This is a genomic window from Mesorhizobium mediterraneum, assembly GCF_002284565.1.
Taxonomy (GTDB): domain Bacteria; phylum Pseudomonadota; class Alphaproteobacteria; order Rhizobiales; family Rhizobiaceae; genus Mesorhizobium; species Mesorhizobium mediterraneum.
This window is the reverse complement of the sequence record NZ_NPKI01000051.1, coordinates 222,454-263,961: the sequence shown is the minus strand read 5'-3', so window position 1 is coordinate 263,961 and position 41,508 is coordinate 222,454. Positions and strand designations below refer to the sequence as shown.

The 41,508-nt window shown below is 56.4% G+C and carries 47 protein-coding genes, 2 tRNA genes and 1 pseudogene (1 of these 50 only partly in view); 40 read left to right on the top strand and 10 right to left on the bottom strand.

What is annotated here, in order from left to right; genetic code table 11:
- Positions 1 to 181: 181 nt before the first annotated feature.
- The 3 genes from CIT25_RS35360 to CIT25_RS35350 form a co-directional block, all read right to left on the bottom strand.
- A complete protein-coding gene (locus tag CIT25_RS35360) occupies positions 182 to 1,099 on the bottom strand; it encodes a carbohydrate ABC transporter permease (protein ID WP_029353494.1) in 918 nt (305 codons plus the stop codon).
- A 13-nt stretch (positions 1,100 to 1,112) separates the two neighbouring features.
- Entirely contained in the window at positions 1,113 to 2,234 is a 1,122-nt protein-coding gene (locus CIT25_RS35355; protein ID WP_095489664.1) for a carbohydrate ABC transporter permease, read from the bottom strand.
- A gap of 101 nt (positions 2,235 to 2,335) precedes the next feature.
- Positions 2,336 to 4,000 (bottom strand): ABC transporter substrate-binding protein, encoded by a 1,665-nt coding sequence (locus tag CIT25_RS35350; protein ID WP_095489663.1) that lies wholly within the window; start codon positions 3,998 to 4,000, stop codon positions 2,336 to 2,338.
- Between the two features lie 293 nt (positions 4,001 to 4,293).
- On the opposite strand from CIT25_RS35350, the gene CIT25_RS35345 reads away from it, so the two are divergent.
- From CIT25_RS35345 to rbsK, 3 genes are read left to right on the top strand one after another with little or no spacing between them, the layout of a single operon-like run.
- Positions 4,294 to 5,352 (top strand): ABC transporter ATP-binding protein, encoded by a 1,059-nt coding sequence (locus CIT25_RS35345; RefSeq protein ID WP_095489662.1) that lies wholly within the window; start codon positions 4,294 to 4,296, stop codon positions 5,350 to 5,352.
- 36 nt (positions 5,353 to 5,388) lie between these two features.
- Positions 5,389 to 5,841: an RbsD/FucU family protein gene (locus CIT25_RS35340; protein WP_095489661.1), complete on the top strand. Its 453-nt coding sequence runs from the start codon at positions 5,389 to 5,391 to the stop codon at positions 5,839 to 5,841.
- A 4-nt stretch (positions 5,842 to 5,845) separates the two neighbouring features.
- Positions 5,846 to 6,772, top strand: a complete 927-nt coding sequence (rbsK, locus tag CIT25_RS35335; protein WP_095489660.1) for a ribokinase — start codon at positions 5,846 to 5,848, stop codon at positions 6,770 to 6,772.
- Between the two features lie 294 nt (positions 6,773 to 7,066).
- Here rbsK and CIT25_RS35330 read toward each other — a convergent pair whose 3' ends face one another.
- Positions 7,067 to 7,852, bottom strand: a complete 786-nt coding sequence (locus CIT25_RS35330; protein WP_095489659.1) for an ion transporter — start codon at positions 7,850 to 7,852, stop codon at positions 7,067 to 7,069.
- Positions 7,853 to 8,043: 191 nt separating this feature from the next.
- A tRNA-Asp gene (locus CIT25_RS35325) sits at positions 8,044 to 8,120 on the bottom strand.
- A gap of 216 nt (positions 8,121 to 8,336) precedes the next feature.
- On the opposite strand from CIT25_RS35325, the gene CIT25_RS35320 reads away from it, so the two are divergent.
- The 18 genes from CIT25_RS35320 to CIT25_RS35235 all read left to right on the top strand — a co-directional run bounded on the left by CIT25_RS35320 (position 8,337) and on the right by CIT25_RS35235 (position 21,558).
- A tRNA-Val gene (locus tag CIT25_RS35320) sits at positions 8,337 to 8,412 on the top strand.
- Positions 8,413 to 8,589: 177 nt separating this feature from the next.
- On the top strand, positions 8,590 to 9,801 hold the full coding sequence (locus tag CIT25_RS35315) for a phage portal protein (protein WP_095489658.1): 1,212 nt from the start codon (positions 8,590 to 8,592) through the stop codon (positions 9,799 to 9,801).
- A complete protein-coding gene (locus CIT25_RS35310; RefSeq protein ID WP_095489657.1) occupies positions 9,776 to 10,147 on the top strand; it encodes a hypothetical protein in 372 nt (123 codons plus the stop codon). The genes CIT25_RS35315 and CIT25_RS35310 overlap by 26 nt, the downstream gene beginning before the upstream one ends.
- Complete coding sequence (locus CIT25_RS35305; protein WP_095489656.1) at positions 10,140 to 10,667, top strand: HK97 family phage prohead protease; 528 nt, start codon at positions 10,140 to 10,142, stop codon at positions 10,665 to 10,667. Before CIT25_RS35310 ends, CIT25_RS35305 begins: the two co-directional genes overlap by 8 nt.
- On the top strand, positions 10,664 to 11,803 hold the full coding sequence (locus tag CIT25_RS35300; RefSeq protein WP_095489655.1) for a phage major capsid protein: 1,140 nt from the start codon (positions 10,664 to 10,666) through the stop codon (positions 11,801 to 11,803). The genes CIT25_RS35305 and CIT25_RS35300 overlap by 4 nt, the downstream gene beginning before the upstream one ends.
- A 30-nt stretch (positions 11,804 to 11,833) precedes the next feature.
- The gene (locus tag CIT25_RS35295) at positions 11,834 to 12,268 is read left to right on the top strand and encodes a hypothetical protein (RefSeq protein WP_095489654.1); all 435 of its coding nucleotides are present in this window, start codon (positions 11,834 to 11,836) and stop codon (positions 12,266 to 12,268) included.
- 172 nt (positions 12,269 to 12,440) lie between these two features.
- Positions 12,441 to 12,713, top strand: coding sequence for a spike base protein, RCAP_Rcc01079 family (locus CIT25_RS38680; RefSeq protein WP_095489653.1), 273 nt, complete (start codon positions 12,441 to 12,443; stop codon positions 12,711 to 12,713).
- Positions 12,713 to 13,174, top strand: a complete 462-nt coding sequence (locus CIT25_RS35285; protein WP_206073047.1) for an HNH endonuclease signature motif containing protein — start codon at positions 12,713 to 12,715, stop codon at positions 13,172 to 13,174. The genes CIT25_RS38680 and CIT25_RS35285 overlap by 1 nt, the downstream gene beginning before the upstream one ends.
- On the top strand, positions 13,165 to 13,779 hold the full coding sequence (locus CIT25_RS35280; RefSeq protein WP_095489652.1) for a head-tail connector protein: 615 nt from the start codon (positions 13,165 to 13,167) through the stop codon (positions 13,777 to 13,779). Before CIT25_RS35285 ends, CIT25_RS35280 begins: the two co-directional genes overlap by 10 nt.
- Positions 13,779 to 14,165 (top strand): HK97 gp10 family phage protein, encoded by a 387-nt coding sequence (locus CIT25_RS35275; RefSeq protein WP_095489651.1) that lies wholly within the window; start codon positions 13,779 to 13,781, stop codon positions 14,163 to 14,165. Before CIT25_RS35280 ends, CIT25_RS35275 begins: the two co-directional genes overlap by 1 nt.
- A complete protein-coding gene (locus CIT25_RS35270; protein ID WP_095489650.1) occupies positions 14,162 to 14,485 on the top strand; it encodes a phage head closure protein in 324 nt (107 codons plus the stop codon). The genes CIT25_RS35275 and CIT25_RS35270 overlap by 4 nt, the downstream gene beginning before the upstream one ends.
- Positions 14,482 to 14,892 carry a phage terminase small subunit P27 family gene (locus CIT25_RS35265; protein ID WP_095489649.1) on the top strand — a complete coding sequence of 137 codons (411 nt, stop codon included), beginning with the start codon at positions 14,482 to 14,484 and terminating at the stop codon, positions 14,890 to 14,892. The genes CIT25_RS35270 and CIT25_RS35265 overlap by 4 nt, the downstream gene beginning before the upstream one ends.
- Entirely contained in the window at positions 14,889 to 16,475 is a 1,587-nt protein-coding gene (locus CIT25_RS35260) for a terminase large subunit (RefSeq protein ID WP_095489648.1), read from the top strand. Before CIT25_RS35265 ends, CIT25_RS35260 begins: the two co-directional genes overlap by 4 nt.
- Positions 16,476 to 16,478: 3 nt before the next feature.
- On the top strand, positions 16,479 to 18,377 hold the full coding sequence (locus tag CIT25_RS35255) for a hypothetical protein (RefSeq protein WP_095489647.1): 1,899 nt from the start codon (positions 16,479 to 16,481) through the stop codon (positions 18,375 to 18,377).
- A gap of 2 nt (positions 18,378 to 18,379) precedes the next feature.
- Positions 18,380 to 18,766, top strand: a complete 387-nt coding sequence (gene gp17 / locus CIT25_RS35250; RefSeq protein ID WP_095489646.1) for a tail completion protein gp17 — start codon at positions 18,380 to 18,382, stop codon at positions 18,764 to 18,766.
- Positions 18,767 to 18,770: 4 nt separating this feature from the next.
- Complete coding sequence (locus CIT25_RS35245) at positions 18,771 to 20,444, top strand: hypothetical protein (RefSeq protein ID WP_095489645.1); 1,674 nt, start codon at positions 18,771 to 18,773, stop codon at positions 20,442 to 20,444.
- 71 nt (positions 20,445 to 20,515) lie between these two features.
- Positions 20,516 to 20,866, top strand: a complete 351-nt coding sequence (locus CIT25_RS35240; RefSeq protein ID WP_158302744.1) for a hypothetical protein — start codon at positions 20,516 to 20,518, stop codon at positions 20,864 to 20,866.
- Between the two features lie 17 nt (positions 20,867 to 20,883).
- Entirely contained in the window at positions 20,884 to 21,558 is a 675-nt protein-coding gene (locus tag CIT25_RS35235) for a hypothetical protein (protein WP_158302743.1), read from the top strand.
- A gap of 144 nt (positions 21,559 to 21,702) precedes the next feature.
- On the opposite strand, the gene CIT25_RS35230 is transcribed toward CIT25_RS35235, so the two are convergent.
- Together CIT25_RS35230 and CIT25_RS35225 are read right to left on the bottom strand one after the other, a co-directional pair.
- Complete coding sequence (locus CIT25_RS35230; protein ID WP_158302742.1) at positions 21,703 to 22,008, bottom strand: hypothetical protein; 306 nt, start codon at positions 22,006 to 22,008, stop codon at positions 21,703 to 21,705.
- Positions 21,983 to 22,282, bottom strand: a complete 300-nt coding sequence (locus CIT25_RS35225; RefSeq protein ID WP_158302741.1) for a hypothetical protein — start codon at positions 22,280 to 22,282, stop codon at positions 21,983 to 21,985. Before CIT25_RS35225 ends, CIT25_RS35230 begins: the two co-directional genes overlap by 26 nt.
- Positions 22,283 to 22,550: 268 nt before the next feature.
- Here CIT25_RS35225 and CIT25_RS35220 point away from each other — a divergent pair, with 268 nt between their 5' ends.
- The 8 genes and pseudogenes from CIT25_RS35220 (at position 22,551) to CIT25_RS35195 (ending at position 25,834) form a co-directional block, all read left to right on the top strand.
- Positions 22,551 to 22,739 (top strand): hypothetical protein, encoded by a 189-nt coding sequence (locus CIT25_RS35220; RefSeq protein ID WP_095489640.1) that lies wholly within the window; start codon positions 22,551 to 22,553, stop codon positions 22,737 to 22,739.
- Between the two features lie 243 nt (positions 22,740 to 22,982).
- Positions 22,983 to 23,174, top strand: a complete 192-nt coding sequence (locus tag CIT25_RS35215) for a helix-turn-helix transcriptional regulator (RefSeq protein WP_095489639.1) — start codon at positions 22,983 to 22,985, stop codon at positions 23,172 to 23,174.
- Positions 23,174 to 23,380, top strand: a complete 207-nt coding sequence (locus CIT25_RS35210; protein ID WP_095489638.1) for a hypothetical protein — start codon at positions 23,174 to 23,176, stop codon at positions 23,378 to 23,380. The genes CIT25_RS35215 and CIT25_RS35210 overlap by 1 nt, the downstream gene beginning before the upstream one ends.
- 205 nt (positions 23,381 to 23,585) lie before the next feature.
- Entirely contained in the window at positions 23,586 to 24,164 is a 579-nt protein-coding gene (locus tag CIT25_RS35205; protein ID WP_158302740.1) for a DUF1376 domain-containing protein, read from the top strand.
- Positions 24,161 to 24,466 (top strand): DUF6074 family protein, encoded by a 306-nt coding sequence (locus tag CIT25_RS38675; protein ID WP_425351781.1) that lies wholly within the window; start codon positions 24,161 to 24,163, stop codon positions 24,464 to 24,466. The genes CIT25_RS35205 and CIT25_RS38675 overlap by 4 nt, the downstream gene beginning before the upstream one ends.
- Positions 24,463 to 24,645: a helix-turn-helix transcriptional regulator gene (locus CIT25_RS36720; RefSeq protein ID WP_158302739.1), complete on the top strand. Its 183-nt coding sequence runs from the start codon at positions 24,463 to 24,465 to the stop codon at positions 24,643 to 24,645. The genes CIT25_RS38675 and CIT25_RS36720 overlap by 4 nt, the downstream gene beginning before the upstream one ends.
- A pseudogene (locus tag CIT25_RS38670) lies at positions 24,642 to 24,785 on the top strand (helix-turn-helix domain-containing protein); the annotation flags it as partial. The gene CIT25_RS36720 and the pseudogene CIT25_RS38670, both read left to right, overlap by 4 nt.
- A 14-nt stretch (positions 24,786 to 24,799) precedes the next feature.
- Positions 24,800 to 25,834 carry a tyrosine-type recombinase/integrase gene (locus tag CIT25_RS35195; RefSeq protein ID WP_095489635.1) on the top strand — a complete coding sequence of 345 codons (1,035 nt, stop codon included), beginning with the start codon at positions 24,800 to 24,802 and terminating at the stop codon, positions 25,832 to 25,834.
- A 302-nt stretch (positions 25,835 to 26,136) separates the two neighbouring features.
- Here CIT25_RS35195 and CIT25_RS35190 read toward each other — a convergent pair whose 3' ends face one another.
- A complete protein-coding gene (locus CIT25_RS35190) occupies positions 26,137 to 26,388 on the bottom strand; it encodes a helix-turn-helix domain-containing protein (RefSeq protein WP_095489698.1) in 252 nt (83 codons plus the stop codon).
- Between the two features lie 339 nt (positions 26,389 to 26,727).
- Between CIT25_RS35190 and CIT25_RS35185 the strand changes: the two genes are divergently transcribed.
- The 9 genes from CIT25_RS35185 (at position 26,728) to CIT25_RS35145 (ending at position 36,794) form a co-directional block, all read left to right on the top strand.
- Complete coding sequence (locus CIT25_RS35185; protein WP_158302737.1) at positions 26,728 to 27,507, top strand: hypothetical protein; 780 nt, start codon at positions 26,728 to 26,730, stop codon at positions 27,505 to 27,507.
- Positions 27,508 to 28,425: 918 nt separating this feature from the next.
- On the top strand, positions 28,426 to 28,848 hold the full coding sequence (locus CIT25_RS35175; protein ID WP_095489632.1) for a hypothetical protein: 423 nt from the start codon (positions 28,426 to 28,428) through the stop codon (positions 28,846 to 28,848).
- A complete protein-coding gene (locus CIT25_RS36715; RefSeq protein WP_158302736.1) occupies positions 28,845 to 30,548 on the top strand; it encodes a hypothetical protein in 1,704 nt (567 codons plus the stop codon). Before CIT25_RS35175 ends, CIT25_RS36715 begins: the two co-directional genes overlap by 4 nt.
- Positions 30,549 to 30,972: 424 nt before the next feature.
- A complete protein-coding gene (locus tag CIT25_RS35165; protein WP_095489630.1) occupies positions 30,973 to 31,560 on the top strand; it encodes a recombinase family protein in 588 nt (195 codons plus the stop codon).
- Positions 31,557 to 32,021, top strand: a complete 465-nt coding sequence (gene dut / locus CIT25_RS35160; RefSeq protein WP_095489629.1) for a dUTP diphosphatase — start codon at positions 31,557 to 31,559, stop codon at positions 32,019 to 32,021. The genes CIT25_RS35165 and dut overlap by 4 nt, the downstream gene beginning before the upstream one ends.
- Positions 32,022 to 32,065: 44 nt before the next feature.
- Positions 32,066 to 32,950: a phosphoribosyltransferase-like protein gene (locus tag CIT25_RS35155; RefSeq protein ID WP_095489628.1), complete on the top strand. Its 885-nt coding sequence runs from the start codon at positions 32,066 to 32,068 to the stop codon at positions 32,948 to 32,950.
- Positions 32,947 to 34,833, top strand: a complete 1,887-nt coding sequence (locus tag CIT25_RS35150) for an ORC-CDC6 family AAA ATPase (RefSeq protein ID WP_158302735.1) — start codon at positions 32,947 to 32,949, stop codon at positions 34,831 to 34,833. Before CIT25_RS35155 ends, CIT25_RS35150 begins: the two co-directional genes overlap by 4 nt.
- Positions 34,820 to 35,743 (top strand): hypothetical protein, encoded by a 924-nt coding sequence (locus CIT25_RS36710; RefSeq protein ID WP_158302734.1) that lies wholly within the window; start codon positions 34,820 to 34,822, stop codon positions 35,741 to 35,743. Before CIT25_RS35150 ends, CIT25_RS36710 begins: the two co-directional genes overlap by 14 nt.
- Entirely contained in the window at positions 35,706 to 36,794 is a 1,089-nt protein-coding gene (locus tag CIT25_RS35145; RefSeq protein WP_095489626.1) for a methyltransferase, read from the top strand. Before CIT25_RS36710 ends, CIT25_RS35145 begins: the two co-directional genes overlap by 38 nt.
- A 15-nt stretch (positions 36,795 to 36,809) precedes the next feature.
- Here the strand turns inward: CIT25_RS35145 and CIT25_RS35140 are convergent, their stop codons facing one another.
- Together CIT25_RS35140 and CIT25_RS35135 are read right to left on the bottom strand one after the other, a co-directional pair.
- Positions 36,810 to 37,700 (bottom strand): tyrosine-type recombinase/integrase, encoded by an 891-nt coding sequence (locus tag CIT25_RS35140; protein WP_245330148.1) that lies wholly within the window; start codon positions 37,698 to 37,700, stop codon positions 36,810 to 36,812.
- A 459-nt stretch (positions 37,701 to 38,159) separates the two neighbouring features.
- Positions 38,160 to 38,723 carry a pentapeptide repeat-containing protein gene (locus tag CIT25_RS35135; RefSeq protein ID WP_095489624.1) on the bottom strand — a complete coding sequence of 188 codons (564 nt, stop codon included), beginning with the start codon at positions 38,721 to 38,723 and terminating at the stop codon, positions 38,160 to 38,162.
- Between the two features lie 575 nt (positions 38,724 to 39,298).
- Here CIT25_RS35135 and asnB point away from each other — a divergent pair.
- Both asnB and CIT25_RS35120 read left to right on the top strand, forming a co-directional pair.
- Entirely contained in the window at positions 39,299 to 41,236 is a 1,938-nt protein-coding gene (gene asnB / locus CIT25_RS35125) for an asparagine synthase (glutamine-hydrolyzing) (protein WP_095489622.1), read from the top strand.
- A 16-nt stretch (positions 41,237 to 41,252) separates the two neighbouring features.
- Positions 41,253 to 41,508, top strand: the 5' portion of a protein-coding gene (locus CIT25_RS35120; RefSeq protein WP_095489621.1) for an acyl carrier protein. 5 nt of this gene lie beyond the right edge of the window; only the first 256 of its 261 coding nucleotides appear in the window; it begins with the start codon at positions 41,253 to 41,255; the stop codon falls past the right edge of the window.

The window sequence follows — 41,508 nt, the reverse complement described above, 5'->3', positions numbered from 1 at the left end:
AGAAGGTGGCCGAGCGAAGCTCGGTCGGATGAGGGGTGCTGGAAGGATCGCTACCTCGAAGACGTAAGCACTTTAAATTCCTCGACATTTGCGCGCCGCATTTCTTCCAACACCCCTCATCCGTCTTGGCGCTACGCGCCAATCCACCTTCTCCCACAAGGGGAGAAGGGAAGACAGGTGTCTATTTCACCGCGCCCGCGGTCATACCCATGATCAGATAGCGCTCCAGCGCGATGCCGATGACGGCAAGCGGCGTGATCGCGGCGGTGGCCAGCGCCGCCATCGACCACCAGTTGATGCCTTGCGAGCCGGTCTGGCTCGCCACCATCACGGGAATGGTCTTGGCGTCAGTCGAGGTCAGGAGTGCGGCGAAGAAATACTCGTTCCAGCACAGCACCATTGCCAGGATGAAGGCGGCGACCATGCCCGGCAGGGCGATCGGCATGACGATGCGGAAGAAGGCGCCCCAGATCGACAGGCCGTCGACGAGCGCTGCCTCCTCCAGCTCGACAGGGATCGAGTTGAATTGGTCGCGCATGATCCAGATGACGATCGGCAGCACCATCAGCGTGTAGAGCAGGATCAGCCCGATGCGCGTGTCGAGCATGCCGACTTCCCGATACAGCACGAGAAAGGGCAAAGCGAGCACCACCGGCGGCAGGATCAGCTGCGACAGGAAGAAGAAGGAGATGTCCTCATTCTTGAACCAGGCGAAGTGATAGCGGTAGCGGGTGAGGCCGTAAGCGGCGAGGCTGCCGATGACAATGGCGAGGCTCGACGCGCCGACCGAGGTGATGACCGAATTCATGAAGCGCTTGATGAACTCGTCGCGTACCGTCGACGTCCGGAAGATCGAATCCGGTGACAGGCCGAGCGAGCGCCAGCCCTTCCAGTCCGGCCGGAAGTCGACGAAGGGGATGAGATGGCCCTGGGTGACGTCGACGGCCGTCTTGAAGGAGGTGGTTATCGTCCAGTAGATCGGAAACAGGCAGATGAAGGCCCAGAACACCAGCGCGCCATAGATGAAGACGCGGTTGGCGAAAAAGCTTGCCGGCGAGCGGATTTCGGAAGCGGCATACTCGGTGGTCTGAACGCTCATGTTGCCGCCCCAATCAATTGACGTTGCGCACGAAGCGGTTGGCGAATTTCAACAGCCACGTCACGAACACGATGATGATGATCAAATAAGCCATCGCCAGCATGGTGCCGTAGCCGACATTCGAGCGGTCGCGATACTCGCGATAGATGAAGCTTGAGACGGAATCGGTTGCACCACCCGGGCCGCCCGAGGTGACGGTGATGATGATGTCGGCAAGCTTCAGCTTGAAGATGATGCGCAGGATGATTGCTGTCACTGACACCGGCAGCATCAGCGGGAAGGTGACCTGCCAGAAGGTCTGCCAGGCATTGGCGCCATCTACCCTGGCCGCCTCAAGCACCTCGCGTGACATCGCCTGAAGGCCGGCGAGCAGCATGATCATCATGAACGGGATGAACGTCCAGGCATCCAGCACCATGATCGAGATGCGGGCGGTGATCGGGTTGGAGAAGAAGGCGGGATTTTCCCAGCCGAGCTGGCGCGCCAGCGTTGCGGCTGGCCCGAACCGGTACTCCATCAGCGATTTGCCGATCATCCACGACACTGCGACCGGCGACAGCATCAACGGCATGAGGAAGACGACGCGGAAGAATTTGCGCGCCCGGATCTGTGCGTTGAGAAGCAGTGCGAGACCAAAAGCGATGACATATTCGACCAGCACCGCGAGCACATAGAGCACCATGTTGAACAGCGCGTTGCGGTAGTAAGGGTCGGCCAGCATCTGCCAGAAATTGTCGAGCCCGTTGAACTTCCGGCCGGAGAAGGAACTGAGGTTCCAGTCGGTTAGCGCGATGTAGAAACCGAACAGTGTCGGGAAGATCACCATGGCGATGGTGAACAGCAGCGCCGGCAGCAGGAACAGCGCGCGCTGGCCGTCTTCGCCGCGCGTCAGCACCTGGCCGATGCCGAGCGCAACACCCCACAGCACATAGGCATAGACGACCGGCCGCCAGGTCTCGAACCCGATGGTGTCGACCTCTGTCTTGTAGAGGATCTGAACTGCGATCACCGCCAGAAGGCCGAGCGTCGCAGCGGCCATCAAAGCCCGGCCGAGCCGCTTGCGGCCCGGCGATATCAGATCGGATGGAGCGGCGTTTGCCGGCCACGCATTCGTGGGCAAGGTCTGGTCAGCCACGCGTCTCGTCCGTTCACTAAATGCTTTAATGACCGGCTCGCCGGTCTAGGTGCAGTCCGGCGGCTTCGCGTCGCCGGACCACGGTTCACCACAGTCTCAGCCTACATGCCGAGCGAGGCTTTGTAGAGCTTGACCTGATTTTCGCGGCCGATCTGGTCGGTCAGCTTCTCCCAGGCGGCTGCGATGGCGTCGGCGCCTTCCTGCGCCTTCATCTTTCCGGCGAACGTGTTGGCCAGAATGTCCTCGGCGGCGCTGTAGTATTGGAAGATGCCGGGGATGCGCGGCTCGATCGCGGCGTTCGGATGGTTGTAGCTGTCGGCTTCCGACTTGAGATACGAGGTGATGAACGCCTCGTCGTAACCGGCCGCCACCCATTCCGGAATGTCGAAATGCGAGTTGCGGTAGGGCTGGAAGCCGGACGGATATGCCGCGCACCAGAGCGACAGGTCCTTGCCGCCGAGATGCGCCGCGGCAGACCAGGCCGCCTTCTTCTTCTTTTCGTCGCTGTCGACGCGGGCCATGACATAGACACCCCAGCCGAGATAGGCGCAGTTCGGCGCATAGTTCGGGCCGCTGGCCAGCTTGTCCCACTGGCCGGTCTTGGAATTGTAGACGTCGTCCGAGCCCGGCAGGATCGAGAAGCCGGTGACATCGCCGACGACCGACGAGTCGTTGGTCTTGACGTTGGAGCCGACGTCGCCCCACCAGGTGACCATCGAACCGGTTCCGGCCAGGAACTGCTGGAAGGCGGTGGTGTTCGGGTCGGCGTTGATCTGGTCGGCGGGTTCCGACGGAAGCGCGTCGATCACATCCTGGATCGCCCGCACCCAGGCCGGATTGTTGATGCGCGGCTTCATCGTGTCGGCGTCGAACAGCCAGGCCTTGTCGTCGGGATGCTTGGCATAAGCGCTGGCGCGGCTGCCGAGGAAGTAGAAGCCGAAACCGCCCCACGCCTTGGGCGCGTCGAGATAGCCAAAGACGTCCTGGCCCTGGAACTGCTTGCCCTTGAGGAATTTGGTCACGGCCTGCACCTGCTGCCAGGTCTTCGGCACGCCCCATTCGCCTTCGCCGCCGCCATCTTTCCACGCCTTGGCGAGGTCGGCATCGGCGAACACGTCGGTGCGGTAGTTGAAGTTATGCGCGTCGCCGTCGACGGTCACGCGATACTGCTTGCCGTCCCAGGTGCCGACCGGAGGCTGCAAATAGGCCACGACGTCCTTCATGTCGATCTGGTCCTTGACCCAGTCCGGCATTTCGGAGGTCAGGCCCTTGCCGCAGACGTCGCCTTCGAACGGCGCGCCCATTTCGATGATGTCGAAATCGACGGTGCCGGTGGCGATCGACTGCTGCAGGCGGGCGTTGTAGTCCGCCTGCGCCAGGTCGATCCAGTTGATCTTGGCGCCGGTATAGGTCTCCCACGGCTTCAGGAAGCCGCGAAACAGCACATTGTGCAGGTTCTGGTTGTTGAGCCCCATGAAGGTGAGCTCGACGCCGGCGAACTCGCCTTCCTTGACGTTGGACTTGGTCGCCTCCAGGCAAAGCTCGCCGACCTGCTGGAAGTCGGCATCTGTCGGCTGGCCCTTGCCGACACCGGGGATTTGCAGGATCTGCGCGCGCAGCTCGCTTGCTGCGGAGGCCGGTCGCGTCAGCGCGCCAAGCCCGGCGCCGGATGCCGCTGCGATCGCGGCCATGCTGGCCGCACCCTTGAGGACATCGCGGCGAGTGGCTCCCGCGCGCATAAATTGGTTGTAAAGGCTGACTTTCATTTTATTCCTCCCAGAATTTCAATGGTGATCGTTCAGATGTTTGGAGCGCTGGACGTGTTCCCCAACAACAGCGACTCATAGAAATAGCGGCCCAAGTTTCCTTCCGCGACGCTCCGATTTCCGTGGTCCGGACTAACGTGCCGGCGCGCCCGGAACAGGGTCATAACCCGAGCCCTTTCACTATTCTCACAACCAAGTGCCGTGTCAACGAGAATGGAGTTTTTTATCTATAAAAGACTGACTTGCCCTCGCGGTTTGCCTTGTTTAGCTTCACCGCAACGAAAGGGGGGCCAATGGCTCAAGTCGCGATCAGCAATGTGGCCAAGGCGTTCGGAACCGTCAAGGTCCTGCACGGTGTCAGCGTCGACATCGCCGACGGGCAGTTCGTGGTGCTGGTCGGTCCTTCGGGGTGCGGCAAGTCCACGCTGCTCAGGATGGTGGCGGGGCTGGAAACCGTTTCAGGTGGCACCATCGCCATCGGCGACCGCGTCGTCAACCATCTGCCGCCGGCCAAGCGCGACATCGCCATGGTGTTCCAGAATTACGCGCTCTATCCGCACAAAACGGTCGAGCAGAACATGGCCTTTGCGCTGAAGCTGCGGAAGACCGACCCGGCGGTGGTCGCCGAGCGGGTCAAGCGCGCAGCCGATATCCTCGACCTCAATCCGTACCTCAAGCGCTATCCGCGCCAGCTCTCGGGCGGCCAGCGCCAGCGTGTCGCCATGGGCCGCGCCATCGTGCGCAACCCGCAGGTATTCCTGTTCGACGAGCCGCTGTCTAACCTCGACGCAAAGCTGCGCGTGCAGATGCGCACCGAGATCAAGGAACTGCACCAGCGGCTGAAGACCACCACCATCTATGTCACGCACGACCAGATCGAGGCCATGACCATGGCCGACAAGATCGTCGTGATGCGCGACGGCCGCATCGAGCAGGTCGGCGCGCCGCTGGAACTGTTCGACCGGCCGGCCAATCTGTTCGTCGCCGGCTTCATCGGCTCGCCGTCGATGAACCTGCTCAAGGGCGTGGTGCGCAAAGGCGACAAGCCCGTCGTCGAGATTGCCGGGACGCCGTTCCCGATTGCCGCGAACAGTAAGGTGGAGGATGGTCGCAATGTCGTCTACGGCGTCAGGCCCGAGCATCTCGAAATCCACCCCGACGGCGTGCCGGCAAAGATTTCCGTGGTCGAGCCCACCGGTTCTGAAACGCTGGTCTTCCTGCGTTTCGGTGAAGGCGAGATGGTGGCGCTGTTCCGTGAGCGCCACGACTTCAAGCCGGGCGACACGCTGCACCTGAAACCACGGCTCGACCAGGTCCATCTCTTCGACTCAGAGACCGGCCGTCGTCTCTAACTTCACATCAAAAAAAGCCCGTTCGGGAGGAATGCCATGCTCAAAGGGATCAATCCGCTGCTCAATGCCGACGTGCTCCAGGCGCTGCGGGCGATGGGCCATGGCGACGATTTGATCATCGCCGACACCAACTTCCCCTCCGATTCGGTGGCGCGCCAGACCGTGCTTGGCCGATTGCTGCGCATCGACGCGCCGGCGGCGGACGTGGTCAAGGCGGTGCTGTCGCTCTATCCGTTGGACAATTTCGTCGACGATGCGGCCGCCCGCATGGAGATCGTCGGCAAGCCGGACGAAATCCCCACCGTGCAACAGGAAGTGCAAAAGGAGATCGACGCTGCCGAGGGCAAGCCATGGCCGATGATCTCGGTCGAGCGTTACGCCTTCTACGAACGCGCCAAGAAGGCCTATTGCGTCATCCAGACCGGCGAGCGCCGCTTCTATGGCTGTTTTGCGTTCCGCAAGGGCGTTGTTCCGCCGAACGCGGAGTAGGGAGATGCCAGGCAAGCCTGTCGTCATATTGGGCGTCTTCGTCGCCGACACTGCCTACCGCGCCAGCCGCCAGCCGCGCATGGGCGAGACGATCCTTGGCACATCCTTCACGCTTGGCCCGGGCGGCAAGGGGTCGAACCAGGCGGTTGCGGCCGGCCGTCTTGGCGCCGACGTCACCTTCTTGACGCGCCTCGGTGTCGATCCCTTTGCCGATATGGCCAGGCAGACCTGGGCGCAGGCCGGCGTGAGGAGCGCCGTCATCGACACGCCGCAGAGTTATACGGGTGCGGCCTATATCTTCGTCGAGGAGGCGACCGGCAACAACGCCATCATCGTCAGCCCCGGTGCCGCCATGCTGATTTCGCCCGACGACATCGCGGCTAACGCCGGCCTGATCCGCTCGGCCGGCGTCTTCGTCACCCAGCTCGAGCAGCCGATCGAGGCGGCGCTGCGGGCGCTGGAGATCGCGCGCGAGGCAGGGGTGACGACCATCCTCAACCCGGCGCCGGCGGCGAGCCTGCCTGAGCGCATCTATACGCTCTGCGATTATGTCACACCCAACGAGACCGAAGCCGAGGAATTGACCGGCATCAAGGTTTCCTCCCTCGACGATGCCCGCCGCGCCGCCGAAAGCCTGCTCGGCAAGGGCGTCGGTGCGGTGATCATCACGCTTGGCGAAAAAGGCGCGCTGCTGCACACGGCCAGCCGTTCCGACCATGTTCCCGTGGTCAACGCCGGCCCTGTGGTCGAGACCACCGGCGCGGGCGATGCCTTCAACGGCGGCCTGGCCGCAGCACTTGCGAGAGGGATGGAGCCGCTTCAAGCAGTCCGCTTCGCTTGCGCCGTCGCGGGAATTTCAGTCACCCGGCCCGGCACCGCACCGTCGATGCCGACGTTGCAGGAGGTCGAGGCGTTGCTGGCTAAGGGTTGAGGCCGCGCAGCCTCACCGGCGCTCTCAACTTTGTTCCGTTCCGACCACGGGTGACATATTAGCCACAGTTAATGTGAATCAGCAAACCTGTCTTGTGCCATTGGCATAGTTGTCCCGTAATGGGTCACTGGGTCTGGCGCCGCAATTGCATGGACAACGATACCGGGGCCAACCTTGCCCCGGCAGTCCGGGGGGTAGTCTGGGGGACCCTGCCGCTTCGCAAATGGAGCGGCAGGCTCTTTCACGGCTGAGTTTGAAAGCCGCCTAAATTGCTGCTGGGTCTGCGGCAGCTAGTTAGCCGCGAACGCCCGACAATTCCCGGACCTCTGCCCGCAGCGCCTGGATCTCCGCGAGGATGGTGGCCTGATCGCTATGCAGCGTTGCCCTGTCGGCCGATTCTACCGCCTCGTGCTCGGCCTCCATCGCCGAAACGATCACGCCGATGAACAGATTGAGCACGGTGAACGAGGTCGCGATGATGAACGGGATGAAGAACAGCCAGGCGGTCGGATAGACCTCCATGACCGGGCGTACCACGCCGTCCGACCAGCCTTCGAGAGTCATGACCTGGAAAAGCGTGAAGAGCGACTCCGGTATGCCGCCGAACAACTCGGGAAAGGACGAGCCGTAGAGCTTCGTCGCCATCACCGCAAAGACGTAGAACACCAGTCCGAGCAACAGCATGATCGAGCCCATGCCGGGCAGGGCGGTGATGAAGCCGGTGACCACACGGCGCAGCGACGGAACGATGCTGATCAGGCGCAGGACCCGCAGGATGCGCAGCGCTCTCAGCACGGAGAGCGAACCGGTCGCGGGGATAAGCGCGAAACCGACGACGAGGAGGTCGAAGATGCGCCACGGATCGCGGAAGAAATGCGTCCTGTAGACGATCACCCGGATTGCGAGCTCGAGCACGAAGACGCTGAGGATTACGCGGTCGATGGCCGTCAGGAGAGGGCCAAAAGCAGCAATCGCGTCGGGCGAGGTCTCGAGGCCGAGCGTGACGGCGTTGATCAGGATCAGGACCATGATCGCGAGGTCGAAGCGGCGCGATTCGATGAGCGATTTCAGGGCGTCCAAGGCTTCTTCTCCGTTAGAGCATCGACCCAAAGTGGGAACCGGGCCCAAAAGTGGGAACCGGATCTGGGAAAATCCAATGCTCAAACGCATATGGCCGGCTTGTGACGCAACGAGTACAAAAAGTTGAAACTCTCAGGAAACTGAAAGTTGAAACTTTTTGTACGAAAGGACTTGAGCCATTCAAAAAAGAATGGCGCGAGTGACGGGGCTCGAACCCGCGACCTCCGGCGTGACAGGCCGGCACTCTAACCAACTGAGCTACACCCGCGCAAGACGAGCACGTGTCAGCCGTGTTCGTCGTTGGGGCGGTGGATAAGGGGTAAGCCGCCGGGTGTCAAGCGGAGCAGGACAGCATAACAGCAAACAGGAGAAGGTTTTTTGACAGGCAGGATTTTGTTGCCGAATCCGATCAGCGGCAAGGGCATTGTGCGCTCATTTGGCCTTGCGAAGCTTGCCCTAACTGCTTAAAGGTCCGGCCCGGAGCGGGCGATTAGCTCAGTTGGTAGAGCGCTTCGTTTACACCGAAGATGTCGGCGGTTCGAGCCCGTCATCGCCCACCATAAAATCAAGGCCTTAGCGCTAAAATACGAAGCGCTCCTATGGTTCACTGAACCTCTTCGCGCCGGGCGGACCCAGTCTGCCTGGCGCTTCGAGAATCGCAGAATTTCCAGTTTTAACGAGATTCAACAAGACTTTAGCCAATAGCAAATCAACCGGCATGCCTGCACATCTCGGGCATGAGAATTTTAGACTGGTTCAGAAGCGAAAAGCGGGCGATGCAATACGCGGACTACATGTGGCTTGTGCCGCTGTCGTCCACGGGCGTTGCGGTGTCAGCCGAGACGGCGCTTACGTCGCCGACAACGTTGGCGTGTTTTCGGCTTTTGACTGACGTCATCTCCACGCTGCCTCTGCACCTCTACCAGCGCTTGCCGGAAGGCGGAAAGAAGCGCGCTGAGCATCCCGTCGAAAAGCTTTTGGCAGGATTCACCGCCCCGTGGGAGAGCTCTGAGAGCTTTCGCAAGAAAGTGACTAGCGATGCGATCCTTCGCGCCGACGGCCTGGCCGTGGCGATCAAAGTCCGGGGCGAAACTCGCGAGATCCACAGGCTAGACCCTTCCGCCGTCAAGATCGAATGCGACCGCGCAACGGGAGAGCCAAAATACACCGCGACGCTCGCGGATGGCGGCACCAAGGAATACCGCTGGCAGGATATCGTCCATCTTCCCGGCATCTTCACCGGAGGGCCTCACTCCAAGTCGATTATCGACCTCGCCCGCGAAGCGATCGGCATCGATATTGTTATGGCTCAGCACCAGGCGAAACTATTCGCCAACGGCGCCCGCCCCGCAGGACTGTTGAAGGTTCCGGGCAAACTCACCGAACCGGCAGTCAACCGCATACGGGAGTCTTGGAACTCTCAGCACCAAGGATCCGACAACAGCGGCAAGACGGCAATCTTAGAGGGCGGCGTTGAGTTCGAGCCCATAAGCTTGAACAGCACAGACGCGCAATTTCTCGAATTGAGAAAGCTGGCCATTGAAGATATCGCCCGAGCCTTCGGCGTGCCAAGCATTCTCATCGGCAGTCTCGACCGGGCTACGTGGAAAAACGCTGAGGAGTTATCCCGGCAGTTTTTGACCTATACCTTGCGGCCGTGGCTCAACGCCTGGCAGGCCGCGCTTGAGCGGGCTCTTCTGACCGCGAAAGAGCGCGACAGTCTTTTCATCGAATTCACCACTGACGACCTCGTGCGCGCCGATCTGGCAGCCAGGTTCGACGCATTCTTCAAAAGCGTTGGAGGCCCGTGGCTCACGGCTAATGAGGCCCGCGCCGCTGACAACCATGCGCCGGTCGATGGCGGTGACGTCCTTCGAACGCCACTGAACACCGCACCCGCCACAACCCCCAAAAAGGATCTAAATGAAGATGACGTCGCAGCCGCGTAAGAAGGTGGTCCCGGAGACCCTCCGCGAAGAAATGAAGCCCCGGCCGTTTCCAATCGAGGGAATTGGCCTGGCGCTTTATACCACGCCGATCGACCTCGCAAACCTTCAGGCCGCCTTGGACGAGGAAGGCCAGCTTGTTGTTTTGAATCGGCTCCTCAGAGCGGACATCGCTGCAATTAACGCGGCCGCTCAGCACTGCCTGATGAACCCGGACGGGACCGCTTGGAGCGGCGAAGTCGACTCGCTGCCGGTGAGCGTGATGGAACTGGGTCAACTTCTCGCCGACACGGTTCACCGTCGCATCTTCGGACGCGCTCTGAAAATCGAGGCTGGCGGCGATGCGTGAGAACATCGACGTCCTCGAGCTAAGACTTAGTGCGCCGGCAGACGACGGAACGCTTGAGGGCATCGCCGTGCCGTTCAATCAGGTCGATAGCTACGGCACGACATTCGATCGCCGCGCCTTCACTGGCCTGGCCGGTCGCAAGATCCCTTTGCTGTGGTCGCATCGTCAAGACGAAGTGATCGGGCAGGCCACAGACTTCACCGCCGATGATGCCGGGCTGCGAATGATCGGACGTCTGAATATGGAGGTCGGGCGCGCCCGCGAAATTCGCAGCATGCTTATCGCAGGCGACGTCTCCGGGATCTCGGTGGGCTTCGAAACGATCAAAGACGAGCGCAAGGCTGGCGGCATCCGCCACATCACTGAAGCCCGTTTGCATGAAATCAGTCTGGTTGCGCTGCCGAGTATCCCCGGCGCCCGCGTGACCTCAGTTCGACACGGCCGGGACGGCGCGGCGGCCGCATTTATCACCGCAGTGCATGCGGCTACCCGCGCTTTCTCAGAAGGAAAATCAAAATGAAGCATCAGCGAATTGAAACACGCTCGGCCGCGCGGCTGGAGACCCGCAACGAGCCGGATCCGATCGAAGCGGCAACGCAGGCGGTTGCGGAAATGCGCACGGCGTTCGACGCCCGCATGACCGGCCTGGACGAACTCACGGCTCGCATTGACGAGATCGAGACGCGCGCGGCGCGGCCCGGCACTCAGCAACGGACCGAAGAACCGACAATGGAACGGCGGGCCTTCGTCGGCTACGTCCGAAGCGGCCGGGAAGCACTTAGTGCCGAGGAGACCCGCGCACTACGCGTCGGCGACGACACGGCCGGCGGTTTCCTCGCACCTCCGGAATTCTCAACCGAGATGATCCGAGAGCTTGTCGAGTACAGCCCCATTCGCGAGGCGGCACGCGTCGGCTCAACCGCCCGCGGCTCTGTCATTTTCCCGAAGCGGACGGCGATCACTACGGCACTCTGGGAAGGCGAAACGGAGGACTCTGAAGAGTCGGAACCGGCGTTCGGTCAGCAGGAAATCTTCGTTCACGAAATGAGGACCTACACTGACGTTTCGAACAAACTGCTCGAGGATTCAGCCGTCAACATCGAATCCGAACTCAGCATGGCGTTCGCCGAAGACTTTGGCCAGAAGGAGGGAATCTCTTTCGTAAACGGGACGGGAGTGAAGCAGCCCGAAGGCGTCATGGTAAATGCCGATATCGCCTACACGGCGAACGGGCATGCGACGGTCTTGGCCGCTGATCCTCTTATCACCCTGCTCTACGCGCTGCCGAAAGCCTATCGATCGCGCGGCGCCTGGATGATGAATGGAACAACGCTGGCGACGATCCGCAAGCTGAAAGACGGTCAGAACAATTACCTCTGGCAACCGTCGTTCCAGGCAGGTGAACCTGAGACCATTCTTGGCCGCCCTGTCGTCGAAGCGGTCGACATGCCCGATATCGAAAGCGGCGCCTTCCCGATTCTGTATGGCGACTTTGCCGGCGGCTATCGGATCTATGACCGCCTCGGCCTCAGCGTGCTGCGTGACCCGTTCACACAGGCAAAGAGCGGCCTTGTCCGCTTCCACGCCCGTCGCCGCGTCGGTGGTGCTGTCACCCAAGCCGCACGCTTCCGCAAGCTCAAGATGGCGACTTCGTAAGCGGCGCCCAAGGAAACAAGGAACAAGAAAATGCGTGATCTTTCAAACCACATCGCAACGCGCCAATGCATCGCCCCGGCGTTGCGATCAAGCTACACCGTCACCGGAACGGCGATCGATATTCTTGGCTTCGAGAGCTTGGCGTTCTCAGTGCATGTCGGGGACTGGACTGACGGCGAACACGTCGTTTCTCTCGAGCATTCGGAAGACGACATTTCCTATGATGCTGTTGCCGCCCGCTACATTACGGGCACAGCGTTGGAGGACGGCACGTTTTTCGAGCTGACGATCGGAGACAATGGCGACAGCCCTTCAGGGCCAGCCTACGAGAATGAAAACCTCGTCTTCGGCTACGTCGGAGATCGCAGGTTTGTGAGGGCGAAAATCGTCAGCCTGAGTGCGGTTACGGGCGCATTCATCGGCATCGACGCCATCCTCGGCCACGCTCACCAGCGACCAACCTGAATAGGACGTGGCCCCACCTCCTAGAGGCCCACGCGATCGGGCCGCAAACGGCAGCAGACCTCCCCGGGGCCAGTCCTAGTGTGCGTGCATTAGGGGTCAAGGTCTGCAAGGTCGCAACTAGGCGGACGGTCACGGCGCGTGGCTGTCCGCCAATCCCAGAAAGGGCTAGATCATGCACGACCCCTATGAAGACAACCAGCCAGGCCCTGAATCGCTAGGCCGGTCCGCACGTCTTGTCGTTCCATCAGACGACAATGACCTCCCCGTGGTCGCGAAAAGTGTCGTGTGTACCACGGCCGGCAACATCAGCGTGGTTCCAATTGGGAACGCTGACTATACGCCGGTTCCCTTCGTCGATGTCCCTGCGGGCTATCTCGTCCCCTTTCAGGTTCGGCGCGTCATGGCCACTGGCACGACGGCGACTGCTTGGACATTGGAAGACTGATGCCCAACGCTCCCGATCGCCTATGCAGTTGCGGCAAGCGTGTCCGTTACGGCTGCCTCTGTGCCTGCCAGGTCGCACGCCGTCAGGCTGCAGAAGAGAAGCGCCTCACCCCGCGCCAACGTGGCTACAGCAAGAAGTGGGATGTTGAAGCGAAGGCGTTCCTCAGCCTGCCAGTCAATCGGCTGTGTGCCTGTGGCTGTGGCCGCGCATCACAGATGGTCGATCACAAGATCCCTCACCGTGGCAACCCGCAACTCATGTGGGACAGAAGCAACTGGCAACCCATGACCACCGCCTGCCACAGCCGGAAGACGGCCAAGCACGATGGCGGCTTCGGCAACCCGAAACGGGAGGGGGGGTCTCGAGCTTTGGGCAGATTCGCGGGGGACCGCGCCCCCCAGTCAGAAAAAAACAACGCCGAAAAAATCCGGCCGATCGATGGTGATTCCCTATGGCGCTGATGAGGCTATCTCCCCCGGCGATCGAGCCTGTCGATCTGACAGAGGCAAAGGCGCATTTGAACATCTTCGGAAGTGACGATGATGCGCTGCTTGCACGCCTCATCTTGTCCGCGGTCGCGTCTCTCGACGGACCCTACGGCGATCTTGGGCGATGCCTAATCAGTCAGAGGTGGAGGCTAACGCTTGATGCCTTCCCCTCCGGCGCGATCGTCATCCCCATGCCGCCGACGATCTCTGTTGAGACGCTCTCCTACTTCGATTCATCCGGAGTCGAGACGACAGAACAACTCGACGCTACCGGCGACAGTCCGCCTGCTACGAGTGACAACTTCCACGTCACCGGGCTTGGAAGCGACTCGAAAGCGCGGATAGAAAGCCTCAATGGCTGGCCTTCCACCTATCCGCGCTCAGGGGTTGTGAACGTCGAATTCACTGCAGGGTATGGAACAACCGACAGTGATGTTCCCGAAGATGTGCGCAACCTCATCCTGGCGCGCGTCGCTGCGGCCTATGCCGTGCGGGAATCGACCGTCATCGGGATCCAACAAGGCGCCAATGCGGAGACTGACGCCGTCCTCGATCGATACCGCACGAGGGCCTTCTGATGATCGATGGTCTAAAAAAGCTGGAGCAAAAGCTTGCCCGCATGTCCCGCCCGTCGAAGACGGAGATCAGAGGGGCTCTGACGAAGGGCGCCGATCGAATTGCGAACCTCGCTAGGAACCTGGTCCCGGTCGAAGATGGTGACTTGAAGCGCTCTATCCGGACGGAACAAGGCCGGCATGAACTGGCTATGGATGTGAAGGCGGGCGGAGATCTGACGCAACGGCCCGTGCGCACCGGCGTGACGGCCCCCGAGTTCGATTACGCCGGCGCAGTCGAAGGTAAGTCACCCTACTTCTTTCCGGCTTACAGGGCCGTCAAGAAGAGCGTTCAGCGTGACATTTCGAAGGCAATCAAGAACGCGGCCTCGCTGGATTCAAAGTCATGATCGCCGCCGGCCGCATGGATCGCAGGATCAATATACAGCGGGTGACAGAAAGCCGAGACCCCACATATGGGGCGGTCACTGAGACTTGGTCGGATTGGAAGACTGGCGTGCATGCCGGTCTCACCCAGTCGACCGGGCGCGAGTATCTCAACACCGATCAGCCAGTTTCCGAGAGGCGGAAAGTTTTCCTAGTCCGCTATATCGACGGGCTCAGGGTACGCGATCGCATCGTTTTCGACTCCGCAAGCTATGACATCCGAGACATTCGAGAGATCGGCCGGCGCCGCTTTCAGGAAGTGCATTGCGAGGCAACGACATGACCAGAGGTCCGGTTCGCGTTCGCCGCGTTGTCGCCGCTCAGAAGGCCCCGCAAACGCCGGCGTGGGTGCCAGCAATCGCGGTCGACGTCTATCAACGTGTCACGTCGGACCTCAGCACAAAGGGACTACTGAACGACGGCAACCGGGATCTTGTCGAGATCTACGTCGGGACCGTCGCCGCTATCCGCCGGCTGAACGCCGCGATCGAAAAGGACGGCACGACACTGCGGGAGAAAGGCAAGGCGCTGCGAGTGCATCCGGCTTTCGCCATGCTCACCGAAAAGGAGAAGCAAGCGCGCATGCTCGCCGGTCGACTGGGGCTGATCGAAGACACCAGGGCGGCCCAGCGGAAAGCCGGAACAGACGTCTCAACCTCCGACGACGAAGAGGAGTTTGACGACCTGTGAACATCCGGCCGGAATGGATCTTTGACGACTCCCCGCTTGCTGACCCGCATGGGTTCGGTGAACGCGCCGTCACGTTCATTCGCAAGCTCAAGCACCCGAAGTCGACCGCGGCGAAACACGCCTTCCAACTGGACAGATGGCAAGAGCGTATCGTTCGGCGGGTCTATGGCGACACGGACGTGAGCGGCCGACGTAAGGTTCGAACAGTCTATCTGAGAGTGGGTCGCGGCAACCGCAAGACGTCGCTTGTCGGCGCTCTGGCGCTACTGCATCTCGTCGGACCTGAGCGCGTGCCCGGAGGCCTTGGCATCGCGGCGGCGTCTGATCGCAACCAGGCAAAGCTTACGTGGGAGGAAACAACCTCGATTGTCGGCATGTCGGCAAGATTGAGCGAGGCGACAGAAAAACGCGAAGCTCCGGTCTACAGCGTGACGCACCCGAAGACGCGAAGCCGGTTCGAAGCCATCTCGAGCGACGGAGATTCCAAGCACGGCAAGACGCCGACGTTTGTTGTTACGGATGAGATACACGCCTGGCAGGGGCGGCGCCTGTGGGCGGCTCTGACAACCGGCCTGGTGAAAGTCCCCGGAACGCTCCACCTCATCACCACGACCGCCGGCGCCGGGCAGAACACACTTGCTTACGATATGGAGACCTACGCCCGCGCCGTTGCATCCGGTGAAATCGAAGACCCGTCGTTCCTGCCGATCGTGTTCGAGACGCCTGAGGAGTTCGACTGGCGCGACGAGGCGGGCTGGAGCTTCGCTAATCCTGGTCTGGAGATCGGCTACCCGGATCTTGCCGGGCTGCGCACCATGGCCCGCCAAGCGGGACACATGCCGGCGGTGAAGGCCGAATTCGAACAGTATCACCTGAACCGCTGGCGTGAGGCTTCGCTGTCTCCGTGGCTGGACATGGAGGTCTATGACGAAGGCGCGGACCCAATCGACGAAGCCGAGCTCGAGGGCGAAGATTGCTGGATCGGAGTCGATTACGGCATGGTCGGAGACCTCACCGCGATCGCGGCGGCGTTCCCTGATGGTGATCGAATTCGCGTGCTGGTTTGGGCCATGGCGCCGGAAGCGACGCTCTTGGAGAAGGCTGAACGGGACGGCATGCCGTACCTTCAGTGGCGCGATGACGGCCACCTCATGCCGACGGAGGGAAACATCGTCGACCGCAAGGCACTCTCAGATTTCCTCCGCACTCTGTGCGAGCGATTCCATGTCAGAGAGATCGCCTACGATCCTTACAAATTGACCGAGACCATGGCCGAACTTTCGGAAGACGGCCTTCCGGTCGTTGCCATGCGTCAAGGCTGGGCAACCATGGGACCGGCCGTCGAAAGCCTCCAGGCGGCTATTCTCGCGAAACGCCTACAGCATGGCGGCAATCCTGTGCTCCGGGCTCATGCGGCCAACGTGGTAACGCGCGTCGATCCGGTCGGAAATCAGAGCTTCCACAAGGGTAAGAGCAAGGGCCGAATTGATGCTGTAGTGGCCGCGACCATGGCCGTTCATCGCGCCGTTACCGGCGAAGCGCCGTCTCCCTACGAGGAGCGCGGAATAGTGTTTGTGGGGTAAAGAATGGCCGACACATCAGACGATCATAGGCTAGTCGTCTCGCTCGAGGCGAGGATCAGAAACTACGAGAAGGCGATCGAAAGGGCCCAGCGCGAAACGTCGCGCCGCATGAAGGGAATCGAGGACGCACTTAAGGGTCCGCGCGCGGAAATGGGCAGGTTTGAAAAGGCCGGCGTTAAGATGGCGTCAGGCTTCTCCAGATCAGTTGCAAAGACCTCCGCGACGCTTTCGAGCTTTGCAACCGGGATTGTGGCCGGCGGTGCATTTGCTGCCATAACGTCCCTTACGGGCGCTTTGGCCAAGGCTAGGCAATCGCTTTCCGACTTTGAGGGGATCGCCAATGCGGCACGGACAACCGGGCTTAGAACGGACTTTTTCCAGGCGATCTCCTTCGGGGCGCTTCAGGCCGACGTCAGTCAGGAAAAGCTGAACGCTGGCCTGGAGATCTTTGCGAAGAACGCAGGTCTAGCGCAACAAGGAACCGGTGCGCTGTATTCGGGCTTGAAGAACCTCAATCCGGAATTGCTCAAGGCCCTTCTCAGCACGCACGATCAGAACGAGCGGCTGCGCCTTGTGGCGGACGCAATGAAGCAGACCACAGACGCAACAAAGCAAGCGGCTTTGGCGACAACCGTCTTCGGCAAGGGCGGCATTGAACTTGTCCGGGTGCTCGATGGCGGCGCCGCGGCGCTGGACAAGTTCAAGCGTCGAGCGGCCGGACTTGGGCTGATCATCCCAGACGACCTCCTGCAAAGGGCCGGCGAACTCGATGATAAGCTGGAGATCCTGTCGAAGGTGATCGATGTGAACTTGAGCCAAGCTCTTGTTCACCTGGCACCGTTACTCGTCTCAGCATCGGAGGGGGCTGCGAGGTTCGCTCAGGAGTTCAACGCGCTCACCAACCTGGTCAACAACTTCACGACCAACCCGACCTTGGACAATTTCCTAAAGGTCATCAACGGCGGCGCACCCGGCGGCGGCCTGATCGATCGAGCGATTGAAGGCGCCAAAAATCTTGCTTCCGAATTCGCCAGATCAACGGCAGATATCGAGGCAGATATTGCGAAGGTCAAGGCGATACTTGAAGACCTTAAGGTCCAGGCAGAGGCGGGTTTTGAAGTTGGTCTCGAGACCGACAGAGCGCTCGACAATCTGAAGGGACTGCAAGAGGAATTGGCGAGGACTTCCGCGGCCGGCGTCTCGGCAGCCAATGCAATCAGAGCGGCCTTCGCACAGGCTTTCCGAGCATCCGAAAACGCCTCAATGGCAGCCTTGGGCGCAATGACCGGAACGGAAGGAGGGTTGCCGACGGTAACGCGCTATGGCGGCACTTCTGAAGTCGCGCCAAGCGGCGGTTTCACCACTCAGCAGGATGTCAACAGTTCAGGCGTGAACGTGATCAAGCCGGTTTTGGACCAGACGGCCGGATACACAAAGGACACCGCCGACAACGTTTCGGAACTGGATCGAAACACAGAGTCCTACATCCGAAACCTTAGCTCGGTGACATCTAGCGGCTTCCAAACCATCAACACGTCGTTCGCCAACTACACCGATGTGGTGAAGTCACTTCTTGCCCAAGGCTATAGCCTCGCAAATATCGATACGAATATGGGGTCGAACATCGATACTACGCACGGTTCCGGCCAAGATCATATGTTCGGCGATGCCATAAACCCCGAGACTGGGGGCAGCTACATTTCGAGTTGGGGGATCCGCAAAATCAAAAAGGGCACTTATTCAATTGGCCCTCAAGATTACGACAAAGGACCGGGGAAGATGGGCAACATCACGGTCGGCGACATCAATGTGAACGGCGTTTCGGACGGCGCCGAAGCCGGCCGCCAAGCTGCTTATGAGTTCGTCCGGACCGTCTACGGGGCAATGAGCGGGAGGGTTTGACCATGAGTGGCGCCGCTATCGTCCGAGCCATACTCGCATCCGACGGCACAGTGACCGGTCTCGTTGGCGATCGGATTTATTACACCGTTGCACCACAAGAAGCGGCGCTCCCGCACCTGGTCATCCTGAAGGGCGGCCTAGTCGAAGAGATAATGCTGAGCGGCGCCTCGGGCTATCCGGCGGAGCGAATTACCATCGCCTGCCACGGATCTGATTTTGCGGCCGCTGAGACCCTTGGGGACGCGGTCATTGCAGCGACACGGGACAAGACTGGCACATTTGCCGGGAAATCCGCGACGGTGTGGCGGGATAGTGTTGAAGCGTCGGACTATCTGCCGGCGACCAGAACAGAGCGACGCCTTCTAGGGGTCGTGGTTAGGTGGAGGTAGGCTAATGTCCTTCAAATTAGGCAGATGGGGTGGCTTGGAGGCCCAGAGGCCTCAATCCGGGAAAGATACCACGCGGCGAACCGGCCTAATCACTCCGGGAGCGCTCGGGCGCCCTAAGCCGGCGGTCATTGGGACTGGGAGAGTTGACGGCATCCCGGTTTATGGACTGACGAAAGTAGTCCGCACGAGCTACAGCTACAAGAATTGGGCTGACCAATACTGGGATCATGGTGGCGAGCCGCTGCCCGAACCAACGACCGCCGTAACGATCAGTGCCGGTTATCTTCTATGCAAGGACTACTTCCGCCGCGGCTATAAACTGATCCGGCTCGAGGCCAACGGCGATGTCCAGTTCGACGCAGAAAACGGCTCAATTCCGAAATGCGCGTTCCGGTTCTACAATGGGCTTCAAACGGCTGTTGATCCGATCGCGACGCAGGTTGTTGGCGCAAACGCTGGTGCGCACACCGGCGACGTTCTGATTTTCCTTGAAGACTTTCCGGCGTCATCCGCGCCGACGATTACCTGTGTGATTTCAAATGCGGCGACAGATGTCGGCGGGATCGTGGAGATTGAATGGACTGGTGAAGAGCCGGTCAATCTGAACAATGCCCCACGCAATGCCTATGATCCGATCGAAGGCAGGATCTATCAGATACTAGGAAGCAACGAGATTCCCTCGTTGACCACGATGTATCTTTCGGTGCTCGACGTCGACACCGTCACGGAGCTTTACCGAGTCCCGCTCGAGGACACGACCGAATTTGTTGGCAGCAACGCCTGGATCCTGCCCCTTCGTGGGACAGGCTATGTCGTCATCCGCACCGGTACTACCTTGGATTCGAGGAGCCTGGCGAGGGTCTATAACGCTGTGACTGGGCAGATCATAGCGGAGTGGATGGAAGAACCCCACGAAGCCATCGGATGGATGATGTCCCAGCCCTTCGATGATAAGTGGCTGTTGCTTGGCGACACGGGCGGCGGCGGCGGTACATTGCTCGCCGTGATTGATATCGCCCTTGGCTCATTCTCGGTCACGCGCATAGCAGGCATTGGGGATGTGTTCTTCTCGCTCGGTCGAGTTTCCGCCGGATCCACATCATTCTTCATTCAGGGTGGCTCCACCTGCACCGAGGTGACATACGATGGTGAGACATGGTCGACCGCCATTGCCTATTCCTCATTCGGCATCGTTCAGGGAATCCAATATGATCCTCTGACTGAATACCTTCTTGTGCTCGAGGAAATCCCGACCGGCACGCACAATGTGCAGCTTGTGGCCCCGGACACAGGGGCTATCGCCGACGCCTTTACCATCTCTACCCGCGTGTTCGCGCTCACTTTTGGGGGTTCGACCGGCATCAGGGCGTTTCCAAAACCTGGGTTCGGCCTGTTCGGCTCCGGTGCTGGGTCCGAAGATCTGTGGTCCATCGACATCAATAACCACACAGCGACGCTGCTTGACGATGTCCAAGAAGAAACAGGCAACGACGCGAGAAACGGACTCTATGATCAGGCCCGCTCGTCTTACTTCGCGGCATATGGGAACACTGTTTGGACGAAGTACACGCTACCTGGCACGCAGCCGGGCCAGATCTCCCTCGAGAGCCATATCACCGACGTCCTTACCTGCCTCGGGCCTTATGACATCAACGAACTCGTTTTCGAGGGCTTTTGATCATGCGAGCACCATTTATCGACCCATCAATTCAGGCCCGCCAGTATCAGTTTCGAGGAAAAGGGCATTGCATGGACCCATTGTTCCCGGAAGGAAGCACGGCCTTCATGACCCAAGATGTCGCACCCCGCGTCGGTGATCACGTATGTGTCTACTTCAGAGATGGAACGTTTGCGGACGGCAATATCAAACACAAGATTCTGACAGCCTTCGATGATGACGCCATCAGCCTTAGCCAGTTGAACCCGCCTAAGACCATCACATTTCGACGGCGCGCAATCCTGGCCATGCATAAGATTTACGCAATCCAAGTCCCCGACGGCTGCTTCTTTGGCTTGCCTGAAGGGTCAACAAAAGCGCGGCGGACGATTGAGGACGGGGCGGTTTCGAGCGTGACAACGACCGTCAACCGACTCGTCTAACGAATGAGAAGATCAAAATGCCAATGTTATTAAATCCCTTCATGCTGTCTTCCGGAGGTGGCGGCGCAGTCGCGCCGATCGAGCTTGTCGATCAGCGACAGGATCCGGCTTTCGGATCGGCCACCAAGACGCTTGTGGCGGTCAACTTCGGTGATGAAGATGCATCGCGCATCATCGCCGTTCTGGCCACCGGTGCCGGCGCCGATCACCAGGTGACCGGCGTCACCATCGACGGCAACGCGGCCACGCTTGGCGCCAGAACCAATACCGGCCGCTCAGCCGCGATCTATTTCCTTGCGCTTCCAACAGGCGCCAGCGGCGATGTCGTCATCACCGTCTCGACAAACGGCATCTACGTGCGTACCGCCATCCTGGCACTGCGCGGTGTCGCGGCAAGCGTGTTCGACAGCGACACGCTGATCGACACCGGCGGATTCGGGACGACGTTCAACAAGTCCGTCGATGCCGATGATGCTGGCATCGTGCTGGCAGCATTCTGCGGCAACAACAAGAACGCCACCGTCACCTGGACCAACCTGACGGAAATCACCGATCTTAACCCGAACGGCGATGCCAATCAGCGTCACTCGACGGCCGGCAGCGTGATCGACAGCGCATCGACGGTGAGCGTCACCGCGGAGACCAGCGACACCACCGGCGGTTCGCTGGCGGTTGTTTCATTCGCAAGTTAAGCGCGGGCGTCGCCGGTGCAGGCGGCCCCATGCATCAATGTAGTCGTCTTCCCAGTCCCGCATGGTGTCGGACTGCGCACGGCCGTTGCCCGGCGGCGGCGTGAATTTTTGAACGTCATTCGAGATCTGGGGCGCCGCGCTCGATCATTCGCCACGCTTCAGCTTTTCCCAGTGCGCGAGGTGCGCATCCCTACCTTCCAGCTTCTCGCCGTGAAGAATGTAGTGCTGGATGAATGTGCATTTCATAACGAATGCCATTCTGATCGTTTTGGGATCGTGGTCCTTGATATCGGGCCAAATGTCCGAAATGACGGCTTTGCACGCCTCCTGCAGCTCAGGCACTTGCAGGGAAATTGGTTGTCGAGAGTGCGCGCATGCGTTGCGGATTTCACGGACTAGATCGATCAGTTTGCGGTAGGGCTTATCAACAATGCCCATTGCATATGCCATCAGTATTTTGCGTGAGAATGTTGATATTGGGCCGTCCTGTTCGAACACCGATTTGCGCGTTGACTTCGTCAACCTGGAGCGTCGGCAACTTCTCCAAGATTCTCAATTCGAGCATATCCTCGACGTTTGTTGCTGCCAGAATAATAGCGCCTCGGTCGCTTTCGTTGTCGAGATCGCGAACGGCTCTTCTTGCGTCTTCGTCATCGTCGCCGCGAAATCGAAGTTTCGCGTAACTTTTGAGGTTGGTTAGATATGCAGCCTGAGAAACCATCACTATCCCATCTCTAAAAATGTGAAATGCATATTACATATTAAAAAGGAAAGTCCATAATATCTTTGTGTTGGAGGCGCCGTCGCCAAAAGCATGAACTTAAAATATGGGAAATCCATTTTTGTCGAAGTAGCGATGCAAAAATAAACTGTAGTTTATCGAGTCTCACGTATTGTTTTTGCGCGTAACATGAATCATGATCGCGCATCGACCGAGAGTTGCATTCCCGATCGATGCGCTTGACACCCAAAAGCTATGAGGGAGCTTAAGAATGTCCGAACTGATCAATACCACAATTGCCAACCCGTCGCCAATGGACCGGATGGCCTCGTCGTCAAAAGACTACATGGCCGCGCTCGAGGAATACGTCTCAGCCAAGGGGCTCAAGCCCGTCTGGTACAGCCTAGCCGACGATGCAGATTTCAATTTCGGGTTTGTTTGTCGGCTCGAACCCGCCTGAGTTCTCCGGCCTGCCAATTGTGGCGATTTGGCCATAGCCGCCCTTCGGGGCGGCTTTTTCTTGCCCGTACAGCGTACATTACAGAGATTTAATAAATCACCGAATAACGCCTGAAAACATTGAAGCCTCGGAGGGTACTCGAAATTCCGTAAACAGCTAAGATTCCGCAGCATTGTAGACACGGCGATAATTGTAGTTATTGAACGAGTCCGACCAACAAACAAACAATGGCGGACCCAATTAATGCAGATCATACCGATCAAGGAAGTTTGCCGGCGTGTGGGGCTCTGCCGCACGACCGTGTGGCAACTTATTCGCGACGGCAAGTTCCCAAAGCTTGTCAGGCTCACGGAAAAGCGAAAAGGCTTTGTGGACGAGGAAATCGACGACTGGATTTCCGCACGCATTGCCGAGCGGGACGCGGAGGCGGCGTGATGACCAACGCCGACGAGTTCGCCAGGCTTTACCTGCAGGCTGAGGGAGCCCGGGCCCGACTCGACGCTCTTCTGAGCCAGCGCGAAGCCGCTCAGCAAGGCGGCGGGCTGTCACCCAAGCCCTCGGAGATCGATAAGGCGCGCGACCGTCTCGAGGCTGCGGAGCGGCTTTTAGAAGCACATGGGCGCATGGCGGTGCGCGTATGATCGATCTTGCCAGGGTTCAGGGAATTTTCGCCCTATTCGCCTTCGGCCTTCAGGCCGGGCGATCATCCGACGAGCTCACAATCGAAATGGTCAATCGTTGGCCGGACGCGACCAGCGAGGAGTTGGCCGCCGTAACCGAAAAATTGCGAAGGATGGATCGCGATCTAAGCGCGGCGCTATTGCTCAGGCATCCGGAGGGCAATGCATGAGCGCGCGGCGGTCAGCACCACCTTGGTTGCGATTTTTTGTGGCCGACTCGATCGCATGGACGCGCGACCTGAAGGCGGCGGAATCTGGCATCCTGATCAATCTCATAGCTCACATGCACCAACGCGGCGAGCCAATCGCCGAAGATCATCCGCGCCTGGCGCGCCTTTGCGGATGTAGCGCGCGCACCCTCTCGCGGACGATTGGCATTTTCCTAGAGGACGGTCGAATCATCCGGAGCAACGACGGGGGTCTGTGGTCAGACCTCGTTCAATCCGAAATCGATCACCGCAAAAATGTAAGCGATGTGCGCAGCAAAAATGCAGGACACCGTTGGGGAAAAACCGAGCAAAATCAAACGGCGTTTGATGCAAATGCACACCAGAGTTCAGAGTCTAGAGAAGTAGAGGAAAAGAGGAGCGACTTCGCTTCGCTAGTCGCTTCCGTCGGCGCTACGGGCGGTGACCGCTCCGCGGGGCCTTCGGCCCTTCCTCCCTCTGGTCGGAAGCCGCCCTTCGTTAGTAGCGATCTTGAGATTGATGATGATCTGGCGATCGAAAAAAGGAGGGCTGGATGATCGACCGTTACCGAAATCTTCCTCTCTTCGAGTGGAGCCCGGCGTGCCGGCTAATCAGCTTTCCACCTGGAAAGCAGGTCGGAATAATTCGCCAAGTGGCTGCAAAATGGCTGGGTCATCATAGTTCGAGACAGGCTGATGCATACGCCATTCAAGTCGACGATGAGATTCAAGAACGCTTCAGCCAACTGGGGATTCTTCCGAACGAGAAGAAACGCCTATCGGAGGAATTTTGGAATGCGGTCCGTGCTGAGATCAGAAGACAGCGACCGAGCTCGAGGCCTGGAGGGAGCGCGGCATGAAGGACGACAAAATCTGGACGGCGCGCCGGATTGCTCAGTACCTGGGCTGCAGCGAGAGCCTTATTTACGAACTGGCGAATGATCCCCGTTGCCCGATTTTTAGGCCGTCTGACCGGTATTTCGCCTTCAAAAGCGAACTTGACCTGTGGCTAAGAACGAAGTCCGGGGAGCGGCAATGACCCTTCCTCGTGCTATGACCCCGAAGATGGTTGCCGATCTCTGGCTTTGCTCAGAGCGCCATGTCCGCAACCTGATCGCCGCGGGCGATTTACCATCCTTCAAATTGGGAGGTAAGTTGCTGCGAATCAGAGGTGAGGATGTGGAGGCTTACGAATGTCGGACTGGAGCATCACCAGACTTAGGGGCGGCCTTGCCCTCGCGTTCTACAGGGACGGAAAACGTCACCGCCATTCACTCGGCACCAGTGACCCGCGCGAGGCTCAACGCCTTGCGCCAGCCGTCTTTGCGGAGCTAACCAGGCCGCAGGGTCGCAAGGTCGCGGACCTTTGGGAGGCGTATCGTCTGGATAAGGCGGCGAAGTCCATCGCCACGACGATGAGCTTTACCGGCAAAGCCATCCTGCCGCACTTCGGGCACAGGGACGGCGAGGACATCACCAAGGCCGAATGCGACGCCTACACCGCCGCACGGCGCAAGCTGGGCCGTTCGGATGGTGCCATACACACCGAGTTGGGCCACCTGCGGACGGTGCTCGTATGGGCGCTCAAGAAGAGGCTTATAGGCTTTGCCCCAGAGATCGAACGACCGAAGAAGCCGGCGCCCAAGGATAGGCATTTGACGCGAGACGAGGCAAAGCTGGTCCTTGCAGCCGCAACGCTTCCGCACGTCAAACTTGTCATACATCTCATGCTTGCGACGGCGGCTCGCATATCTGCGCTTCTGGAGTTGACTTGGGATCGTGTCGATTTCCAGCGGCGCGTCATCTATCTGACCGACCCAGAGAACACGCGAGAGCAAAAGGGGAGGGCAAATCCGCCAATCAACAACACATTGTTTGCTGCCCTGCAGGAGGCCCGCAAGGGCGCTCTGAGCGACTATGTGGTTGAATGGGCTGGCGACGGCATCAAGTCCGTCAAGAAGGCGATCGAGACCGCAGCAACGAAGGCCGGGTTGCAGGATGTCAGCCCGCATGTGTTTCGCCACACCGCCGCTGTTTGGATGGCAGAAGCAGGGGTGCCTATCCCCGAGATCAGTCAATATCTCGGGCACAGCAACATCGCCATTACCTACCGCGTTTACGCGAGATACAGCCCGTTGCACCTTCGCAAAGCCGCAAGCGCTCTGGAACTTGGAATTTACGAAGTTCCCTCTGGCACGCCTGAACCTGCAATGAAGAACACAGGATGAACACAGTGCCGAAAACGCCCATTTACGAAGCGCTCCGTTCCCAGAGTTCCGCGGCTTTCAGAAGGGGTTAGAAAGTTTACACCGAAGATGTCGGCGGTTCGAGCCCGTCATCGCCCACCACTCCAATCAGATAGAATAGCGCTCTTCCGCTCCCAAAAACGCTGATAAATCAGTTGCTTGCGCAATCTACGACGTTTTCAGTCGCACGTCAAACAAGTTTGACTTACTGAGCTAATCGCCCGCATGTTCCGGCTGAATCGCTATTTGATTGTGACCCCAGTGTGACCGGGGACGCCGGTGCCCTAGGGCGAATTCCCAGAATTTTTAGTTTCATGTCCATCAGGACGAACGAGATCTACATGGCTTACGCCGAGAGCTTGGGCCAGTTCATAAAGCGTGATGACAGTCGGGTTGCGCTTACCTCGCTCAAGGTCGCTGAGATACTGCTGGCTGAAACCCGAACGTGCTTCCACCTCCTCTTGCGTCAAACCGATTTCACGACGCAGCCGGGCGAAGTTCCGTCCTGACGGCGTGTCGAATGAGGTGCATACCAAAAGCGCTATGGACTGGTCCGGCACCGTGTGGTTGGTGATCGCAGGGTTTGTGCTTTTGATGGTGATTGGAGCACTGAATTCCAAATCTTAGTCAGCACAGGTCCCAAGGGGGATCTTCATTTGTTTAAAATCTCAATCAGGCCGAATGGGGCTCAGTCGGTCATATTCTTTCTTGTTGGCCTGGCACTGTGCTGTTCGGCTTCAAAGTCAGCTTCGAAAAATGATCCAAGGACCGGTTGGACGCCCGCAACTGTTGTGAGTGGGGCTTGCGTTACGGAGCGTGACTATGACGGCTTCAAGGTAGCAATAGCTCGCTCAGCCAAAAAGTACGCTATCATCATGTCAATTGAGGGAAAACAAATAGACATTGGAAGGAGTTATGAGGGGAAATTATCATTCCCGTCGACCTATGAAAAAAAGATAACAGGGGCAGGATCAGAAGATAACGTCGTCCTATTTGATGATGTATTTCCAACTATATTTTATAGTTTTTCAGTTAAGAAAACATTTATGTTCTATCTCGATGGATACTATTACGGCCCATTTGATCTTAAGGGATCCGAAAAAGCTATGGACGACCTGAATCAGTGCAAATTGAACCTGACGAAAGCCGTGTCACCTGCAGATAGCGAGAAGCTGTTTTCATATTTCTCTGAAACGGATGATCCGCTTGGAGCCTCAATCACCATCAGCCCATGCACTGGTGAGGAAGTGGGGGAGTGCATATCGCACAGCCTGTCGTGCGAAAAGGCGTCACGGAACGGGCCCGAACTGGCGGTAATCGTTGGCGATGTCGATAAGATTGTTTCATCGCTGGTCGTTGGCACAGGGGGGAACGCCAAGGCTCAATTGAAGCTAGCTAATGGCTCCTCTGTCGACTTGCGTGTCAACTCGGTTCTGGTTGATCCAAACGCCATGAATGGTGGTTGGGTAGCGACTGTTGGCCTTGGTACGATTGATGATTTTTTTGAAGCGTTAAATGAGAAAAGCAGCGAAGGGGCATCTCTAATCGTGGCCGAACAAGACTTCTCTCTGGCACCGCAAAAAGGTGATGGCAGGAAGCTAGTCGCTTGGAAAGACGCTTGTATAGCCCTTGAAGCACAGTCCTTACCCGAGTGATCGAGCGCTACCCCAAAGCTTGATGGCACTTCGAAGCCAGACTGCCCGTTCAACTCTCAGCTTTTTCGATCCCGCCTCTACAAGGATGCCGAGCCCGATTCCTACCAAGAACTCCAATTCCTTGATGGGGACTCTGCCGGCGGCAACGTGCGGCTTACGGAGTATCTCCTAGGAAAATCCAGGTGGATCGCGGGCCATGGGGAATATATGTGCTCAAATGGGTTCTCTATCTGTCGAAACGAGTTCCCCCTGATGCTACATGGCTCCCTGCTGCTGCCGTTCGAGACGGTGGACAACGAGCAATCGCGACCGGAAATCGTGGTGATACCTTCCCTCAGTCAGGAGGTTTATCAAACAGCGCAAAGCGGGGAGCTAGGAGGGAAGAGCCATCGGGGTCTGGTAGCAGACCTACAGAACGGCTTCACCCCAACGGATGACGAGGTAGTCGCCCCCTACCATGTGTACCGCTATCAGGAATGCTCCAAGTCTCCCTAAGGTGGAGGTCGAAGCATTCAAAATCAGCGCCCTGACAGCCATCTGCGATCGCGTCTCACAACGGTCTCAGAGGTCGACAAGCCACCGATCGCATCACATAGTCTCAAGTACCCTGAGGCGGTTGTGGTACCGGTCTACGGGACGCGGGGCGCGCTTGGATACTCATACGATATGTTCATGCTGCCCAGTAGCCCGTAACCCTTGGGCAGGAATCGCGTAAACTATTGACAACGCTCGATTTTCCTGATACAATTATAGTGTAGAAGGTGGAATCTGTCTTCTAAAAGGGTACGCTCCAAATTTGGGGGGATCCCAATTTTTATGACAATTAATTTGGTCCTCACCTGTCGCTTTAAGGCGTTGGGCGGACAAAGTTATTTAATACTAACTATTTTTTTACATTGCAAAGGAAATCAACTCTGAATGTTTCATTTCATATTATCGAGCATAAAGTCTATTATTAATAAAGACCCTTCAAAAGAATTTTTTATAGAAATTAAAGAGGCAATTGGACTTGACGACACCATTGACGATCAATCGGTGGATCTATCTCTCATCCAGGTTACAGGACCGGTATCTGTCCCGGATAACAGGGAGAGAAGCGATACATACACTAATATTGTATTCCGCATCAATGACAGGTGGAGGGTTATAATTTGCCCTGAAGGGATACAATGGATACTTCAAAAGCGAAAAGGTAACCTCGATGGACGGCCAGCCTGGAATGGAGTGAAGTTTTGTAGGTCAAAAGTGGGGCTCTCTCGTGCCCTCAAAGAGGAGGTTGGGGATGTCTCCCCTGAGGTCGACGCTCAGTTGGCACAGCTGCCAGATTGGATTGAGTCATGATCTACAGCGGCAATGCCCCTTGGCTCGATCGATCGTTGAAACTCTCTTTATCATTTGAGCCCTTTCTATTGCCAATGGCAGAGAGCGTCGCAAAAGAAGCAGGGAAGCGGCGAAAGGAGGATGCCGTCCAGAACATCAAAACGGCTCTCAGCGTGATATTAGCCAACCTCCTTCGGTCACACGCTTTGCACCCCTCTTATGGCGTAAGGATAGACCTTAGCAGCGATGGCTATCCGAAAGGGCAATTCAATCCCTACCGTCTAGGCATCCGAGCTGTTCGTACGGTGGTGAGATATCTTGCTAACTCCAATCCGTCACTGATTCACAAAAAGGGAGGAAACTTCGACAAGGTAAGGGGGCTCAAATATCCAACAGAGATATGGATCTCGGATTATCTTAAAGGTGCTCTATTAGCCTATTTGACAGAAGATAAATCAATATCGAATGATACCAATAAATTATATTCAATACCCATTACTAGGAACGCATTTGGAATAAACGAATATGTATCTAAATACAATTTGATTTACGAGAGAGTCGATCTCTCTTCAATACGTCTCAGGAAGGGTTCATCAAAGAGCGAAAGGAGCTTTATAGAGTTCGAACACAATGAAGAAACCCGATCTATGGAGGCTCACTTAGATAGATATAATTCTTTCATATCATCCAATGCCAAGCTTAATCTCTTTCTTGCCGACGAGAAAATGGTCAAATTGCAGAAAGGAAACGATCACGATTATGATGAGTTTGGCTACTCTGACTCTGAACCCTCTTCAGCCGATCTAGCTTCTCCGACGAGGCTCTATCGCGTCTTCAACGATGGGAGGTTCGATCATGGCGGGCGATTCTATGGCGGGTGGTGGCAGAGCATCCGCAAAGACTACCGTCGCTTCATAACCATCAACGGCAGGCCAACCGTGGAGGTGGATTTTTCGAGTATGCAATTGGCAATGCTTTACGCGCAAGTTGGCCGACAACTTGAAGGCGACGCTTACGTCATCGATGGTTTCGGACCGGAAGTCCGTCCCCTTGTCAAAACCACTACCCTCAAGATGATCAACGCTCCGGGTGGCATTCGTTCTCCTCTCAAGTCAGCCCTACCAGAAGGGATATCGTGGAAGGGTCTTCAGGAGGCGATCCTGGCGAGACACAAGGCAATTGCGGAGTTCTTCGGATCTGGAGAAGGCATCCGGCTTCAGCGGTTGGATTCTGACATTGCCGAAGAGGTGATCATGACGATGATGGACAAAGGGATCCCAGTGCTCCCGATCCATGACAGCTTCATCGTAGCAGAGGGGCATGCCGAAGAGCTATCCGCGACAATGGTAAACGCTTATCAGAGGAGGATGAGAGGGAGGGCGATATCACTGAAGCGCTCGCCAAGCCTCTTTGACGAGCTGTTGGCTGGCCAAGAGCAATTAAGTATCAACGAACGGCACAACGTGGCCCTGCGGCTCTTTTTGGCAAAGAGAGAAACACCGGATTACGAGGGATACCGTTTACGAGAGGAACTGCTCGATCGTGCCAGATCTGGAGTTTCAGCTAGAACAACCGAGGTTTGGCCCCTTGGTCAGACGGAAAGCACATCAAAGGGCAAATTTCCAACAACCGGTCCCAGGCTGGAAACATCATATTTTGGCATGAGAGGGTCCCTTAACCCAGCGAAACGCCTGTGGGACCGCTTTATGAGCCGAAGGTAGGCAGTCTAAGGCCGAACCAACGGAAGCTTTCTCATAAACTCCGAACTTGCCGCATTCAACGCATACCCCCTGATCGAGCTTCAGGGCAAAAGTTTACAAATTGTCCAATCTGGCGCCCGGGTCGTCTGTATATACGATATCGATACCCCGGGGCCTGGCACCTGTGCCCCACCTCCCCAGCCGGTTAGGAAGTTTACAACTCTGCACGAGGGCGGTGCGTGTCGGCTTCGTGTATGCCTTTAGGGGCAGAGCGCTTTGTCAACGTTCAATTCGCAGAGCACAGTCCAGTATCATAATATATGACACCATGGTGTTCAAAAAACCCTCCACGATTCAGGTTGCCTAAGCCCTTGATTTGCACAGCCTTCAAAGAGTCAAAATCTCCGTTCAATAATGGAGTGTTTATTGAACAGGAGGGCAGCCGGTGGAACGTGCAGCGTTGTATCTCAGGGTTAGCACCAAGGATCAGACAACAGAGAACCAAAGGCTGGAGCTTCAACGCGTCGCCCAAGCTAAGAGATGGCAGATCACGGGAATATATGAAGACGACGGGATCAGCGGCGCCAAGGGACGCGATAAACGCCCTGCATACGACATGATGCTAAAGGACGCTGTACGGGCAAAATTCGATATTTTAATGTCTTGGGACGTGTCGCGGTTGGGACGAAGCCTCACCGATTTGGTGAACGTCTTGGACGATCTTCATTCGCACAGTGTCGACCTTTACCTTCATCAGCAGGCCGTCGACACCACCACTCCGACCGGCAAAGCTATGTATCAAATGACAGGTGTTTTTGCAGAGTTTGAGCGATCGATGATCTCAGAACGGGTAAAGGCTGGCTTGCAAAGGGCGAAGGATCAAGGAAAGAAATTGGGCCGACCCGAAAATATTCTAAATGAAATTTTGATCGAAACTGACAGACATGCAGGACTGTCGATCAGGCAAATAGCCGGTAAGTATGGCATTTCGATAGGAAAGGCGCACAAGGTAGTCAGGGGCCTTAGGAAATGATCGAGAATCGTGCGCTTGTGAGAGCCGTCTGTTTGCCCCATGCGCGGGGCATAGAGGTCCCTCAGTACAGCACTGCCGGCTCCTCTGGGCTCGACATTAGGGCAGCTGTACCCGATGACAAACCGATCATCATAACGCCAGGCGAATGGGCTATGGTACCGACTGGACTTCGAATAGAAATTCCTAACGGCTTTGAGGGCCAGGTGAGGACAAGATCCGGTATTGCAATGCAGCATGGAATTGTTGTGTTAAATTCGCCAGGGACAATCGACAGCGACTATCGTGGCGAGGTAAAGGTTTTACTGATTAATCACGGTAAGTCGTCCTTTACGATTTCCAGGGGGGATCGTATCGCTCAACTGGTCATTGTTTCTTACTGCTCTATCGAATTGAAAATTGTTAAATCAATCGGGTCCACTACACGAGAAGAGTCCGGCTTCGGATCAAGTGGAATTAAATAATATAGATATTTATAGATCGCATTTGACAAAAGATGTGAATAAAAATGAGCGATGTCGACCTGATATCCGAAAAAATTCGCTACTTTCGACTTTTTCAAATTTGGCCCCTCGCTCAACGTTTCGATACCGTGCAATGGCGTCAAAATTTTCTAAAAGACGAACTCGTTTTTGCGGATAGGCTTCTCGATCGTTTCGTCTATTTTTCCGATATTATGGTGAACTCTCTATTGGTTGGAGCAGTAAGAAGGTTTTTTGATTTTGAATACTTCAGGTTGGGTTCAGCGCACGCGGTGAAGAATGCCAACTACGCTTTTGTCTATGTGGAAGGCGAGGTTCCGAATCCGTCCGATAGCGGATACTCATTTATGCGACGGATCAGAGATAATCTCCGGGTAGAGGAATCTCGTCTTGTGTCGCCAGATCAAGCGATCTTGAGAAAAGGCGAATTTGACACGTTTGTCTTTGTGGACGATTTCGTCGGCAGTGGGAATCAAATGATCGATACGTGGCAACGGCCGCGGCGAAGAGCGGACGGTTCTTTCATGTCATTTGCCGATCTTGCCTCCGCCGGTCACCATACGTTTGCATACTGCCCATGCCTATGCACCAGTTACGGAAAATCGAATCTGACGATTAAGGCGCCAAAGCTACAAGTGGTTCCTGCCCACCTGTTGTCAGAGAGCCACAACGCTTCTTCCGCCAATTCGCTGGTGTGGGCAGGATTAAACGTGTCTGAAGGGATCGACTTCCTGAAGATTGCCGCAAAGCGCGCAGGCTTTGTTTGCCATGACGGAGGAGAGAACGATTGGCGTGGATTTCACAAGCTCGGGCTGTCGGTCGGGTTCCATGACACTATTCCGGATGCGTGTTTACCCATATACTTCTCCACCCTAAACGGTTGGAGACCGCTTATGAAACGAGGCCCATGACCGAGTCAGTTGCAACCTCAAAATCACTGAAGGAGCTATTTGGCAGCTTTCGAGCTGAGTGGCTTCAGGAGAAGCTATTTTCCCTCTTCAATGAGCCGACATATTTTCCATCGCTGATAGACCACCGTCCTTGCGTATTAGTGGGAGGGCGAGGCACCGGGAAGACAACTGTCCTGAGATGTATGTCATACGAGGGCCAGCTGGCTCTAGCTGACAATGATTTTTCCAGGGTCTCAAAGAACAACTTCATCGGTTTGTATCATAGGGTAAACACAAATCGAATTACGGCGTTTACGGGTCCGGGTAAAACGCCGGACGAATGGCGAAAATTGTTCAGCCACTACGTAAATATCGAAGTTTGCGAGATGCTGTTAGAGGCTCTTGAATGGCACCAGAGCTATAGCTCCGACGTTAGCATTCTAGGTCCGGATGCCTGTGGTAGAGTAGCGAAATCATTTGGTTATGATGACATCGATTGTCAACCAAAGCTTAAAGAGTGTATCGAGATTTCGCGCAATAAGCTTGAGCTCTATATAAATAACAGCTCTATGGATCTGCCAACTCTGTCGCTTCTTCAGGCCCCAATAGACAGGATCATTAAAGAGATTGGTCGAATTGAATTTTTTAAGAATAAGCTTTTCTACATAATATTAGATGAATTTGAAAATTACCTCGATTATCAGCAAATTGTGTTGAATACGCTAATAAAACACGCTGGATCTGGTTACGTATTTAAGATTGGGGTAAGGGACCTAGGGTGGCGTGTAAAATCTACACTCAATCCTACGGAACAGCTAGTGAGCCCAGCAGACTATGAGCTAATCAATATTGACAACCGTCTAAGTGATACATTTCCTGCATTCGCTAGAGAAGTATGCGAGACACGTTTGGCTATGTGGTATAGAAGCGCTGGCCTAGAAGAAAAAACGTTGGACGCGTTACTCCCCGATATTTCGATTGAGAAAGAGGCAGAGCTTCTTGGAGTAGAAAGCAAGATATTCGAGTTCCGTAACTTTCTATCTAAATCGCCTCTATCTAACAAGCTTTCAATGTTAACTGGTCTTAACATGTACGTTTTCCTCGCGTTTAATCAATATAATTTTGATGAAGCCTATAAGGATATATTCCTTTTCATAAATGGCGACAAGCATCAGGTGGATAGATATAACAATTATAAGTATGCATATTTGTTTTCGATCACGGGCAAGGGTTCTGAGATACCGAAGTATTATTGCGGAACAGACGTTTTTGCTAAAATATCGAGAAATAATATTAGATTTTTTCTACAATTGGTTACAGAGAGCATAGCCCGGCATATGGCAGAAGATAACCCTGTAACTGTCCCCATTAGCGTAGAAAATCAGACAAAAGCCGCGAGGGACGTAGGCCTTCAATATCTTACTGAGCTTGAGGGAGTTACAGTCCACGGCGTGCAACTGGTGAAATTGCTGCTCGGGTTAGGTCGTTTTTTTCAGATCCTCTCCATGAACCCCTTTGGGGGATCCCCTGAGTGTAATCAGTTTCATCTGAAGACAAACGCTAAAGTTTCGAAGGAAACCGTCGAAGCTGCAACCCGTCTGTTGCGGTACGGCGTTATGCATCTGGCGTTGGTTCGTTCTCCGGGAACGAAGTTGGCAACTGAGTCAGACACTAGGGAATGGGACTACTCGCCCCACCCGATCTTCGCTCCTTTTTTCAATTTTAGTCATCGGCGAAAGCGCAAAGTTGACCTGACCGAAGAGGACATTTTGCATATGGTCGATCGTCCCCAAGATACGATCAGGCGACTGTTGAAAAACCGCGCCCCTCTCTTTGATCAAGAGGTACCTCGCCAACTCCGCCTCTTCGACGACTACTACCTCGGCGCAAATGCTGATAGCTAGGCCTTCGCAGATCTATGATCGTAGCTCGCTGCTTCAATTGCCTGCAGGCAGCGTATTGCTACATGGCTTTTTGGAAGAGCGGAGTGCACTGCCTGATGAGTGGACAACGGACCCTGCGATTGAACGGATGGAGGTGGTCGAGAATGATAGCATCTCTTGGTTCGAGATGCGGTCCAACCTAGGGAAGAAAATTTCTGGCGATAGCCAAGCCGACCTCTATGAGCTGTTTCACCAGGTCGCAGGAAGACCGGTATTCATCGACTTGACTGGGCTGAGTCACCACTCTTGGATGCCATTGCTCAGAGCAGGGATGGAACTCGGATTATCGGTTCGTTGTATCTACGCTGAGCCCGAAAAATATCAGATAACCAACAATCCGCGACCGAGCGAATTCTTTGACCTTAGCGAGCGAATACGCGGCATCTCTCCGATTCCGTCGTTTGCGAAGCTCATTAGCGGGCGCAAGATGGAGACCATAATGGTCCCATTGCTAGGTTTCGAGGGCACTCGATTTCGATACATCGTTGAAACGCTTCAGCCTGAAGGCAGAAATGTCTATCCGGTCGTGGGGGTACCTGGCTTCAATCCTGAATACCCATTCCACGCGTACCAAGGAAACGCCACGACCCTAGATTCTACGCGCGCATGGGAGAACGTCCGGTTTGCAGATGCAGCTTGCCCTTTTTCTGTAACCGAACTGCTCTCTGAATTTCGAAGGGTGACACCCAATAGCTTATTGCAGGTCCCCCTTATAGGCACCAAACCTCACGCTTTAGGTGCGGCAATTTTCGCGCTATCGAATAGCAATGTAGAACTCGTCTACGATCACCCTGTCCGCAAGCCTACTCGAACCTCCGGATCATCTCGGTGCCATGTCTACTACGTGTCAGAATATGTCTCCGGTCGGTAGGTGGTCTCAAAGTGACGCGCAGTACACGTCTCCAGAGCTAGCATCGACGCTGCTCTCCCACTGCGGCCTCCGGCGACCCGTTCGTATAGCGGATTTTGCTGCGGGGAATGGTAGCCTCATTCGTGCGGCTAGGGCTCGATGGACGGACGCTTTTTTGTACGCAAATGATTTCGATGTAGCCTCGATGCACGAGATCAAGAAGCAATCTTTAGCAAGCGCAACGGACGAGCTAGATTTTATTGACTCTGAATTTATCAATAAAAGCTCGATATTAAACGAAAAAAAATTCTGCCTTATATTACTCAACCCTCCTTTTTCTGGCGGTGGGAACATTCCGTTCAAGCCGAGAGGGAGGTTTTCCATGTTAAGGTGTAGCAAGCCTATGTCGTTTATAATAACGGCACTAGAACATTTGGCAGATCACGGGGAGATATTGGCAATTTTGCCAACAACCACATTGCATGGTAATCTTGATCGTGATGCGCGTGCCTTACTTCGTGAAAAATATGATTTCTCCATAACAAAGAGTCCCGAATACGGTCATTTCCCCCGAGTAGACGCTTCTATTTATATGGCTCGAATACGTTCCGGCAATTCCTCGAACTTCTTTGCCGAACAAGCGCCGCTGGCAACCGATGGTTTGCCTTGGAGGATCACTAGGGGAAACGCCTCAATCGCTCGAAAAAACAGAATGATATGCGATTCAGCAGTTGGGATGGTCCACACCACCGGTTTACGAGATGGGCGTATCGTCGAACGCTATGAGCTGCCAAATGACGGTCGTGTCTATCGACGATCACCTAAGGGAAGCATTTTGTTGCCGAGGGTTGGGGCGCTGAAACTCGGCAGCATCGTGCGTACTTCCAGAACGGAAGTGATGTCTGATTGCTTGTTTTCCATCAAAGGTCACGACGCCAGTTGGGATATGGCGATTTCGTCAGCATTACGTCAGCGTTTTTCCGAACTTGCTTCTCTATTCGCCGGCACAGGCGCCCCATTTCTGACCGTCGAGCGGTTACAGAGATTTCTTATAAAGGCCATTGGCGTTTGAGTGTGCGACGCATAGTCAGGCAGGCTTCCACGATGCAATCTCTCGCCTAGATGACTGACCGTCATAGCCAATGAGTTTTGCCCTTACGGACTCCTGACTGGCATGGCTGTACCTCATCAACTGTGCAACCGTCCTGTGGCCTGAAATCGAGGCGACCTCCGGGACGGTTAGTCCCAGCTCGAATAGGCGCGATATCGCTTCATGGCGTAGGTCATGGAAATTCAGACCATCAATCCCTGCTCGCGTCGTTAGCCTGTCCCACTGAAGCCTCATAGCAATTGGCGTGACAGGAAAGGCTAGATCAGTAGGCTTCGCGTCTTCGCACCGGACAGTCTTCAAGATCGTAACGGCTCGCCTCGTCAGGGGAATTGACCTCGAATAGCCCGACTTTGACTCAGGAATTTCCAACGAGAGGCGTTCGAAATCGACATGGCGGAACTGGATCGACAGTACTTCGCCGCGCCTCATGGCCGTCTCTAGGGCAAACAGAATGATAGGAGCGACAAGCTTGTTTCTCCCCTTCTTCGTCGCCTCTAGCAGCCTTTCAAGCTCGCCAGCATGAAGCCGTCTTTCACGCTTGTTGTCAGTGACTTTCAGCTTCAATCCTTCAAGTGGGTTCCTCAGTGGAATCTCCCATTCGACTAGCGCATGGCGAAACATGTGGGAGAGGGGAGACAGCTCACGTTTGAGGGACTTAGGGGTGACCGGCTTGTCTGACCTGTGCTTGGGTTCGCTTAGCCTCTGATCCCGGTAAGCAGCGAAGTCAGCTGTGCTTAGCTCATAGAGCGTCCTCTGACAGATCGGATAGCGGAGGAAGCGGTTCAAAAGGATCGTTTCGACAGCCGAACCCTTCTTTTTGGGAACGACCTCATCTCTGTAGCGGGCAACAAGGGCAGCGAGGGTCATCGACTTCAAGGCTTTTCGGTCGGGACCGAGTTCATGTCTGTCGTGCTGTCGCTCAATCGTCCTGGCCCATTCGTTGGCATCTGCCTTTGATAGGAATGAGCGGGATTGGACGGGAAAGCCTTGGCGTCTGACTTGGACTTGCCATTTGCCGTTACGCTTCCGAAGAGTAGCCATGTTCTTAGCTCCGGTGTGACTGTGCTGTGACAGCAACCAATCCGGTCAGCTTTTGGCTATGTAGGCAGAGAGTTATACCGTTGATTTTACGAGGTAATATCGGCTTGTGACGATTGCCCCTGAGGAGTGAGCGCTTCGTTTACACCGAAGATGTCGGCGGTTCGAGCCCGTCATCGCCCACCATAAAATCAATAACTTCCGCCCAGAAGTCACCTCCGGGTTCATTGAACTCGGAGGCAAATCCAAAACGGCACCCGCTCTCCCTCAAATGCCGGGACTAAACACCTAGCAGCCTCTGTTATCTATGCGGCCGTCCGGCATTGTTGTGTTGCAAAGTTTCGCGTCCACAAGCAGCGCCGCATCTAAGTTTAGCACCAAATGCAAGTTTGCTCCCTCCAGGTTTGCGCCCGCCAGCTGAGCTTGCGCAAGGCGCGCGCCCCTTAGGCTTGCGCCAATCAAGACCGCTCCTGACAGGCTCGCATTTGACAGGTTTGCGCCAGAAAGGCTCGCCTTCGATAGGTTCGCATTCGACAGATTCGCGCCAGACAAGTTCGCGTAATTTAGGCTGGCGCCAGATAGTTCCGCGCCGGAGAGATTCGCACCGCTAAGGTCCGCACCATTCATGTTTGCTTCTTTGAGGTCGGCGCCCGTCAGGTTCGCATTGGTCAGGATCGCGCCCGGCAGATAGCTCCCCGTTATGCTGGCGCCCGATAGGTCGCAGTCTGCGCATGTGGGCTTGGACCTGAGACGCTCGACCGCATCCAAATCGAACGCAGTTGAGTAAGAAGTGCCCAGGCCAACGGCCAGCACAGTGGAAACTATCAGTTGTTTTACTCGCCATCCCAACATGTTTGCGGCTCTATTTGGAAAAATGCGACCCGCGGTTGCAATGCCGTAGATCGCCCAGCGTCTTGGTGTCGTTCCTAATGGCACGCCATCTGTCAACGATGCCTAGAAGCCATGCGGCGCGCCCAGTCGGTCAAGGCGATAGAACACAGGCCATGCGGCCGAATGGTATCACGGGGACCGGCTACCAAACACGATCTCAGGGTTGTTGCGGGCTAAACGGGAACAGATCAGGGCCGGATGGCGTCAGGCAGCACTGGGAACCCAAATGACTCTTCCAGGTTCCAGTTGAGCCGGCGGAAATACCCCTCCTTTCCCTGCGGACATCTCCGCCGGTCAATTCGAATATCAACGCGTCCAAGATTTCACCAGAGCGGATCGACTGCGCCGCCCTTGCTCGAACAAAAGTTGCGTTTAGCATTGAAATATACTTCTCTGTATGACGAAACAATAAAATATAAAAAAGTACATTTGTTTTTAATTGTTGTTAACCATGTGATACCCGAGATTATCCGGTTAACGCTTGAGGAAATTATTGAGGTTACGTCTCGCGCCTTACTGATATATGAGTTGTAGCAATGTGCGGATTCGGGGGCTATTTCGGTTCGATCCGGGATGCGGAAGCTTTGCTTGCGCGCATGACAGCTGCGATCGCCCATCGCGGGCCGGATGAGCAAGGGAAATTTGTAGCACCCGACGCTGGACTCGGGCATGCGCGGCTGTCCGTGATCGGGATCGGTGATGGCCAGCAACCGATGTCCGACGTGTCAGGCAATTTGACGATTGCGTTCAACGGCGAGATTTTCAACTACGTGGAATTGCGCGAAGGGCTGATAGCCAAGGGCCGACGCTTCCGCACGTCGAGCGACACAGAGGTCATCCTGCAGCTGTATGACGAGATGGGCGAGGACTGCCTGCCTCTCCTGAACGGTGATTTCGCCTTCGCGATATGGGATAACAGGCATCGGCGCATGGTGCTTGCACGAGACCGAATGGGTGTTCGGCCGCTGTTCTACACGAGCAAGGACGGAGTGCTTTACTTCGCCTCGGAGATCAAAGCCCTGCTGAAGGTCCCCGGCGTCTCGGCCGAAATCGATCCGCTTGCACTCGATCAGATATTTACGCTTTGGGCGCCGATTGCTCCGCGCACGGCTTTCCACAATATCCACGAGCTGGAGCCGGCAAGCGTGATGATCGCGACACAGGGTCAAGTCACGGTCAAACGCTATTGGCACCTGGACTATCCGCATCGGGACCAGCCGTCGAAAGTCACGAACGAGGACGACGCGGCCGAGGAACTGCAGGCCCTTTTGACCGATGCGGTGAGACTTCGCATGCGGGCCGACGTGCCGGTCGGCTCCTATCTTTCGGGCGGGCTCGATTCATCCCTTGTTTCGGCACTTGCCGCCGGCATGACTCCTCGGAGGCTGCAGACATTTTCCGTAACGTTCGACAGCACCGAGCACGACGAAAGCGCCTTCCAGACCGAGATGGCTTCTGCACTTGGCACCCATCATCGAGCCATCGCCTGCCGTCCCGGCGATATCGCTCGTGTCTTTCCGGAAGTCATCCGCTTTGCCGAGCGGCCGATCATCCGCACGGCCCCGGCGCCTCTCTACCAGCTGTCCAGCCTGGTCCGCCAGGCTGGCCTGAAGGTCGTGCTGACCGGCGAGGGCGCCGACGAGGTCTTCGCAGGCTACGATGTCTTTAAGGAAGCGCGTGTTCGCCGATTCTGCGGACGTCAGCCGGCATCGCGCATAAGGCCACAGCTGTTCCGCAGGCTTTATCCCTATCTGCCGGGTCTGCAACAGCAATCTGTGGAGTACCTGTCCGCATTCTTTGGCACCAGCAACACTGCCCTCAACGATCCGCTATTCTCGCATCGGCCGCGCTTCAAGACCACGGCTGCGGCGAAGATCTTCTTTTCCGGTGACCTGCGTGCGGCCTTGAAGGGCTATGACGCGGCCGAGGACCTAGTCAGCCGGTTGCCGCAAGCATTTTCGCTGTGGCATCCACTGCATCAGGCACAATATCTCGAAACCCGCTTCCTTCTGCCGGGTTATATCCTCTCCAGCCAAGGCGATCGCATGGCCATGGCGCATGGTATCGAAGGACGTTTCCCTTTCCTCGATCCTCGTTTGGTGGAATTCGCGGCAAGACTACCGCCGGAGATGAAGCTGAAGGGATTGTTGGAAAAGCACATACTGCGCAAGGCAGCCAAGCAGCTGCTTCCGACGGCGATCCGGGAGCGCACCAAACAACCTTACCGAGCCCCGGACGCAAGCTCCTTTGTTGGAGCCGGAGAACTGGATTATGTACGCGACTGCTTGAGCGAAGCGAGCATCGCTGCCGGCGGACTGTTCAACTTCAAGGCGGTGGCGAGCCTCCATGAGAAATGCCGCACTCAGCCAGTATCCGGGTTTCGCGACAACGCGGCCTTTGTCGGCATTTTGTCGACGCAGCTGTGGCAGAAGAATTTCACCGGCCAAGAGGTCGGCGCAGCACGAGCAGCTTGAGAGGGAAGGAAGTAAAATGGTTACAATCAAGGACAAGGTCAGAACGTTTATCGTCGACAACTTCTTGTTCGGCGACAAATCATTCCAGCTTGCAGATACGGACTCGCTGATCGAGAACGACATCATCGACTCGACCGCCGTGCTGGAATTGGTGGCATTCATCGAAGACGATTTCGGCATAGCGATGGTCGATTCCGACGTTGTGCCGGCCAATCTGGATTCGATTGAACGCCTCTCGTCCTTCATCAAGGCGAGAGCAGAAGCGCTGGCAG

Coding starts and splice junctions, on each gene's coding strand:
- CIT25_RS35300 (WP_095489655.1), top strand. CDS start 10,664: ATGAAGCATCAGCGAATTGAAACACGCTCGGCCGCGCGGCTGGAGACC.
- CIT25_RS35275 (WP_095489651.1), top strand. CDS start 13,779: ATGATCGATGGTCTAAAAAAGCTGGAGCAAAAGCTTGCCCGCATGTCC.
- CIT25_RS35285 (WP_206073047.1), top strand. CDS start 12,713: ATGCCCAACGCTCCCGATCGCCTATGCAGTTGCGGCAAGCGTGTCCGT.
- CIT25_RS36710 (WP_158302734.1), top strand. CDS start 34,820: ATGCTGATAGCTAGGCCTTCGCAGATCTATGATCGTAGCTCGCTGCTT.
- CIT25_RS35345 (WP_095489662.1), top strand. CDS start 4,294: ATGGCTCAAGTCGCGATCAGCAATGTGGCCAAGGCGTTCGGAACCGTC.
- CIT25_RS35175 (WP_095489632.1), top strand. CDS start 28,426: ATGTTTCATTTCATATTATCGAGCATAAAGTCTATTATTAATAAAGAC.
- CIT25_RS35150 (WP_158302735.1), top strand. CDS start 32,947: ATGACCGAGTCAGTTGCAACCTCAAAATCACTGAAGGAGCTATTTGGC.
- CIT25_RS35305 (WP_095489656.1), top strand. CDS start 10,140: ATGCGTGAGAACATCGACGTCCTCGAGCTAAGACTTAGTGCGCCGGCA.
- CIT25_RS35140 (WP_245330148.1), bottom strand. CDS start 37,700: ATGACCCTCGCTGCCCTTGTTGCCCGCTACAGAGATGAGGTCGTTCCC.
- dut (WP_095489629.1), top strand. CDS start 31,557: ATGATCGAGAATCGTGCGCTTGTGAGAGCCGTCTGTTTGCCCCATGCG.
- CIT25_RS35310 (WP_095489657.1), top strand. CDS start 9,776: ATGAAGATGACGTCGCAGCCGCGTAAGAAGGTGGTCCCGGAGACCCTC.
- CIT25_RS35360 (WP_029353494.1), bottom strand. CDS start 1,099: ATGAGCGTTCAGACCACCGAGTATGCCGCTTCCGAAATCCGCTCGCCG.
- CIT25_RS35350 (WP_095489663.1), bottom strand. CDS start 4,000: ATGAAAGTCAGCCTTTACAACCAATTTATGCGCGCGGGAGCCACTCGC.
- CIT25_RS35155 (WP_095489628.1), top strand. CDS start 32,066: ATGAGCGATGTCGACCTGATATCCGAAAAAATTCGCTACTTTCGACTT.
- CIT25_RS35315 (WP_095489658.1), top strand. CDS start 8,590: ATGAGAATTTTAGACTGGTTCAGAAGCGAAAAGCGGGCGATGCAATAC.
- CIT25_RS38680 (WP_095489653.1), top strand. CDS start 12,441: ATGCACGACCCCTATGAAGACAACCAGCCAGGCCCTGAATCGCTAGGC.
- CIT25_RS35215 (WP_095489639.1), top strand. CDS start 22,983: ATGCAGATCATACCGATCAAGGAAGTTTGCCGGCGTGTGGGGCTCTGC.
- CIT25_RS35295 (WP_095489654.1), top strand. CDS start 11,834: ATGCGTGATCTTTCAAACCACATCGCAACGCGCCAATGCATCGCCCCG.
- CIT25_RS35205 (WP_158302740.1), top strand. CDS start 23,586: ATGAGCGCGCGGCGGTCAGCACCACCTTGGTTGCGATTTTTTGTGGCC.
- CIT25_RS36715 (WP_158302736.1), top strand. CDS start 28,845: ATGATCTACAGCGGCAATGCCCCTTGGCTCGATCGATCGTTGAAACTC.
- CIT25_RS38675 (WP_425351781.1), top strand. CDS start 24,161: ATGATCGACCGTTACCGAAATCTTCCTCTCTTCGAGTGGAGCCCGGCG.
- CIT25_RS35195 (WP_095489635.1), top strand. CDS start 24,800: ATGTCGGACTGGAGCATCACCAGACTTAGGGGCGGCCTTGCCCTCGCG.
- CIT25_RS35270 (WP_095489650.1), top strand. CDS start 14,162: ATGATCGCCGCCGGCCGCATGGATCGCAGGATCAATATACAGCGGGTG.
- CIT25_RS35210 (WP_095489638.1), top strand. CDS start 23,174: ATGACCAACGCCGACGAGTTCGCCAGGCTTTACCTGCAGGCTGAGGGA.
- gp17 (WP_095489646.1), top strand. CDS start 18,380: ATGAGTGGCGCCGCTATCGTCCGAGCCATACTCGCATCCGACGGCACA.
- CIT25_RS35135 (WP_095489624.1), bottom strand. CDS start 38,723: ATGTTGGGATGGCGAGTAAAACAACTGATAGTTTCCACTGTGCTGGCC.
- CIT25_RS35230 (WP_158302742.1), bottom strand. CDS start 22,008: ATGGCATATGCAATGGGCATTGTTGATAAGCCCTACCGCAAACTGATC.
- rbsK (WP_095489660.1), top strand. CDS start 5,846: ATGCCAGGCAAGCCTGTCGTCATATTGGGCGTCTTCGTCGCCGACACT.
- CIT25_RS35340 (WP_095489661.1), top strand. CDS start 5,389: ATGCTCAAAGGGATCAATCCGCTGCTCAATGCCGACGTGCTCCAGGCG.
- asnB (WP_095489622.1), top strand. CDS start 39,299: ATGTGCGGATTCGGGGGCTATTTCGGTTCGATCCGGGATGCGGAAGCT.
- CIT25_RS35255 (WP_095489647.1), top strand. CDS start 16,479: ATGGCCGACACATCAGACGATCATAGGCTAGTCGTCTCGCTCGAGGCG.
- CIT25_RS35235 (WP_158302743.1), top strand. CDS start 20,884: ATGCCAATGTTATTAAATCCCTTCATGCTGTCTTCCGGAGGTGGCGGC.
- CIT25_RS36720 (WP_158302739.1), top strand. CDS start 24,463: ATGAAGGACGACAAAATCTGGACGGCGCGCCGGATTGCTCAGTACCTG.
- CIT25_RS35240 (WP_158302744.1), top strand. CDS start 20,516: ATGGACCCATTGTTCCCGGAAGGAAGCACGGCCTTCATGACCCAAGAT.
- CIT25_RS35185 (WP_158302737.1), top strand. CDS start 26,728: ATGTCAATTGAGGGAAAACAAATAGACATTGGAAGGAGTTATGAGGGG.
- CIT25_RS35280 (WP_095489652.1), top strand. CDS start 13,165: ATGGCGCTGATGAGGCTATCTCCCCCGGCGATCGAGCCTGTCGATCTG.
- CIT25_RS35145 (WP_095489626.1), top strand. CDS start 35,706: ATGTCTACTACGTGTCAGAATATGTCTCCGGTCGGTAGGTGGTCTCAA.
- CIT25_RS35265 (WP_095489649.1), top strand. CDS start 14,482: ATGACCAGAGGTCCGGTTCGCGTTCGCCGCGTTGTCGCCGCTCAGAAG.
- CIT25_RS35220 (WP_095489640.1), top strand. CDS start 22,551: ATGTCCGAACTGATCAATACCACAATTGCCAACCCGTCGCCAATGGAC.
- CIT25_RS35245 (WP_095489645.1), top strand. CDS start 18,771: ATGTCCTTCAAATTAGGCAGATGGGGTGGCTTGGAGGCCCAGAGGCCT.